The organism is Microvirga yunnanensis (genome assembly GCF_025460875.1).
Map to the genome: position 1 here is coordinate 1 of NZ_JAMXFI010000047.1, position 56,910 is coordinate 56,910.

The 56,910-nt window shown below is 66.0% G+C and carries 51 protein-coding genes; 27 read left to right on the top strand and 24 right to left on the bottom strand.

The window, feature by feature from the left end:
* Positions 1-599: CoA transferase subunit A (locus NF876_RS21890; RefSeq protein ID WP_262270743.1), on the bottom strand; the 599-nt coding region annotated here is incomplete at its 3' end.
* Between the two features lie 433 nt (positions 600-1,032).
* Here NF876_RS21890 and NF876_RS21895 point away from each other — a divergent pair.
* Positions 1,033-2,844 (top strand): AsmA family protein, encoded by a 1,812-nt coding sequence (locus NF876_RS21895; protein WP_262270744.1) that lies wholly within the window; start codon positions 1,033-1,035, stop codon positions 2,842-2,844.
* Here NF876_RS21895 and NF876_RS21900 read toward each other — a convergent pair.
* The 3 genes from NF876_RS21900 to NF876_RS21910 are packed head-to-tail and all read right to left on the bottom strand — an operon-like array spanning position 2,838 to position 5,715.
* A complete protein-coding gene (locus NF876_RS21900) occupies positions 2,838-3,641 on the bottom strand; it encodes an ABC transporter permease (protein ID WP_262270745.1) in 804 nt (267 codons plus the stop codon). The two genes, NF876_RS21895 and NF876_RS21900, sit on opposite strands and share 7 nt — an antisense overlap.
* The gene (locus NF876_RS21905) at positions 3,638-4,543 is read right to left on the bottom strand and encodes an ABC transporter permease subunit (protein WP_262270746.1); all 906 of its coding nucleotides are present in this window, start codon (positions 4,541-4,543) and stop codon (positions 3,638-3,640) included. Before NF876_RS21905 ends, NF876_RS21900 begins: the two co-directional genes overlap by 4 nt.
* Positions 4,544-4,545: 2 nt before the next feature.
* Positions 4,546-5,715, bottom strand: coding sequence for an ABC transporter ATP-binding protein (locus NF876_RS21910; RefSeq protein ID WP_373696702.1), 1,170 nt, complete (start codon positions 5,713-5,715; stop codon positions 4,546-4,548).
* Positions 5,716-5,979: 264 nt separating this feature from the next.
* On the opposite strand from NF876_RS21910, the gene NF876_RS21915 reads away from it, so the two are divergent.
* The 3 genes from NF876_RS21915 to NF876_RS21925 all read left to right on the top strand — a co-directional run bounded on the left by NF876_RS21915 (position 5,980) and on the right by NF876_RS21925 (position 9,233).
* Positions 5,980-6,414, top strand: coding sequence for a MarR family winged helix-turn-helix transcriptional regulator (locus NF876_RS21915; protein WP_262270748.1), 435 nt, complete (start codon positions 5,980-5,982; stop codon positions 6,412-6,414).
* Between the two features lie 127 nt (positions 6,415-6,541).
* Positions 6,542-8,110, top strand: a complete 1,569-nt coding sequence (locus NF876_RS21920) for an MFS transporter (RefSeq protein WP_262270790.1) — start codon at positions 6,542-6,544, stop codon at positions 8,108-8,110.
* Between the two features lie 7 nt (positions 8,111-8,117).
* Positions 8,118-9,233 (top strand): HlyD family secretion protein, encoded by a 1,116-nt coding sequence (locus NF876_RS21925; protein ID WP_262270749.1) that lies wholly within the window; start codon positions 8,118-8,120, stop codon positions 9,231-9,233.
* A 267-nt stretch (positions 9,234-9,500) separates the two neighbouring features.
* On the opposite strand, the gene NF876_RS21930 is transcribed toward NF876_RS21925, so the two are convergent.
* Together NF876_RS21930 and NF876_RS21935 are read right to left on the bottom strand one after the other, a co-directional pair.
* Positions 9,501-11,096: a DHA2 family efflux MFS transporter permease subunit gene (locus NF876_RS21930; RefSeq protein ID WP_262270750.1), complete on the bottom strand. Its 1,596-nt coding sequence runs from the start codon at positions 11,094-11,096 to the stop codon at positions 9,501-9,503.
* 5 nt (positions 11,097-11,101) lie between these two features.
* Positions 11,102-12,298, bottom strand: coding sequence for an HlyD family secretion protein (locus NF876_RS21935; RefSeq protein WP_262270751.1), 1,197 nt, complete (start codon positions 12,296-12,298; stop codon positions 11,102-11,104).
* 149 nt (positions 12,299-12,447) lie between these two features.
* Between NF876_RS21935 and NF876_RS21940 the strand changes: the two genes are divergently transcribed.
* Positions 12,448-13,149, top strand: a complete 702-nt coding sequence (locus tag NF876_RS21940; protein ID WP_262270752.1) for a TetR/AcrR family transcriptional regulator — start codon at positions 12,448-12,450, stop codon at positions 13,147-13,149.
* Here NF876_RS21940 and NF876_RS21945 read toward each other — a convergent pair.
* Complete coding sequence (locus tag NF876_RS21945; protein WP_262270753.1) at positions 13,109-13,795, bottom strand: Crp/Fnr family transcriptional regulator; 687 nt, start codon at positions 13,793-13,795, stop codon at positions 13,109-13,111. The genes NF876_RS21940 and NF876_RS21945 overlap by 41 nt on opposite strands.
* Before the next feature lie 185 nt (positions 13,796-13,980).
* Here NF876_RS21945 and NF876_RS21950 point away from each other — a divergent pair, with 185 nt between their 5' ends.
* From NF876_RS21950 to NF876_RS21970, 5 genes are all read left to right on the top strand, one after another.
* Entirely contained in the window at positions 13,981-15,858 is a 1,878-nt protein-coding gene (locus tag NF876_RS21950; protein WP_262270754.1) for an ABC-F family ATP-binding cassette domain-containing protein, read from the top strand.
* A 207-nt stretch (positions 15,859-16,065) separates the two neighbouring features.
* Positions 16,066-16,452, top strand: a complete 387-nt coding sequence (locus NF876_RS21955) for a hypothetical protein (RefSeq protein ID WP_262270755.1) — start codon at positions 16,066-16,068, stop codon at positions 16,450-16,452.
* A 173-nt stretch (positions 16,453-16,625) separates the two neighbouring features.
* Positions 16,626-16,808 (top strand): hypothetical protein, encoded by a 183-nt coding sequence (locus NF876_RS21960; protein WP_262270756.1) that lies wholly within the window; start codon positions 16,626-16,628, stop codon positions 16,806-16,808.
* Between the two features lie 89 nt (positions 16,809-16,897).
* Positions 16,898-17,035: a hypothetical protein gene (locus NF876_RS21965; protein WP_173949114.1), complete on the top strand. Its 138-nt coding sequence runs from the start codon at positions 16,898-16,900 to the stop codon at positions 17,033-17,035.
* Positions 17,036-17,191: 156 nt separating this feature from the next.
* A complete protein-coding gene (locus NF876_RS21970) occupies positions 17,192-17,467 on the top strand; it encodes a hypothetical protein (RefSeq protein ID WP_262270757.1) in 276 nt (91 codons plus the stop codon).
* 557 nt (positions 17,468-18,024) lie between these two features.
* On the opposite strand, the gene NF876_RS21975 is transcribed toward NF876_RS21970, so the two are convergent.
* The 4 genes from NF876_RS21975 to NF876_RS21990 form a co-directional block, all read right to left on the bottom strand.
* Positions 18,025-18,408: a hypothetical protein gene (locus NF876_RS21975; RefSeq protein ID WP_262270758.1), complete on the bottom strand. Its 384-nt coding sequence runs from the start codon at positions 18,406-18,408 to the stop codon at positions 18,025-18,027.
* A complete protein-coding gene (locus NF876_RS21980; RefSeq protein ID WP_262270759.1) occupies positions 18,408-19,997 on the bottom strand; it encodes a S10 family peptidase in 1,590 nt (529 codons plus the stop codon). Before NF876_RS21980 ends, NF876_RS21975 begins: the two co-directional genes overlap by 1 nt.
* Before the next feature lie 311 nt (positions 19,998-20,308).
* Complete coding sequence (locus NF876_RS21985; protein WP_262270760.1) at positions 20,309-20,761, bottom strand: DNA polymerase III subunit chi; 453 nt, start codon at positions 20,759-20,761, stop codon at positions 20,309-20,311.
* Between the two features lie 67 nt (positions 20,762-20,828).
* The gene (locus tag NF876_RS21990; RefSeq protein WP_262270761.1) at positions 20,829-22,316 is read right to left on the bottom strand and encodes a leucyl aminopeptidase; all 1,488 of its coding nucleotides are present in this window, start codon (positions 22,314-22,316) and stop codon (positions 20,829-20,831) included.
* 204 nt (positions 22,317-22,520) lie between these two features.
* Here NF876_RS21990 and lptF point away from each other — a divergent pair, with 204 nt between their 5' ends.
* From lptF to NF876_RS22020, 6 genes are all read left to right on the top strand, one after another.
* Positions 22,521-23,681, top strand: coding sequence for an LPS export ABC transporter permease LptF (gene lptF / locus NF876_RS21995; protein ID WP_262270762.1), 1,161 nt, complete (start codon positions 22,521-22,523; stop codon positions 23,679-23,681).
* Between the two features lie 2 nt (positions 23,682-23,683).
* Positions 23,684-24,769, top strand: a complete 1,086-nt coding sequence (gene lptG / locus NF876_RS22000) for an LPS export ABC transporter permease LptG (RefSeq protein ID WP_262270763.1) — start codon at positions 23,684-23,686, stop codon at positions 24,767-24,769.
* 35 nt (positions 24,770-24,804) lie between these two features.
* On the top strand, positions 24,805-27,327 hold the full coding sequence (locus NF876_RS22005; RefSeq protein WP_262270764.1) for an LPS-assembly protein LptD: 2,523 nt from the start codon (positions 24,805-24,807) through the stop codon (positions 27,325-27,327).
* Positions 27,328-27,351: 24 nt separating this feature from the next.
* Positions 27,352-28,353: a 4-hydroxythreonine-4-phosphate dehydrogenase PdxA gene (gene pdxA / locus NF876_RS22010; protein ID WP_373696703.1), complete on the top strand. Its 1,002-nt coding sequence runs from the start codon at positions 27,352-27,354 to the stop codon at positions 28,351-28,353.
* Positions 28,350-29,204 (top strand): 16S rRNA (adenine(1518)-N(6)/adenine(1519)-N(6))-dimethyltransferase RsmA, encoded by an 855-nt coding sequence (gene rsmA, locus NF876_RS22015; protein ID WP_262270766.1) that lies wholly within the window; start codon positions 28,350-28,352, stop codon positions 29,202-29,204. Before pdxA ends, rsmA begins: the two co-directional genes overlap by 4 nt.
* Before the next feature lie 446 nt (positions 29,205-29,650).
* Positions 29,651-30,763, top strand: a complete 1,113-nt coding sequence (locus NF876_RS22020) for a D-alanine--D-alanine ligase family protein (RefSeq protein ID WP_262270767.1) — start codon at positions 29,651-29,653, stop codon at positions 30,761-30,763.
* A 74-nt stretch (positions 30,764-30,837) separates the two neighbouring features.
* Here the strand turns inward: NF876_RS22020 and gmk are convergent, their stop codons facing one another.
* From gmk to fabD, 7 genes are all read right to left on the bottom strand, one after another.
* Positions 30,838-31,503 (bottom strand): guanylate kinase, encoded by a 666-nt coding sequence (gene gmk, locus NF876_RS22025; protein ID WP_262270791.1) that lies wholly within the window; start codon positions 31,501-31,503, stop codon positions 30,838-30,840.
* The gene (locus NF876_RS22030) at positions 31,493-32,380 is read right to left on the bottom strand and encodes a YicC/YloC family endoribonuclease (RefSeq protein WP_262270768.1); all 888 of its coding nucleotides are present in this window, start codon (positions 32,378-32,380) and stop codon (positions 31,493-31,495) included. Before NF876_RS22030 ends, gmk begins: the two co-directional genes overlap by 11 nt.
* Positions 32,381-32,702: 322 nt before the next feature.
* Positions 32,703-34,064: an endolytic transglycosylase MltG gene (mltG, locus tag NF876_RS22035; RefSeq protein WP_262270769.1), complete on the bottom strand. Its 1,362-nt coding sequence runs from the start codon at positions 34,062-34,064 to the stop codon at positions 32,703-32,705.
* A 95-nt stretch (positions 34,065-34,159) separates the two neighbouring features.
* Entirely contained in the window at positions 34,160-35,422 is a 1,263-nt protein-coding gene (fabF, locus tag NF876_RS22040) for a beta-ketoacyl-ACP synthase II (protein ID WP_262270770.1), read from the bottom strand.
* Positions 35,423-35,491: 69 nt separating this feature from the next.
* A complete protein-coding gene (locus NF876_RS22045) occupies positions 35,492-35,728 on the bottom strand; it encodes an acyl carrier protein (RefSeq protein WP_009764365.1) in 237 nt (78 codons plus the stop codon).
* Between the two features lie 234 nt (positions 35,729-35,962).
* The gene (gene fabG, locus NF876_RS22050) at positions 35,963-36,700 is read right to left on the bottom strand and encodes a 3-oxoacyl-[acyl-carrier-protein] reductase (protein WP_262270771.1); all 738 of its coding nucleotides are present in this window, start codon (positions 36,698-36,700) and stop codon (positions 35,963-35,965) included.
* Between the two features lie 12 nt (positions 36,701-36,712).
* A complete protein-coding gene (fabD, locus tag NF876_RS22055) occupies positions 36,713-37,660 on the bottom strand; it encodes an ACP S-malonyltransferase (RefSeq protein ID WP_262270772.1) in 948 nt (315 codons plus the stop codon).
* A gap of 376 nt (positions 37,661-38,036) precedes the next feature.
* On the opposite strand from fabD, the gene rpoZ reads away from it, so the two are divergent.
* The 6 genes from rpoZ (at position 38,037) to NF876_RS22085 (ending at position 44,658) form a co-directional block, all read left to right on the top strand.
* The gene (rpoZ, locus tag NF876_RS22060; RefSeq protein ID WP_262270773.1) at positions 38,037-38,444 is read left to right on the top strand and encodes a DNA-directed RNA polymerase subunit omega; all 408 of its coding nucleotides are present in this window, start codon (positions 38,037-38,039) and stop codon (positions 38,442-38,444) included.
* 184 nt (positions 38,445-38,628) lie between these two features.
* On the top strand, positions 38,629-40,797 hold the full coding sequence (locus NF876_RS22065) for a RelA/SpoT family protein (RefSeq protein WP_262270774.1): 2,169 nt from the start codon (positions 38,629-38,631) through the stop codon (positions 40,795-40,797).
* A gap of 383 nt (positions 40,798-41,180) precedes the next feature.
* Positions 41,181-41,921 carry an alanyl-tRNA editing protein gene (locus tag NF876_RS22070; protein WP_262270775.1) on the top strand — a complete coding sequence of 247 codons (741 nt, stop codon included), beginning with the start codon at positions 41,181-41,183 and terminating at the stop codon, positions 41,919-41,921.
* A gap of 15 nt (positions 41,922-41,936) precedes the next feature.
* Positions 41,937-42,638: a gamma-glutamyl-gamma-aminobutyrate hydrolase family protein gene (locus NF876_RS22075; protein WP_262270776.1), complete on the top strand. Its 702-nt coding sequence runs from the start codon at positions 41,937-41,939 to the stop codon at positions 42,636-42,638.
* Positions 42,639-43,186: 548 nt separating this feature from the next.
* Positions 43,187-43,771 (top strand): orotate phosphoribosyltransferase, encoded by a 585-nt coding sequence (pyrE, locus tag NF876_RS22080; protein ID WP_262270777.1) that lies wholly within the window; start codon positions 43,187-43,189, stop codon positions 43,769-43,771.
* A 242-nt stretch (positions 43,772-44,013) separates the two neighbouring features.
* Positions 44,014-44,658, top strand: coding sequence for a LabA-like NYN domain-containing protein (locus tag NF876_RS22085; RefSeq protein ID WP_262270778.1), 645 nt, complete (start codon positions 44,014-44,016; stop codon positions 44,656-44,658).
* A 56-nt stretch (positions 44,659-44,714) separates the two neighbouring features.
* Here NF876_RS22085 and NF876_RS22090 read toward each other — a convergent pair whose 3' ends face one another.
* The 3 genes from NF876_RS22090 to dapA form a co-directional block, all read right to left on the bottom strand.
* Positions 44,715-45,245 (bottom strand): glycine cleavage system transcriptional repressor, encoded by a 531-nt coding sequence (locus NF876_RS22090; RefSeq protein ID WP_262270779.1) that lies wholly within the window; start codon positions 45,243-45,245, stop codon positions 44,715-44,717.
* 449 nt (positions 45,246-45,694) lie between these two features.
* Positions 45,695-46,168 (bottom strand): SsrA-binding protein SmpB, encoded by a 474-nt coding sequence (gene smpB / locus NF876_RS22095; RefSeq protein WP_262270780.1) that lies wholly within the window; start codon positions 46,166-46,168, stop codon positions 45,695-45,697.
* 10 nt (positions 46,169-46,178) lie between these two features.
* Entirely contained in the window at positions 46,179-47,063 is an 885-nt protein-coding gene (gene dapA / locus NF876_RS22100; RefSeq protein ID WP_262270781.1) for a 4-hydroxy-tetrahydrodipicolinate synthase, read from the bottom strand.
* Between the two features lie 207 nt (positions 47,064-47,270).
* Between dapA and NF876_RS22105 the strand changes: the two genes are divergently transcribed.
* Positions 47,271-49,310 carry a lytic transglycosylase domain-containing protein gene (locus NF876_RS22105; protein WP_262270782.1) on the top strand — a complete coding sequence of 680 codons (2,040 nt, stop codon included), beginning with the start codon at positions 47,271-47,273 and terminating at the stop codon, positions 49,308-49,310.
* 45 nt (positions 49,311-49,355) lie between these two features.
* Positions 49,356-49,505 carry a hypothetical protein gene (locus NF876_RS22110; protein ID WP_262270783.1) on the top strand — a complete coding sequence of 50 codons (150 nt, stop codon included), beginning with the start codon at positions 49,356-49,358 and terminating at the stop codon, positions 49,503-49,505.
* A gap of 540 nt (positions 49,506-50,045) precedes the next feature.
* Here the strand turns inward: NF876_RS22110 and NF876_RS22115 are convergent.
* Positions 50,046-51,344, bottom strand: a complete 1,299-nt coding sequence (locus NF876_RS22115) for a porin (protein ID WP_262270784.1) — start codon at positions 51,342-51,344, stop codon at positions 50,046-50,048.
* 971 nt (positions 51,345-52,315) lie between these two features.
* On the bottom strand, positions 52,316-52,723 hold the full coding sequence (locus NF876_RS22120; RefSeq protein WP_262270785.1) for a hypothetical protein: 408 nt from the start codon (positions 52,721-52,723) through the stop codon (positions 52,316-52,318).
* A gap of 205 nt (positions 52,724-52,928) precedes the next feature.
* Here NF876_RS22120 and NF876_RS22125 point away from each other — a divergent pair, with 205 nt between their 5' ends.
* From NF876_RS22125 to NF876_RS22135, 3 genes are all read left to right on the top strand, one after another.
* Positions 52,929-53,318 carry a hypothetical protein gene (locus tag NF876_RS22125; protein ID WP_262270786.1) on the top strand — a complete coding sequence of 130 codons (390 nt, stop codon included), beginning with the start codon at positions 52,929-52,931 and terminating at the stop codon, positions 53,316-53,318.
* A 130-nt stretch (positions 53,319-53,448) separates the two neighbouring features.
* Complete coding sequence (locus NF876_RS22130; protein ID WP_262270787.1) at positions 53,449-53,916, top strand: hypothetical protein; 468 nt, start codon at positions 53,449-53,451, stop codon at positions 53,914-53,916.
* Positions 53,917-54,304: 388 nt separating this feature from the next.
* Positions 54,305-55,798 (top strand): cadherin domain-containing protein, encoded by a 1,494-nt coding sequence (locus NF876_RS22135; protein ID WP_262270788.1) that lies wholly within the window; start codon positions 54,305-54,307, stop codon positions 55,796-55,798.
* Positions 55,799-56,326: 528 nt separating this feature from the next.
* On the opposite strand, the gene NF876_RS22140 is transcribed toward NF876_RS22135, so the two are convergent.
* Positions 56,327-56,896 (bottom strand): GAF domain-containing protein, encoded by a 570-nt coding sequence (locus NF876_RS22140; protein WP_262270789.1) that lies wholly within the window; start codon positions 56,894-56,896, stop codon positions 56,327-56,329.
* Positions 56,897-56,910: the final 14 nt, after the last annotated feature.

Sequence of the window (56,910 nt, forward strand, 5' to 3'; positions counted from 1 at the left end):
TCGATCGAGCCGGCCGGCACCAGGTTCTCGACCTCGGCGATGGTCAGCCGGGATGCGGTCGCCATCATCGGGTTGAAGTTGCGGGCCGTCTTCCGGTAGACGAGATTGCCTTCCGTATCGCCCTTGTAGGCGTGCACGATGGAGATGTCGGCGAACAGGCCTGTCTCCATGACGTATTTCTCGCCGTCGAACTCGCGCACCTCCTTGCCCTCGGCGATCAGCGTGCCCACGCCCGTCTTGGTGTAGAAGGCCGGGATGCCCGCCCCGCCGGCGCGGATGCGCTCGGCCAGCGTGCCCTGCGGGTTGAATTCCAGCTCCAGCTCGCCCGAGAGGAATTGCTGGGCGAACAGCTTGTTCTCGCCGACGTAAGACGAGATCATCTTGCGGATCTGGCGGGTCTCCAGGAGGCGACCGAGGCCGATCCCGTCCACGCCGGCATTGTTGGAGATGAAGGTCAGACCCTTCGCCCCCGAATCACGGATCGCCTCGATCAGGGCCTCCGGAATTCCGCACAGGCCGAAGCCGCCGGCCATGATGGTCATGCCGTCCTTGACCATTCCGGCCAGCGCTGCCTGCGCATCGCTGTACACCTTATCCATCGAAACCTCTCCCCATGGGCATGTTCATGCTCGCCGGAGCCTCGGACGTGACTAGTGGACACCCCTTTTGGGATTCATCCGAGGCTCCCTCTCTTGACCGGCGCATCGGCCCCAAAAGTGGAAGGCACCCTCGGGATCGACCCGATGCTCCAATTCTTGGCCGGCGTGTCGTTCGGGACGGACCCGACGGTCGCGTCAGCCGGACCGGGTCCACTCTTGCCGCGCGGCGCGCCGGAAGAAACGACCGGAAACGGGTTGCGACGTTTTGGCCGCTCCGCCCCGGCACGAATGGCCGCCACCCTGCAACCTGGCCTCAATTTAGACAATCCCTTCCTATGGATATATGGAAACGATTCACGATTTCGGTCTTGCCTGAGGACATCCCCACGTCCCCGCTTGCGAGGCAGGCCCCAAGGTTTACAACATTCGTCCCATGTCCCGCCGCGTTGTCCTGCTCATTGCGTTGATTTCGCTCGCCGTTCTCGGAACGGCGGCCTCTCCCTGGACGCTGCCGGGGGGCGGCCTGTCGGCGGAGCTGACGCAGCATGTGAAGGACCGGTACGGCCTCGACCTGACGGTGAAAGGGCGCAGCACCTTCGCGGTTCTGCCCATTCCGCGGGTGAAGTTCGAGAATGTCACGCTCGAGTTTCCGAACCAGGCCCTCAGGGCCGATGGCGGGACCCTGAGAGGCGAGCTGCGCCTGCTGCCCCTGCTCCTGGGCCGGATCGAGCTTTCGGATTTCGACCTTTCGGAGACCCGCATCACGGGGTCGGTTCAGGCCCTGCGGTCGGTCAAGTGGGCGGAGGCGCTCAGGGATCGTGCGAGCGAGACCTATGCCCGCCGCCTCATCGTCAGCAAATCCACCTTGCGCTGGACCGATCTGAAGGATGCCAACCTGGACCGGCTCAACCTCGTCATCCGATGGGCCGATGCGGCGGAGCCCCTCACCATGGCGGGCTCGGCTCTCTGGCGCGACGAGGAAATCCACCTCGAGGAGGCGTCCGTCTTCCCGGAGCTTCTGGCGTCGGACCGGATCAGCCCTTTCGCCCTGACCCTGGCCTCCCCGTCCGTCCGGATCGCCGCCGAGGGCGAGGCGCAGCTCGGGGAAACGCCCCGGATCACCGGGGAAAGCACCCTTCAGGCCAAATCCGTGCGTGACTTCACGCGCTGGAGCGGCGTCGACCTGCCCTTCGGCTCCCTGGTGCGCGCCGTGTCCATCGCCGGGGACTTCTCCATGGACCGTCGGCGCCTGTCCTGGCCGGCCGTCTCTGTGACGATGGGCGAGGACAAGCTGGAGGGAACACTGGGCGTCCGTTTCGACACGGACCGCCCGGTAATCACCGGAACCCTCGCGGCGGACACGCTCAACCTGTCGGACCTGTTCGCGCCCTTCTCGCAGGCCCGGACCTCCTCCGGCTCCTGGAGCGAGGAGACCATCGATCTGGCCAGGGCCACCGGGGCCGACCTCGATCTGCGTCTTTCGGCCGCGAGCGCAAGCCTCGGCCGGCTCAGCCTCGAGGACATGGCGGCCAGCGTGCTCGTGCAATCCGGCCGCATCGAAGCCTCGATCGGCCGGGCCGGCTTCAACGACGGCACCCTCAAAGGCCGCCTGTCCCTGGTGAAGCAGAACGGCCAGGTCGAGTTCAAGAGCCAGGGCACCTTCGCGGGCGTGAAGATCGCGCCCTTCCTGACCGCCATGGGAGAGCCTCGCTGGATCACCGGCCAGGCGACCGGGCAGTTCAGCTTCGAAGGACTGGGCAAGAACCCGGCTGACGTGATCCGCGAGGCGCAGGGCCGCTCTTCCATCGAGGTGAGCGACGGAGAGATCGTCGGGATCGCCCTGGACGATGCCCTCCGCCGGGTGGAGAAGCGGCCGCTTCTGGCCTCGCTCAACTGGAAGGGCGGCCGCACGGCCTTCGACAGGGCCCAGGCCCAGATTCTGGTGAAGGACGGTGTCGGGGAGATCGCGGAGGCCCACCTTCGGGGGCCTGCCGTGCAGGCCGATCTTCAGGGCCAGGTTCTTCTGGTCGACCGCCAGCTCAGCGTGACGGCGAACGTCTCGCCGGCCGGATCCCCGGCGGGCCAGTCCCCGGCCCTCGTCTTCAACGTCGTCGGCGACTGGGACAATGTCGCGGTCTCGCCGCAGGTCCGTTCCCTCATCGAGCGCTCGGGCGCCGCCAAGCCGCTCTTTCCCTCCGAGCGCGTTCCGGCCAACGAGCCGCGCCCGCAGGCGACGGCTCAGTGAGCCGTCCGGCGCGACCGCAGGACGGAGCGCTTGCTGAGCAGGGTCGCGCCGATCACGCCGAGCGTCACGATGCCGATCAGGATGGCCGAGGCGGCATTCACCTCCGGTGAGAGCCCCAGCCGCACCTGACTGTAGATCTTGATCGGCAGGGTCGTGGCGCCGGGCCCGGCATTGAAGCTCGCGATCACCAGATCGTCCATGGACAGGGTGAAGGCCAGCAGGAAGCCCGCCACGATGGACGGCGCGATCAGCGGCAGCGTCACGGAGAAGAACGTGCGCAGGGGCGGAGCGCCGAGATCCATGGCCGCCTCTTCCAGCGAGCGGTCGAATGTCATGAGACGCGACTGCACCACCACGGTCACGAAGCACATGGTGAGGGTCGTATGCGCGAGCGTGATGGTCCAGAAGCCGCGGTCTAGGTCGACGGCCACGAAGAACAGGAGCAGCGAAAGGCCGGTGATCACCTCGGGCATGACCATCGGCGCGTAGACCATGCCGGTGAAGAGCGTCCGCCCCGGGAAGCGCCCGTAGCGGGTCAATGCCAGCGCCGCGAGGGTTCCGAGGACCGTCGCCAGCGTCGCGGAGAGAAGCGCGATGCGCAACGTCACCCAGGCCGCTTCCAAGAGGGCCTCGTTCCGGAACAGCGCCCCGTACCAATGGGTCGAGAAGCCGCCCCAGACCGTGACGAGCCGGGATGCGTTGAACGAATAGATCACCAGCAGCAGGATCGGCAGGTACAGGAAGGCGAACCCGATCACGAGCGACGTGACGTTGAAGAGGCTCAGGCGCCGGTTCATGGCCGTCCCTCCACGCGCCGCGCCTCGACGTCGCGGTAGATCACGATCGGCACGACCAGGATGATCAGCAGCAGGATGGCGACGGCCGAAGCCAGCGGCCAGTCCCGGTTGGAGAAGAACTCGCTCCAGAGCTGCCGGCCGATCATCAGCGTTTCCGAGCCGCCGAGCAGGTCCGGGATGACGAACTCGCCCACCGCCGGGATGAAGCACAGGAGCGAGCCGGCGACGATGCCCGGCATGGCGAGCGGCACGGTGATCGTCCAGAACGAGCGCCAGGGTGGCGAGCCGAGATCGAGGGCCGCTTCGAGCAGCGTATCGTCCATCTTCTCGAGCGTCGCGTAGAGCGGCAGCACCATGAAGGGCAGATAGGCATAGACGATGCCGATATAGACGGCCGTCTCGGTGTTGAGGATGTCCAGGGGCTGGGCGATCAGGCCCAGGCCCGTCAGCGCCTGGGTGAGCAGGCCCTCCGGCTTCAGAATCGCCACCCAGGCATAGATGCGGATGAGAAAGCTGGTCCAGAACGGCAGGATGACCAGCGCCACCAGCAGCGAGCGGACGCGCTCCGGCGCACGGGCCATCCCGTACGCGATGGGGAACCCCACCAGCAGGAGCAGGAGGGTCGAGAGAGCCGCGATCCGCACGGAGGAGAGCGTGGCGCGGAAATAGAGGTCGTCCTGGGTCAGGAGTTCGAAATTCTCGAGATCGAGAGCGCCGAAGAACCCGGCAATGTCGCCCCACTCGAAGACCGGCTTGTAGGGCGGCTGGGCCACCGCCGGGTCCGACAGGCTGATCTTCAGGACGATCAGGAACGGCACGAGGAAGAGCACGCCGAGCCACAGATAGGGAATGGCCGGCACGAGGCCGGCGGTCACCCGTCGCAGGAGGGATCGCTCGACCATGGCTATTCCGCCAGGATCACCGCCGCATCGGGCGCGAACGTGACATGGACCTGCTCGTGCCAATCGATGGGATTGTCGACGAACCGGGAGGCATTGGCCCGGGTGACGCGCAGGATCTCGCCGGTGGCGAGCTTCACGCGGTAGACCGTCCAGTCGCCGAGATAGCCGATGTCCCACACCTCGCCACTGAGCACATTGACGGCGCCGGGTTCCGGCGGATCGCGGTGGATCAGCATCTTCTCGGGCCGCACGGCGATGGCCACCGCCTGCCCGGAATGCAGCACCTCGTCCGGATCGTCGATGGTGAGCGGGTGCTCGGCCGATGACGCCTTCACACGCCAGAGGCCGTTCTCCCGGCCCTGCACGTGGCCCTCCAGGATGTTCACGTCCCCCACGAACTCGGCGATGAAACGGGTCTTCGGCTGCTCGTAGATCTCTCCCGGGGTGGCCACCTGCACGATGCGGCCGTGATCCATCACGGCGATCCGGTCGGCCATGGTCATGGCCTCCTCCTGGTCGTGCGTGACCACCACGAACGTCATGTGCAGCTCGTGCTGAATGTCCATCAGCTCGAACTGGGTCTCCTCGCGCAGCTTCTTGTCGAGGGCGCCCAGCGGCTCGTCGAGCAGCAGCACCTTGGGTTTCTTGGCCAGAGCCCTGGCCAGCGCCACGCGCTGCCGCTGGCCGCCGGAGAGCTGGCTCGGGTAGCGCCTTGCGAGCTTTTCGAGCTGGACGAGACGCAGCATCTCGCCGACACGCTCCGCGATCTGGTCCTTCGGCAAGCCGTCCTGCTTCAGGCCGAAGGCGATGTTCTTCTCCACGCTCATATGAGGGAAGAGCGCGTAGGACTGGAACATCATGTTCACGGGACGGCGATAGGGCGGCACGCCTGCCAGATTCTGACCGCCCAGGGTCATGCCGCCCTCGCTGGGCGTCTCGAACCCCGCAAGCATGCGCATGAGCGTCGTCTTCCCGCAGCCGGACGGGCCGAGCAGGCAGAAGAACTCGCCTTCGAAGATGTCCAGGGAAAGGTGGTCCACCGCCACCGCGTCCCCGAACCGCTTCGTGACATTGTCGAAGCGGATGAGCGGCTTGGCATCGGGATTCGACCAGGGTGCGAACGCACGGCGCACGGCGCCGACGGAGGCGGATTGGCGGGAGGGAGCAGGCAAGATGCTTCGACTTCGACCTTGAACGAGGGAACCTGCCGGCAAGCTAGGATGTTCGGCCGTCGAGAACAACACATAAGCGCATCGTGCGGACCCAGAGGGCCGCGTCCGAGGCTCGAGAAGCCGCCGCCCCCCGGATCGGGAGCCGCGTTCTCTGCAACCCTCCCCTACCGAGGGATTCGGGGAACGGGCTTGCACGCGGCCCGCGCGTGCATTATGGAGCACCCATATAATTAGTGCCCTAATAATATGCAGCCTAGGATGGTCATGACCACTCCTGCCAAAGCGGCGTTTTCCGAGGAGATCTGGAAGGTCAGCCGGAAGATGCGCACCCTCTTCGACGCCAGGGTCCGGGCGCAGGGCCTGACCCTGGCGCGCGCACGCGCCCTGATGTTCCTGGGCCGGAACGGCTGCATGACCCAGACGGAGCTTGCGGACCTGCTCGAGATCGAGGGGCCGACCCTGGTGCCCCTTCTCGACAGTCTCGAGAAACAGGCCCTGATCGAGCGCCGCCCGGTGGATGGCGACCGGCGCGCCAAGCAGATCGCCCTCACGGAAGCCGGACAGGAACAGGCCGCCCATGTGGACATTCTCGTTCAGGAATTCCGCGGCGATGTCCTGAAAGGCATCAGCGAGGACGATCTCGAGGCGGCTCTCCGCGTTTTCCGCGCGATGGTGCGGAACATCGAATCGGCCGGCTGACGATGGGGTGCATCCGGTGACAGCGACCTCCGACGACAATTCTCCCCACGGCTCCGGCTCCGATCCTGTGACCGCTTCGAAGCCGGTCGAGCCGCAGCGTTCGCCCGCTCCGCCGGCGCCCGCCCCCATGCCCTGGTCCCGGGCGGTCCTCTACATGCTGACGTCCCTTCTCTTGTCTCTCACGCAAGGTCTGGGGATGAACCTTGCTGCGGCGAACCTGCCTCAGCTTCAGGGGCCGCTCGGCGCCACGACGAATGAGGTCACCTGGCTGATCGCCGCCTACATGGCGCCCAATGTCAGCCTGTCGCTGATCCTCGTGAAGGTCCGGGCTCAATTCGGACTTCGCAACTTCGCGGAGCTGAGCATTCTCGTGTTCGTCCTCGTGATGCTGCTGCACATCTTCGTGCGGGATCTGCAATCCGCCCTCGTCGTTCGGTTCTTCAGCGGCATCGCGGCGTCGCCCATCTCGACGCTCGCCTTTCTGTACATGCTGGAACCGCTGCCCCCGGCCAAGAAGCTGAGCGTCGGCCAGCCCCTCGTGCTCACGAACATCGCCCTGGGCGCCCCCTTGGCCCGTCTGATCTCGCCGGACCTCCTGATGCTGGGCGACTGGCATGGCCTGTATCTGTTCGAGATCGCGCTCGCCATGATGGCCTTCGCGGCCGTGTATCTCCTGCCCCTGACGCCTCCGCCGAGGGCCAAGGTCATCCACTGGCTCGACGTGGTCAGCTACCTTTTCATCGCCGTCGGCTTCGGTCTCATCGCCATGGTGTTCGCGCTGGGGCGAGTCTATTGGTGGTTCGAAGCGCCCTGGCTCGGAGCCATGCTCGCCGTCGGCCTCGCTTCGCTCACCTGCGCGATCGTGATCGAGCTCAACCGGGACACGCCCTTCCTGGATATCCGCTGGCTTGCCCAAAAGGAGATCCTGCACCTCGCCGGCACCCTCATGATCTTCCGCCTTCTCATGTCGGAACAGACGGCCGGCGCCTTCACGTTCTTCCAGTCCCTGGGGCTGCAGAACGAGCAGATGACGGTCCTGTCCCTGGTGGTCATCGGGGCGTCCGTCACGGCCGGCCTCGCCTATATCCTTCTTGTCAAGCCCGGCCGCGAGACGGCCGCCCAGATGGTCGCGCTGGTCCTGCTGCTGATCGGCGCGCTCATGGACAGCAATGCGACGAGCCTCACCAGGCCCGAGCAGATGTATGTGAGCCAGGCGCTGATCGCCGCGGCCGGCGTCCTGTTCCTGCCTCCCGCCATGGCGACCGGGCTGGCGCTGGCGCTGCAGCGGGGGCCGACCTTCATCCTGAACTTCATCGTCGTGTTCCTGACGACGCAGAGCCTTGGCGGCGTGATCGGATCGGCGGTCGTCGGCACCTTCATCACGTGGCGCACGAGGTTCCACCTTCAGGCCCTGGCCGATCACCTCGCGTCCACGGATCCGCTCGTCGCTCAGCGCATGGCGCAGCTTGCCGCAGCCTATGGCCGCGTCCTGACGGACCGATCCCTGCTCAATGCCGAGGGTCTCGTGCTCCTCGGGCAGCAGGTCACCCGCGAGGCGACCGTGCTCGCCTACAACGACGCCTTCCTGGCCATCGCCCTCGCGGCCGCGGGCGCGCTCGCGGCGATGCTTCTCCATCTCGGGCTCCGCGCGATCCGCAGGGGCCTTTCGCCTGAACCGCAACCGGCCGTCAGCTAAGATCATCATGACCAAGTTCTTTCGATCCACCGCCTCCCTCGTCGCTGCGATCATCGGCATCGCGGGTGTCGCCCTCGTGCTCTATGCCTGGCGTCTCCCGCCCTTCACGAGTTCGGTCGAGACCACGGACAATGCCTATGTCAGGGGACAGATCACGGTGATCGCCCCCCAGCTTGCCGGCTACGTGGCCGAAGTGGCCGTTCAGGACTTCCAGCATGTGAACGCGGGGCAGCTCCTGGTGAAGATCGACGACCGGATCTTCGCGCAGAAGCTCGAGCAGGCGAAGGCCACCCTGGCCAGCCAGCAGGCGGCCCTGTCCAACTCCGAGCAGAAGGAGCGCTCGGACCGGGCGCGGATTCAGTCGAGCGAGGCCCAGGTCGACAGCACCCGGGCGGCCCTGAGCGCCGCGGAAGCGAACTGGAACAGGATCGCGCCGCTTCTGGAACGGGGGGTCGCCACGCAGAGCCAGGCCGATCAGGCCCGGGCCGGTTTCGACCAGGCGACCGCCGCCCTGCACCAGGCCGAGGCGGCGCTGACCGTCTCGCGCCAGGATCTCGCCTCCACGCTGGTCAACCGCCAATCCCTCGAGGCGGCCGTGCAGGGCGCGGAGGCGGCCGTCAGGCTGGCCGAGATCGATCTGCAGAACACGCGCATCCTGGCCCCCGAGGACGGACGCCTCGGCGAGGTCGGCGCGCGGGTCGGTCAATACGTGTCGGCCGGCACGCAGCTGCTCGCGCTCGTGCCCGAGCGGATCTGGGTGGTCGCCAACTTCAAGGAAACCCAGCTTCCGGGCATGAGAGTCGGCCAGCCCGTCACCTTCACGGTCGACGCTCTGGAACATGCCCGGCTCGCCGGTCGGATCGAGCGCTTCTCGCCCGCCGCCGGTTCCGAATTCAGCGTGATCAGGACCGACAACGCCACCGGCAACTTCACCAAGGTGGCACAAAGGGTGCCCGTGAGGATCGCCATCGATCCGGGCCAGGCGCTCACGGAGCGTCTAGTGCCGGGAATGTCGGTGGTGGTGAGCGTCGACACCCAGGCCCGTCCCGCGGACGTTCCTGCGACGGGAACAACCGCCCAGCCGCAGGGTTCGAGCGTGACGTCGGAGCAGGATCGGCGCTAGAGCATCGGGTGGACCAGAGGGCCGCGCCCTTCGTCATCGGGATCACCGGCACAAGGCCGGTGATGACACCCGCCACGTCATGGCCGGCCGGTCATCACTCGCCTCTTGCCGGCCATCCCGATAAGGTGAGGCGTGGCGCCTTACGGAAGCGGGATCACCGGGACGAGCCCGGTGATGACGTGAGAGGGTGGCATGAGGCGGTGACAACACCCGCCCGACGTCATGGCAGGGCCTGTCCCGGCCATCCCGATGCGGAAAAGCGCCGCTCTAATGCCCCCCGCCGCCGCCTGCCGGCGCGGCGCGAGGCTTCTTGATGAAGGGCAAGGCACAGATCAGGCCCAGGAACAGCACCGTCAGGAGCAGGAACACGTCGGCGAAGGACATCACCAGGGCTTCCTTCCTGACCATGTTCGACATGGTCTTGATCGCCGCCGCGTTGGCGTCCGCGCCGAGCCCCTGGAACCGCATGGTCAGGGCGTTGAGGGTCTCCATCGCCCGGGAGCTGTCCCAGCTGACGCTCTCGCGCAGGCGCTGGAGATGCAGGTCGAGGCGGTTGTTCAGCAGGGTGTTGATCACCGCCAAGCCGACCGCGCCGCCAAGATTGCGGGTCAGGTTGTAGAGGCCCGACGCATTCTTGATCCGGTCCGGCGGCAGGGTGCCGAGGGCGATGTTGTTGATCGGAACCATGCAGATCATGAGGCCGACGCCGCGGAAGATCTGCGGCACGAACAGCTCCCAGAAATCCCAGTCCTTGGTCAGGCCCGTGATCTGCCAGGTGCCGAAGGCGAACGCGCCGAAGCCGATGGCCATCATGAGCCTCGGGTCCATCTTGCGCGACAGCATCCCGGCCACCGGGGCCATGAGGAACATGGTGGCGCCGGTCACGAACATGGTCTCGCCGATCTGCAGGGACGAGTAGCCCCTCACCCGCGCCAGATAGACCGGGTAGAGGTAGGTCAGGCCGTAGAGGCCGATGCCCATGACGAAGCTGAAGGACGATCCGGCCAGGAAGTTGCGGTCCGCGAAGGCGCGCAGGTCCACGATCGGCTGCTTGGCCGTGAAGGCGCGATAGAAGAAGCCGATCGCCCCGACGGCGCACACGATGGCGAGGATCAGTACCGCCTCGTCCTGGAACCACTCGTTGTTGGGCCCCTCCTCCAGCACGTATTCCAGGCTGCCGAGAAAGGCCGCCATGCAGCCGAGGCCCACCCAGTCGAAGCTCTTGAACAGGCTGAGGTCGGGCTCGTCGAAATCGACCAGCAGGTAGGTCGACACGGTCACGAAGATGCCCGGCACGATGTTGACCAGGAACAGCCAGTGCCAGGAGAACAGATCCGTCAGATAGCCGCCGAGCGTCGGGCCGATCGTGGGGGCCAGGGTCGCCACGAGGCCGATGATCGGCGAGATCACGGGCCGCTTCTCCGGCGGGAAGATCGTGAACGCCGAGGCGAAGACCGTCGGGATCATGCCGCCACCGATGAAGCCCTGCAGGGCGCGGTACACGATCATCTGCTCGATATTCGTCGCGGTCGCGCACAGGAAGCTCATGGCCGTGAAGCCGCCGGCCGCGATCACGAACATCCAGCGGGTCGAGAGCACGCGCGAGAGCGTGCCCGAGAGCGGGATCATGATCACCTCGGCGATCAGATAGCTGGTCTGCACCCAGGAGATTTCCTCCGACGAGGCGGAGAGGCCCGCCTGGATCTCGGCGAGCGAAGCCGAGACGATCTGGATGTCCAGGATCGCCATGAACATGCCGAAGACCATGCAGAAGAACGCGAAAGTCCGGCGCCGGTCGAGCGGCGCCGGCTTCGCGGCAGGCATGCCTTGAGGCCTGGATTGGATGGCAGCCGATGCGGCCATGGTCCCTACTCTTTGATGCTGGCCGTCTTGGCCGGCTGGGCACCGGTGCGGGTATCCACGTCGACCACGACCGACAGGCCGGGGCGCAGCAGCCCCTGCTGCGCCACCTCGGGCTTGACGGCCACCCGGACGGGCACGCGCTGGACGATCTTGGTGAAGTTGCCGGTGGCATTCTCCGGCGGCAGCAGGCTGAACACCGCGCCGGCGGCGGGCGAGACGCTCTCGACCGTGCCGACGATGTCGGAATCCGGGAAGGCGTCGACCTTCACGTGCACCGTCTGCCCCGGCTGCAGGGAGGCGAGCTGCGTCTCCTTGAAGTTGGCATCCACATGGACGCTGGTCAGCGGCACGAGGGCCGCCAGGCGGGCGCCGGGCTGGACGTAGGTGCCGACCTCCACGGCCTTGTTGCCGATGACCCCATCGAGGGGCGCGCGGATCTCCGTGAAGGAGAGATCCCGCTCGGCCTTGTCGACGGCCGTCTGGTACTCGGCGGCAAGGCGCTCGCCCTCATTCTTCTGAGCGGAGAGAACCTCGACATTGGCCTGAGCGGCCGCCACCGCCGCCTGGGCGCTCTTGACGTCGGCGTTGGCGCGGTCGCGGGCGGCCTTGGCGTTCTCGAGCGCGGCGCGGCTGGTGTAGTCGGACCGGGCGAGCTGCTGCTGGCGGGCATAGTCGCCCTCGGCCCGCTCGGCCTCGGCCTGCGCGCTGACCACCTGCGATTCGGCCTGCAGGGCCGAGGCGCGGCCCGCCTCGATCTGGCGGCCGAGGCGCACGATCGCGCTCTGCTGGGTCGCAAGCTTGTCCTTGGCGGATTGGAGGGCAAGACGATAGTCGCCGTCGTCGATCTTGGCGATCAGGTCACCGGCCTTGACGCTCTGGTTGTTCGTGACGGCCACGGAGGCGACGTAGCCGGAGATCTTGGCCGACAGGATCGTGATGTCCGCCTGCACATAGGCGTCGTCGGTCGAGACCATGAAGCGGCCGTCGGTCCACCAGTGGTAGCCCTCGTAGCCGCCGAATCCCAGAGCAGCCGCCAGGATCGCCAGGATCACGGGCTTCTTTCCGAAACCCTTCTTGCGTGCCTTGGGCTCGGCGGCCCGGGACGGCGCCTGGACAGGCTCGGGCGCCTGAACGGGCTGCCCGCCCTTGGCCGTCTCGGGGCGCTCTTTGGCGCCCTGCTCAAACTCATCCCGGTAAGCCATGTGAACCTCTGCAAGCCAACTTAAAGCCCGTCGATCGAAATGGTTCGGGCTTATCGTTGCAGACTTGATATCTGCCAGTCGCCTGCCATATATGAGTTGACCGAACCGTTCGGTCAATAGCGCAAACGAAAAAGGATACGAGATAGGCTATGTGCGCCGTGCATGACAGCACCCGAGATCAGGCACTTTCCTCTCCGGCCGACGAGAGCCCGGAGAACGCGAAGCGCCGCCAGATCCTGGAGGGCGCCCGCAAGGTCTTCCTGGCCGAGGGCTTCGACGGCGCCAGCATGGGCGAGATCGCCAAGGTGGCGGGTGTCTCCAAGGGGACGCTCTACGTCTATTTCGACAGCAAGGAACGCCTTTTCGCCGCGTTGACCACCGAGGAGAAGCGGGGCCTGGCCGAGGTCCTGTTCAAGCTCGATGCGAACGATCCCGACGTCCGCGGCGTCCTGAAGGCGCTCGGCCTCGGCTATCTGCGCCGCATGGGCAAGCCCGAACACATCTCGTCGATCCGCATGGTCATGGGCGCGGCCGAGAAGTTCCCCCATCTGGGCCAGGCCTTCTATGAGGCAGGTCCCTGCCAGGGGCTCGCCCGCCTCGGCGCCTATTTCGACCGCCAGGTCGAAGCGGGCCGGCTGTCCATCGAGGATACCCATGTGGCCGCCCAGCATTTCCTCGACCTGTGCGTGTCGGGCATGCTGCGCCGCCTGCTCTTCTCGGTGGGAGAGCCGCCGACGGAAGCCGAGATCCAGAAGAACGTGGAGCACGCGCTTCGGGTCTTCTTCGCCGCCTACGGCCCGAAGGATGCGTCTAGTGGTCCGTCTGCATCGCCTCGGCCACGCGCGCTTTGAGCACGTCCGGCTGCCGCAGGATCAGGGCGCCGCGCGTGCGCTCGATCAGCCCTTCCTGCGTCAGCATCGTGAATTCCCGGGTGATCTGCTCGCGCCGGCAGCCGATCCGGGCGGCCACGATGTGGTGGAAGGGCGGCGGGGTGATGACCCGCTCCCCCGACCGGTCCTGACGGGGCGTCGAGAGGCGCAGGAGCTCCGAATAGAGCCTGTGCCGGAGATCGAGCACCGTCTGTTCCATGAAGCGGGCGTTCAGCTCGCGGATGCGGGACGCCATGAGGCAGAACAGCCGCTCGGCGATGGGCTGGTGGGAGAAGAGAAGCTCCTTGAAGACCGTCGCGGGCATCACGCAGGCCTCGCCGCGGGTGAGCGCCGTGACATTGGCCGAACGGGGCACGCCGTCGAGCGCCGCCAGCTCGCCGAACAGGTCGCCGGGCTTCATCTCGTAGAGGATGACCTCCTTGCCCGAGGCCGTCCGCATGAGGACCCGGACCTCGCCGGAGAGGAGGAAATAGACGTCGGTCGATGGCTCGTCGAAGTCGACCAGAACCTCCTCGGGGTCGAAGCGGCGCCAGTTGGCCCGCGCCTCGAAACGTTCGAGATCGATGTCCAATCCCTTGAAGAGCTTAATCCCGGCGAGCCGCGCCATCGGTCCTCTCCCCCTGAATGCTATCCTTGGCTATAGCACAAATTTTCCATAGCCAGTATGTCATTTGACCCATCCCTTTCCCAGGCATTGCGGGTCTTGTCACTGGCGATTCAGGCTAGGTGGCGTCCGGTCGCGGCCTGGGCCCGAGACCTTGCAAGAGCGGCGATCACGCGCCAAAAGGCGACATGCTTCACGTCAACGACCTGACCTACCGCATCGGCGACCGGCTGATCCTCGACCGCGCCTCCTTCAACCTGCCCGCCGGCGCGAAGGTGGGGCTCGTCGGGCGCAACGGCGCGGGCAAGACCACCCTGTTCAGGATCATCCAGGGCGAGCTCGCCACGGAGAGCGGCGGCGTCACCCTGCCCCGGGGCATGAAGATCGGCGCCGTGGCCCAGGAAGCGCCCGGCGGCCCGGAATCCCTGATCGACGTGGTGCTCGCCGCCGACAGGGAGCGCAGCGCCCTCATGGCCGAGGCCGAGACGGCGGACGGCCTCCGCCGGGCCGAGATCGAGACCAGGCTCACCGATATCGGGGCCCACTCGGCCCCGGCCCGCGCCGCCGCGATCCTGCACGGCCTCGGCTTCGACGCCGAGGCCCAGAACCGGCCCTGCTCGGATTTCTCCGGCGGCTGGCGCATGCGCGTGGCCCTCGCGGCCGTGCTCTTCACCGAGCCGGACCTGCTGCTCCTCGACGAGCCGACCAACTATCTCGACCTCGAGGGCACCCTCTGGCTCTACGATTATCTCGGACGCTACCCGCACACGGTGCTGGTCATCAGCCACGACCGCGAGCTTCTCGACGCCTGCGTGAACCACATCCTCCATCTCGACCGGGGCAAGCTCACGATCTACCGCGGCGGCTACACGTCCTTCGCCAAGCAGTTCGCGGAGAAGCGCGAGCTGACGGCCAAGATGGCCGCCAAGCAGGAGGCCGAACGCAAGCATCTCCAGGCCTTCGTCGACCGCTTCAAGGCCAAGGCCTCGAAGGCCCGGCAGGCGCAGTCCCGCGTCAAGCGCCTCGCCAAGCTGGAGCCCATCGCGACCATCGTGGAAGACGACGTGCTGCCCTTCAACCTGCCCGGCCCGGACCGTCCCGCCGCGCCGCCGCTGATCACGGTCGAGGGCGGCGCCGTCGGTTACGGCGAGCGGATCGTGCTCGACCGCCTCAACCTGACGATCGCGCCCGACGACCGGATCGCGCTGCTCGGCTCGAACGGCAACGGCAAATCCACCTTCTGCAAGCTCATCGGCGGCCGGCTCGCGCCCATGAAGGGCGAGATGCGCACGCCCGGCCGCATGGACGTGGCGTATTTCGCCCAGCACCAGCTCGACGAGCTGAACCCCAAGGCGACCGCCTACGACCACGTCGCCGAGCGGATGCCCGATACGCCGGTCGCCAGGATCCGGGCCCGGACCGCGCAGATCGGCTTCCCCGGCGCCAAGGCCGACACGCCGGTCTCCGCCCTGTCGGGCGGCGAAAAGGCGCGCCTGCTCATGGGGCTGGCGGCTTTCGACGGCCCTCACCTGCTGATCCTCGACGAGCCGACGAACCATCTCGACATCGACAGCCGCACGGCCCTCATGGAAGCGATCAACGACTACACGGGGGCCGTGATCCTCGTGAGCCACGACCGCTTCCTGATCGAGGCCTGCGCCGACCGGCTCTGGATCGTCGGCAACGGCGGCGTGAAGCCCTTCGACGGCGACATGGACGATTACCGCCAGCTCGTGCTCTCCGGCGATCTCGATCCGCAGAGGCGCTCCGACAAGCCGCAGGCGCCCGGGGCCTCCAAGGTGGACGAGCGTCGCGCCGCCGCCGAGCGGCGGGTGGCGCTGGCGCCCCTGCGCAAGAAGCTGGAGGGGCTCGAAGGCCGGATGGCGAAGCTCACGGACGTGATCGGCAAGATCGACGCCGCGCTCGCCGACGGCACCGCCTTCCAGAAGGACCCGGCGAAGGCCACCGAATTGTCCAGGATGCGCGCCGAAGCGGCCGGGACCCTGGCCTCCGTCGAGGAAGAATGGCTGACGCTGAGCAGCGAGATCGAGGAAGCGGGCGCGTAGCACATTGCCGGGTCGGCGACGCTCGCGTCGCCTGTCCGCGTCCGTCCGCGGGCGACCGGATCCTGTTCGGCGGCGGACGGTTCTTCGTCGTCGTAGGGGCGGATCCGGCAGCTGGCCGCGAGACGGACAATCGCCCCTGAACAACGCGTTATAACATCGTTCATCCTCGGCGCCGTACAGTGACGACCTCACGATGGAGAACGAGACATGCTTCGCGCAGTATTGGCAACGGCGGTCCTGGCCGCCGGCGCATTCTTCGGGACGATGCCGGCGGCACAGGCCCAGAGCCTGGTGCCCTGTGCGCGGGAACACGAATTCTGCCGCGTCCCCTACCCCACCCGCGTCATCTACGGCGTTCCCGGGCGGAGCGCGGAAATGTTCGTGCGGGAGCGTGGCGTCCCGTGCTCGAACCGGGTCTTCGGCGATCCCGCGCCAGGAATTCCGAAGCGCTGCGCGTTCGTGGCGCGCGGCTACGACCGGGGCGACCGGTGGCGCGACGACGGATATCGCGGCCCGCCGCCGCGGCGCGGCTACGACCGCGATGACAGAGACGACGGTTATGACCGGCCCGTCCGGCGCTACGAGGTCTATTGAGGCAGAGCGCGGACCGGCAGGCATCCGGCCCGGGATCGGGGTGCGGGCACGGCGATCCGGCCCGTACCCCCTCGTGCCTACCCCCGCAGGGCCCCGGAGTTACCTACTCGGGGCCCGCGCAGAATCGGAGCAGGAACGTATTCTCGAAAGAGCCTTATGGGGGAGGCTGACCGATGAGAATCCAGATTTCCGCCTGCACCGACAAAGTCTTCGAGGTGGGTCTCTTGCCGCTGGCCCATCTGACGGACAGTTCGGCGTCCGCCGTCAATGACAATGGGTCCCGCCTGCCGATCAAATCGAAAGCCCGCCTGCATGGGAAGCGTGCCGCCTTCCCGGCGCAGCATGCGGTTAGGTAATGATGCCGTAAGGTAATATCGCGTGCGGGACAGCACATCTGTCCAGCTATCCCTAAGGTAGCCTTCGGCTGCCTTTGATGGAGGCTCGGATGAATCAGGTGATGTCCTACTGCACGGCAAGGCTCTTCTCGCGGGCTTTCGTGCCGCTTGCACCCTTCAGAGCCCGGGAGGTCGAACCGGGCAACGACAACGATCCGCTGGCCCCCTTCCCGTGCGTCTGGCGCTGACGAGGTCATCCGGTTTCGAGGGCCGGAAAGGCCCATGCCCATGATGGCTGTTGCTTACCTCCTTTGGTCATTTGAAGGCCCGCGTCGTGGACTGCGACATTCCTCTGCCCGTGATCGCGCCAGGTCGGGCCCGCAGGGAGAGGCAGGGAGAGGATTGTGACCGCTGCTCATGATCTCGAAGAGATCGTCGATCTGTTTGCCATCGGCAGGCCGTCCAGAAATGCCGACCTTCTGCCCGTGAAGGTCGCGACGCTCCCTCTCAAGAAGGCCGTGGCCCTTGTGATCGAGGACTGGTCCGACGACAAGTTCCGGCAATTGAGCGCCGTGATCCAGAGACGGTCCGGCCCGGCGATCCGCAGCCTCGACGACATCCGACGTCTCTACGACCGCGCGACCTCCCGGGCGGGATGCCGCATCAGGCGCCCTGTCTGACGACCGATCCCGCGTCAGCGCCATGAGGCATCGCCGGCTCCGGGGGCATGACATGGATGCCGCAGCCGCCCTATGATGAGCCCATGTCGTCGATGCTCGAGCCTTTGAGCGGCGCATCGCTCGGGCCCCTGTCTTGATCGCCCGGCCGATCCACTCCGTCATCACCGGGCTTGTCCCGGTGATCCCGATGCGAGAGGCGCCGCGCTCTTCCGATCGGGATGGCCGGCACAAGGCCGGCCATGACGTGGGGAGAGAGCAGCACCGGCTTCTACCAACACACCCCGTCATCACCGGGCTTGTCCCGGTGATCCCGATCGTCTGAAGCGCTGCGCCCGAAGCAATCGGGATGGCCGGCGATTGGCGCGGGCCTAGAGCATCGGACGCAAAAGTGGGAACCGGTTTTGCGCGAAAAGATGCTCCACAACAAAAGCCAGAGCATCGAACGCAAAAGTGGGAACCGGTTTGGCGTGAAAAGATGCTTTGAAACAAAAGCTAAGGCATCGGGCGTGAGGTCGATCACACGTCCGATGATTGAGACCCGTGGGCGCGAGGCGCTCTTAAGGCTTCACGATCCGGTCGAGCCGGTTGTTCACGAAGAAATACAGCTCGCGGCCGCCGGGCTCGGAATAGAGCACCTGGACCTCGCGCTGGCCCTTGCCGCTCTCGCCGACCAGCACGTCGGTGGCCGGCTTGCCTTTCAGGCGCACGAGATCGCACTCGGTGATTCCGGGTTCGATGGTGGTCGCCCGGCCGAATCCCGTGACGGTGCAGCGGCCGTCCGGTCCGAGCGTGGGCCCGTCGATGGCCGGTCCCGGAGCGACAATCGGCGCCGGAGCGATCGTTACGGCAGGAGCAGGCGGAGCGCTGCCCGTGCTGGTGCAGGCCGCCAGAACCAGCGCGACGAAAGCGACGCTCGAGAGAACCTTCACATGCATCCCCATCAATCCCTGTTGTCGGCCCTCGCCTGCAGGGCCTCGTCGAAGAGGCGCTGCACATCGGCCTTGAAGGCCTGCCGTGACGCCTGCCGCGAATAGAACATGTGGCCGCCTTCGTAAACACTCAGCGTGACACGCGGCTGGGGACCGAGTTCGGGCAGCTGGTTGAGGAGCAGCTGGGAGGCGTAATAGGGCGTCACCAGGTCGGTGAAACCGTGCGTGACGAGCACGCGCATCTTGCCGTCGAGGGAGAGAGCCTGCCGCAGCTCGTCGAGGTTTTCGGGACCGCTGCGGCCGCCGCCCCAGCGCCATGCCCCGTTGACCGACCCGTTCAGGAGGTTGTAGCGCCCGTCCGCCCTGTAGTTCAGGGTGTCCGTCAGATGATGGATGATCGCGCTCGACAGGGGCGCCGTCATCGCGTCGAGCACGGGATCGTCGAAGCGCGAGGACTGGGAAGCCGGATTGGGGTCGGCGATCGCCACGTTTGTGTCGTAGGCGCTGACGACCTCGGACGATCCGCGCCTCAGCTCGCGCTGGACCGTGCGCATGTCGACGCGTCCGGCGAGGCGGCGGGTCAGTTCGGGGTCGAGCCCGCTCAGCTCCGCCACGCGCCGGCTGATCCGGTCGACGGCCGCCCTGTCCTGCAGGCCCCGCATCAGGTCGACGAGGTAGTCGCCGGACGCGTAGGCCTCCGCGTCCCTGAGCGCCTCCCGCGACACCGGCCCGGTGCGGGAGAGTTTCGCGGCCGCGAGCGACGGCAGCAGGGCCGAATAGGTCCAGGGCGCCCCGGCGGTCCCCTGCTCGAGCCAGTCGAAGTCGAAGACCGGCGAGACGAGCACGAGGCCGCTGAAGCCGACGCCCTGGTCGTTCTGCAGCTTCTGGGCCAGCAGCGGTCCGCGGAAGCCGCCGTAGCTCTCGCCGACGAAGAATTTGGGCGAGACGAGCCGGTTCTTCTCCTTCAGCCAGCGCATCACGAAGGCCGCGAGCCCGTCGATATCGCCGGCCACCGAATAGAACCGCTCGCGCACCGGGTCGCCCCCGACCACGCGGCTGTAGCCCGTGCCGGGCGGATCGACGAACACGAGATCCGTGAAGTCGAGCCAGGTCTCGGCATTCGGCACGAGGGCCGGAGACGCCGAGGGGCTGATCGCCGGCCCATCCGTCGGCAGCAGCCACGGACCGACCGCGAGAAGATGCAGATAGGCCGAGGACGCGCCGGGCCCGCCGTTCACCGCGAAGGTCACGGGCCGGGTCGCCGGGTCCGCATCGTCCCGGGTGTAGGTGACGAACCCGATCTCGGCCTGGGGGGCGCCCTGCTGGTCGGTCAGCGTCAGATGCCCGGCGGTGGCCGTGAAGGACAGGGTCCGCCCCGGCAGCTGCAGGGTGTGGCGCGTGACCGATTCCGGCGGGAGCGCCTGGTTGTCCCGCGCCTCCGGCCGGGACCGGCGCGCCTCCTGCGGCTGGCCCTGAGGCTGCTCGCGGCTGCCCGCCTGTTCCTGCGCGGCGGCTCCCAGGGGCATCGCCAGGGACAGAACGGGCATCGCCAGGGACAGGACGAGGGCGGCATGGAGGGGAAGACGCGTCGCTCGGGTCATCGGGAGTTCCTTTCGGCCTCCCTGAAACTGGAGAGCCGCCCTGCCGCGGCAAGTTCCGGCCCGATGAAGTCTTCGTGTGCGGGCGCCGGCACGAGGCCGGAACGACGTGCGGAGGGTGTCGTCACTGGCCCGTGCCACGCGCCACGTCATCACCGGGCTCTTCCCACCCGCCACGTCATCACCGGGCTTGTCCCGGTGATCCCGCTCCTGTGAAGCGCCGCGCTCTTCGGATCGGGATGGCCGGCACAAGGCCGGCCATGACGTGCGGAGGGTGTCTGTCGGGCGGTGGGACGATGGCTCCGGCGAGGGTTTCACGCCTTCCGCTGCCAGCGTCCGCGCTCGTCCTGCTGCCAGTAGGTCGCGTCGTGGCCGCCCTCCTTCACGGCGCGCCACTGGTCGCGGGCGAAGGCCAGGGCCTGGACGTCGTTGCCGTCGAAGAGGATCGCGAGCCGTTCGTAGCCGGCGATGTCCTCGGGCAGATCGGCGCCCTCGACCAGGAAGCGGATCGAGGCGCCGTTGGGGTTGTCCCCGGACAGGGTGATGAGGATCGGCTGGTCCGCCGCATGGGCTTCCCGGTCCGTCCCGTGCGGCAGGAAGCTTTCGTCGGCAAAGGTCCACAGGTGATCGTCGAGCGCCGACATGCGCTCTTCGGTCGTCACCTGCACGACCCCGCGCCACCCCCGCTCCAGGGTCTTCTGCAGGAGCGTGGGCAGCACGGCCTCGAGGGGCTGATGCTGCAGGTGGTAGAAAAGGACCTCGGTCATCGACGATCACAATCCCCTGCGGGTGCAACGGGCTGAAGGCGTGCCTGGTCCTTTTCGGCCGTCATCCTCAGGCCTCGTAATGGTCGCGCACGAGGCGATCGAGGAGGCGCACGCCCCAGCCGGAGCTCCAGCCATTGTTGATCTCGGTCGCCGGCGAGCCCATGGCCGTGCCGGCGATGTCGAGATGGGCCCAGGGCACGTCGTTGACGAAGCGCTGGAGCAGGGCCGCCGCCGTGCTCGAACCGCCGAAGCGGCCCGCCGAGTTCTTCATGTCGGCGAACTTGGATTCGATCATCTTGTCGAATTCCGGCCCGAGCGGCATGCGCCACACGCGCTCGCCGGTCGCCTTTCCGGCGGCGGTCAGGCGCTCGGCCAGTTCGTCGTCGTTCGAGAACAGCCCCGCATATTCCTGGGCCAGGGCCACGAGGATCGCGCCCGTCAGGGTCGCCAGATCGATCATGAATTTCGGCTTGAAGCGGTCCTGCACGTACCAGAGCACGTCGGCGAGCACGAGGCGCCCCTCGGCGTCCGTGTTGATGATCTCGATGGTCTGGCCGGACATGGTGGTGACGATGTCGCCGGGCCTCTGCGCATTCCCGTCGGGCATGTTCTCCACGAGGCCGATCGCCCCGACCACGTTCGCCTTGGCCTTGCGGCTCGCGAGCGCATGCATGAGGCCCACCACGCAGGCCGCCCCGGCCATGTCGCCCTTCATGTCCTCCATGCCGGCGCCGGGCTTGATCGAGATGCCGCCCGAGTCGAACACCACGCCCTTCCCGATGAACGCGATGGGGCTGTCGCCGGGCTTGCCGCCGTTCCAGCGCATGATGGCGACCCGGCCGCCGCGCACGGAGCCCTGCGCGACGCCGAGAAGGGCCTGCATGCCGAGCTTGCGCATGGCCTTGTCGTCGAGGATCTCCACCTCCACGCCGAGCTTGATCAGAGCCTGGGCCCGGGCGGCGAATTCCTCGGGCCCGAGCACGTTCGGCGGCTCGTTGACGAGGTCGCGGGCGAGGACCACGCCCTGCTGGAGACCCTCCCGGGCCTTGTAGATCTTCTTGACGGCCGCGGGATCGGACACGCTCAGGACGAGGCGGCCGGCATCGGGGCCGTTGTCGTCCTTCTTGGTCTTGTAGCGATCGAAGCTGTAGCGGCGCAGCTGAGCGCCGAGCGCGATGTCGGCGACCGCATCCGGCGTGATCTCGACCCCGGGCAGGTCCAGCGCCACCGTGGCGACCTTGCCGTTGGCTTTTCCGGCCACCAGGCCGCCCAGCTGAACGAAGTCGAGGCCGGCCCGGTCCTTCTCGCCGCCGAGGCCGATCACGATCAGCCGGTCGACGGACAGGCCCGCCGGGACGACGATGGACATCGAGGACTTCGCCTTGCCCTTGAACGTCTCGGCGGCCGCAGCCTTAGCGATGAGATCGACCGCCTCCGGGCCTATCTGCCGGGCAACCGCGTCCGAAGGCTTGAGATCCTCCCCGACGAAGACGACGAGGTCGCCGGTCTCGACCGCGCCGTGGGGCTGGAAGTCGATCTTGAAGCTGTCGGCCATGAAATCCTCTTTGTTGTGATGCACATCGCCGGTCTTCAGGCCGGCTGCGACGCTGACGCCTGGGGACATATATCATATGGCGGGTTAAGGCACGGGGAAGCCGCCGTGAAAATGGCGCAATCCCGATCTGTTGAAAACAGCCGTCTTGCCTGAGATCATGTGACAGGATACCCAGGGCTGCGCCGCCCGGGGGCGAAGGGCTTCATGACACTTCTCGAACGCTACATCCTCAAGAACACATTCAATGCCTTCGCCGCGTGTCTCGTCGCCCTGACGGGCGTGATCTGGATCACGCAGGCCTTGCGCGAACTCGACCTGCTGACCGGCAAGGGCCAGACCCTCTTCATCTTCCTGACCGTCACCGGCCTGTCCCTGCCGGCCCTGATCAACGTCATCGCCCCGGTGGCCCTGTTCCTGGCGACGCTCTACACCTTGAACAAGCTCAACGGCGATTCCGAGCTGATCGTCATGAGCGCCGGCGGGATGCCGCCGCAGCGGCTGCTGCGCCCCTTCCTGGCCCTGGCGGCCTTCGTGTGCGTCGTGGTGGCGATCATCTCGCTCTATCTGATGCCCGCCAGTTTCCAGGAAATGCGCCAGCTCTTCACCAAGATCAGGGCCGATTTCGTCGGCACCATGGCCAAGGAGGGGCAGTTCATCACCCTCGATAGCGGCATCACGTTCCATTACCGGGAACGCTCGGGGGACGCCCTCCTGGGTATCTTCATGGAAGATCTCCGGGAGAAGGACAAAGCCATCGTGTATCTCGCCGAGCGCGGCCAGACCGTCGAGCAGGGCGGAAACGCCTATCTCGTGCTTCAGAAGGGCAGCGTTCAGCGCAAGGAGCCCAACAGCCGCGATTCGTCGATCGTGGCCTTCGAACGCTATGCGGTCGACCTGTCCGCCTTCAACAAGGAAGGCGGCGAGGTGATCTACAAGCCGCGCGAACGGAGCACGACCCAGCTCCTGTTCCCCGACAAGAACGAACTGATCTACCAGGAGCAGCGGGGGCGCTTCCGGGCCGAGCTGCACGAGCGCCTGTCCTCCTGGCTCTACCCGCTCGCCATGATGGTCATCGCCTTCGCGGCCCTCGGGGAGGCCCGGACCACCCGCCAGGGGCGCGGCATCGCCATGGCCGGGGCGGTCGTCGCCATCGTTCTCTTGCGGATCCTGGGCTTTGCCGCATCGAGCGCCGTGGCCCGGACCCCGGTGGCGGTGGTTGCCATGTATGGCATCCCGCTCACCGGCATCCTGGTGAGCCTGCTGCTCATCTTCAACGGACCGGCCATGCGGTCCGCGCATGCGAGGCTGCAGGCCGCGCTCCGCAGCCTGCTGCCGTCACGCTCCCCGGCACCTCAGAAGGCGTGACCATGCTGATCGGCCGTACCCTCGGGTTCTATTTCTCGCGACAGTTCATTAAGACGATTTTCCTTGTCTTCGCGACTGTCTTCACCCTCGTCTACACGCTCGACTTCGTCGAGCTGATGCGCCGGGCGGGCGATGCGCCGGCCGCCACGACCGCGGTGATCGCCCAGCTGGCCCTGTTCCGCACGCCGGCCATCGCCGAGCAGGTGATGCCCTTCGCGGTGCTGTTCGGCAGCATGGCCGCCCTCCTCCAGCTCAGCCGCAAGCTCGAGCTGGTCGTGGCCCGGGCCGCCGGCATCTCGGCCTGGCAGTTCCTGCAGCCGGGACTCCTGATCGCCCTGCTGATCGGCATCGTGTCCGTGACCGTCTACAACCCGGTCTCGGCGATCCTCAAGCAGCGCGGCACCGCCCTGGAGACGCAGATCTTTTCCCGCCCCGTTCAAACCCGCGAGAAGCCGATCTGGATCCGCCAGAGGAGCCAGGACGGACAGGCCATCCTCCGGGGCGAGGGCTCCAATGCGGATACGGCGACCCTCGTCGGCGTCACGGTCTATGCCTTCGATCCCATGGGCGTCTTCACCCACCGGGTCGAAGCCAAGGAGGCGACCCTGCACGAGGGGTTCTGGGAGCTCAAGGATGCCCGCATCCTGTCGGCCACGGAGGAGCCCCAGGCGCATGACCGCTACCTGATCGCGTCGAACCTGCAGCCCTCGCAGGTTCGACAGAGCTTCACCGATCCGGACGCGGTCCCGTTCTGGGACCTCAAGGAGACGATCGACCGCATGGAGCAGGCGGACATCAACGTCACGCCCTACCAGCTCCACTACGACCTGCTTCTGGCGCGCCCGCTGCTGTTCATCGCGATGGTGTTCGTAGCCGCATCCGTATCGTTAAGATTCTTTCGATTTGGCGGTGTAGCGATGATGGTTCTGGGTGGCGTCGCTGCCGGCTTCGTGCTTTATGTCGCGACGGAGCTAATGGCGGAGCTTGGCGCGTCCGGAATCATCAGTTCCCTTGTTGCAGCCTGGTTCCCGGCTGTAGTAGGCAGTCTGTTAGGGACCTTGGCATTATTGCACCAAGAGGACGGCTGACCGTCCTCGACAAGAAGGCTTGCGAAGGAGTGGGGATGCGGCGGCTTAGGACAACGATCGCAACGTCTGCGATCGCAGCGGCTCTGCTGGCTGCTGTGTCTGTGCCTGCGCTTGCCCAGGCGACCCTGAACGAGGCCATCGCCGGCCGCGCCCAGTCGGGGTCCGGCCAGGACCGGCTGCTCGTTGACGCAAAGGAAATCGTCTACGACAACGACAAGAACACGATCGCGGCCTCCGGCGACGTCCAGATGAACTACCAGGGCCGGACCCTCCAGGCCGACCGGGTCACCTACGACCGGAACACCGGCCGGGTCTTCGCGGAAGGCAATGCCCGGCTCACGGACGCCAGCGGCACGGTCGCGACGGGCGACCGCTTCGAGCTGACGGACGACTTCAAGAACGGCTTCATCGATTCCCTGCGGGTGGTCCAGACCACCGTCGAGCAGGGCCGCCCCCTCACGACCCGCTTCTCGGCCCCGCGCGCCGAGCGCGCCGAGGGCGAGACCACGACGTTCGAGCGCGGCACCTACACGGCCTGCGAGCCCTGCAAGGACAATCCGGAGCGGCCGCCGCTCTGGCAGGTCAAGGCCGCCAAGATCATCCACAACAACAGCGAGCGGACGATCTATTACGAGGATGCGACCCTCGAGCTCCTCGGCATCCCGGTCGCCTACCTGCCCTATTTCTGGACTCCCGACCCGACGGTGAAGCGCAAGACCGGCTTCCTGTCGCCGCGCTACATCTATTCGAGCGCGCTCGGATACGGCGCCTCCGTGCCGTTCTTCTGGGCCATCGCGCCGAATTACGACCTGACGATCAGCCCGACCTTCCTGAGCCGCCAGGGCGTGCTCGGCCAGGCCGAGTGGCGCCACCGCCTCGAGAACGGCACCTACAACATCCGGGCGGCCGGCATCTTCCAGCAGGAGCCGGACGCCTTCCTCCAGCCCCCCAACGGGGCCGGCAACCGCGACTTCCGCGGCTCCCTCGAGACGAACGGCCTGTTCTACATCAACCAGAACTGGCGCTGGGGCTGGGACATCGCCCTGCTCTCGGACAAGTGGTTCCTGACGAACTACAAGATCCGCAGCGAGAGCCTCAGCTCGTACTACATCAAGGAATCGATCTCGACCCTGTACCTCCAGGGGCAGGGCGACCGGTCCTTCTTCGATGTGCGCGGCTACTACTTCCAGACCCTGTCGAGCAGCGAGTGGCAGAAGCAGCAGCCCATCGTGGCTCCGGTCCTGGACTACAACAAGCGCTTCACCCCCGCGTCCATCGGCGGCGAGGCCGCCATCGACGTGAACGTGACGCACATCTCCCGCGAGGCCGCCCAGTTCGACCCGCTGTCCGTCGCCAACACGACCTATTTCGGCGTGGCCCAGACCTGCATCGTGTTCGATCCGGCCTCCTGCCTGGTGCGCGGCATCAGCGGCACGACCTCCCGGGCATCAGTCACGGCGTCCTGGCGCCGCGAGTTCGTCGACCCCATCGGCCAGGTCTGGACGCCGTTCGCCTATGTCAGGGCCGACAACATCTGGATCGACCCCGATTTCAAGGGCTACCAGAACGCACAGCTCGGCAACTTCCTCGACTCCGACGACGATTTTCTGTTCCGGGCCATGCCGGCGGTCGGCGTCGAGTACCGCTATCCCTTCATCGCCAGCCTCGGAACCTCCGGCAAGCAGATCCTCGAGCCGATCGCCCAGGTGATCGCCCGGCCGAACGAGACCCGGATCGGCAGCCTCCCGAACGAGGATGCCCAGAGCCTCGTCTTCGACGACACCTCCCTGTTCGACTGGGACAAGTTCTCCGGCTACGACCGGGTCGAGGGTGGCGTCAGGGCCAATGTCGGCATCCAGTACACGGTGACCGGCGCGGACGATTTCTACGCCAACGTGCTGTTCGGCCAGTCCTACCAGATCGCCGGGCGCAACTCGTTCCGGCAGCCCGACCTGGCCAATGTCGGGTTGGATTCCGGCCTCGACTCGCGCGCCTCCGATTATGTGGGCCGCTTCCAGATCTCCCCGAACGCGAACTTCGCGTTCGTGACCCGCGCGCGCTTCGACCAGGAAAACTTCGACGTGAACCGGGTCGAGGCCGGGTTCCGGGCGAACTTCAATCCATACCTGCCGCTGTCGACCTCGCTGACCTATGCCAATTATGCGGCGCAGCCCGCCATCGGCTTCCCGCTGCGTCGCGAGGGACTGCTCGGCTCGGCCCGGTGGGACATCTCGCCGAACTGGTACGTGACCGGCTCGGTGCTCCTGGATCTGGACCGCTACCTGCTGGCGCGTGAAACCTACCTGGCCCAGCTCGCGACCAATCCGAACGCCGTCTATGAGAGCGACGACAAGGCCTATGTGAGCGGCATGTCCCTCGGCCTCGGCTACATGGACGAATGCACGACCTTCTCGGTCAGCTACAGCGTGACCCCGCGCGAGGTGGTGCGCAATTCGGGCGAGAAGAACCAGAACCACACCATCGCGTTCAGCCTCGAGTTCCGGTCTCTCGGCGAGGTGGGCTATACGCAGAACCTGAACGGCACGAGCGATGAATGATGGGGCGGCGGCCCGGTGTCAGGTGTGAACCAGCGCCCTCTCCTGTTGACTCAAGGTGATCCGGCCGGGATCGGGCCGGAGCTCAGCCTGAGGGCTTGGCTCGAGAGGGATCGGGCCGTTCTGCCGCCCTTCGCCGTTCTCGGCGATCCCGATCATCTCGCCCGGGTCGCGGCCCGCTTCGGATGGAGCGTTCCCATCGCGCGCGTGGCGCCGGAGCAGGTCCAATCCGCCTTTTCCGACGCCCTGCCAGTCGTGCCGCTGAGCGTCGCCGTGTCGGCCGAGCCGGGACGCCCCGATCCGGGCCATGCTCCGTCCGTCCTCGAATCCATCGACAGGGCCGTGCGGCTCGTTCGGGACGGTTCGGCGGCGGCCGTCGTGACCAACCCGATCGCCAAGCACGTTCTCTACGAGGCCGGCTTCAGGCACCCGGGGCACACGGAATACCTCGCGGCCCTCGCTGCGGACGGCGGAGCCGAGCCCCCCCATCCGGTGATGATGCTGTGGAGCGAGCCGCTCGCCGTCGTCCCCGTGACGGTTCACATCGCCCTTTCGGAAGTGCCCTCCGCCCTGACCACCGATCTGATCGTCCTGACGGGCCGGATCGTGGCCCGGGAGCTGAGGGATCGGTTCGGCATCGAGCGTCCAAGGCTCGCCCTCGCGGGGCTCAACCCGCACGCGGGCGAGAACGGCGCCATGGGGGCCGAGGACGCCGGGGTCATCGTTCCGGCCGTCGACATCCTGCGCGCCGAGGGGATCGATGCGGCGGGCCCCCTGCCGGCGGACACCATGTTCCACGCCCGCGCGCGCAGCCGGTACGACGCGGCGCTCGCCATGTACCACGATCAGGCCCTGATCCCGATCAAGACCATCGCGTTCGACGAGGCGGTCAATGTGACCCTCGGGCTCCCCTTCGTGCGGACCTCGCCCGATCACGGCACCGCCTTCGACATCGCCGGCGAGGGCGTGGCCCGCCCCGACAGTCTCATGGCGGCCCTGAAGCTCGCCGCCCGCCTGGGGCGCCCATGAGCCAGATCGACGACCTTCCTCCCCTGCGCGAGGTGGTGCGCGCCCACGGGCTCATGGCCAAGAAGTCCCTCGGCCAGAACTTCCTGTTCGACCTCAACCTCACCAGCCGGATCGCCCGCTCCGCGGGTCCTCTGGAAGACGCGACCGTCATCGAGGTCGGCCCGGGTCCCGGCGGCCTGACCCGTGCGATCCTGGCGGCCGGCGCCGGGAAGGTGATCGCCATCGAGCGCGACACCCGCTGCCTGCCCGCGCTCGCGGAGATCGCCGCGCGCTATCCGGGCCGGCTCGACGTGGTCGAGGCCGACGCCCTGGAATTCGACCCGCGCCCTCTGGCGGGCCACGGGCTCGTCAGGATCATCGCCAACCTGCCCTACAACGTGGGCACGGCGCTGCTGACCGGCTGGCTCACCGGAGAGGCTTGGCCGCCGTGGTGGAGCTCGCTCACGCTCATGTTCCAGCGCGAGGTGGCCGAGCGGATCGTGGCGGACGAGAGCGATCCGAAGAACTACGGGCGCCTCGGGGTTCTCTGCGGCTGGCGCACGCAGGCGCGGATCCTGTTCGACGTGCCCCCCGGGGCTTTCGTGCCGCCGCCCAAGATCACGTCGAGCGTCGTCCACCTGACCCCGCGGGCCGATCCGCTGCCCTGCCGCATCGGCGCCCTGGAGGCCGTGACCCGGGCGGCCTTCGGACAGCGCCGGAAGATGCTGCGCCAGAGCCTCAAGTCCATCATGGCCGACCCGGCCCCCGTCATCGCGGCCGCCGGGCTCGAGGAGACGACCCGCGCCGAGAACGTCCCGGTGGAAGGCTATGTGGCGCTGGCCAATGCCTGGGATGCGACGCGCACGCCCTGAGGGGCTGGCGCATCGTGCGGACAGGGCGTTCGCCCCCGGTTCATCGCCGGCCCATACACCCTCCACGTCCTCACAGGCCTTGTCCCGATGATCCCGATACGAGAAGCGCCGCGCTTCAGACAATCGGGATGGCCGGCACAAGGCCGGCCATGACGTGGTGAGGGTGGCAGGAAGGGCGGAGGAAATCATCGCCCTCTCACACCCCCTCCACGTCATCACCGGGCTCGTCCCGGTGATCCCGATACGAGAGGCGCCGCGCCCTTCCGATCGGGATGGCCGGCACAAGGCCGGCCATGACGTGGTGAGGGTGGCAGGAAGGGCGGAGGGGACCATGACGTGAGAGGGTGTCGGACCGGGCGGCCCTTTTCATGAGACCTTAACCGCGCCTCTCCCAAGATCGGATCGACGAGAGCGGCCCCGGCGGCCGCGCGGGAAGGGAAGCGGGCATGGCGCAGGCGCGAAAGACGATCGGGCTTCTGTTCGGAGGACGCTCGGCCGAGCACGAGGTCTCGAAGCTGTCGGCCGCCAACGTCCTGCGCGCCCTCGATCCCGACCGCTACGACATCGTCCCCATCGGGATCGGCCGGGACGGGCGCTGGCTCCTCTGCGACGGCGGCAATGGCGGCGGACGCGGCGCCCGGTCCCTGGAGATCCCGGAGGGAGCCCCGCAGGTGGCCCTTCTGCCGGGCGGGTCCGGCGAGACGATCGTGCTCGACCGCGACAGGCCGCCGCGAACCCTGCGCCTCGATGCGGTCGTCCCCGTGCTTCACGGGCCCAACGGCGAGGACGGCACCGTCCAGGGCTGTCTCGAACTGGCCAATGTTCCCTATGTAGGATCCGGCGTGATGGGCTCCGCCGCCGGCATGGACAAGGACATCGCCAAGCGCCTCCTGCGCGACGGCGGCCTGCCGGTCGTTCCCTTCCTGACGCTCACGCCCCGCACCCGTGTCGCCTACCGGGCCGCCGCGGAGGCCCTGGGCACCGCCGATCTTTTCGTGAAACCCGCCAATATGGGATCGTCCGTGGGCGTGTCGCGGGCCGCTTCCGCCGAGGAGTTCGACGGGGCGTGCGAGCGCGCGTTCCGCTACGACGGCAAGGTGCTCGTGGAGCGCAGCGTCACGGGGGCACGGGAGATCGAATGCTCGGTCCTGGAGGACGCCGCCGGCGAGGTCCGCGCCTCGCCCCTGGGCGAGATCGTGCCGTCCGACAGCCACGGCTTCTACAGCTACGACGCCAAGTATGTCGATGCGGACGGCGCTCTCCTGCGCATTCCGGCGGACGTCCCGCCGGCTCTGGGCCGCCGCATCCAGGAGCTTGCCGTCCAGACGTTCAAGGCGCTCGCCTGCGAGGCCCTGGCCCGGGTCGATTTCTTCCTGGATCCGAAGAGCGACGAAGGGCTCTTCGTCAACGAGGTGAACACCCTGCCGGGCTTCACGGCGATCAGCATGTATCCCAAGCTCTGGGAGGCCGGAGGCCTGCCGCAGGACGAGCTCATGGAGGTGCTGATCGCCCACGCCATCGCCCGCCACGCGCGCCGGAACGCGCTCGCGCTGGTCTAGAGCATCGGACGCAAAAGTGGGAACCGGTTTTTGCGGTCAGCGATGCGCCGGCCAAGAGTGGAGCATCGGCAGCGTCAGTCGATCTTTTCCGCCAGCAATCCTTCGACGAAGTCGGACAGACCGACGAGGCGCTCGCGCTTCAGCCGCTCGGCCGTCTGGATCGCCTTCAGGCTCTCGAAGGACTTGCCGAGGTCCTCGTTGACGATGACGTAATCGTACTCGACCCAACGCTCCATCTCGATCCTGGCATTGGCGAGGCGCTTGGCGATGACCTCGGGGGCATCCTCGGCCCGGCGCTCGAGCCGCGCCTTCAGCTCCCTGAAGCTCGGCGGAAGGACGAACACGGTCACCACGTCGTCCGGGAGCTTCTGACGGACCTGGCGGGTGCCCTGATAGTCGATGTCGAACACCATGTCCTGGCCGGCGGCCAGCGTCTTCTCCACGGGCTTGCGCGGCGTGCCGTAGAAGTTGCCGTGCACCTCGGCCCATTCCAGGAGCTCGTCGCGCTCGCGCATCGCCTTGAACTCGTCCACGTCGATGAAGTGGTAATGCTTGCCCTCGATTTCGGACGGGCGCTTGGGTCGGGTGGTGACGGACACCGAGAGCACGCCGGCCCGCTCCTCCACGAGGCTGCGGGTCAGGGTGGTCTTCCCGGCGCCGGACGGGGACGACAGAATGAGGATGAGGCCGCGACGACCGACCGGGGGCTTCGAATCCTGGCTCACCGCATCACTCCACATTCTGAACCTGCTCACGGAATTGCTCGATCACGGCCTTCAATTCAAGCCCGATCCACGACAGGGAGACATCATTGGCCTTCGCGCACAGGGTGTTGGCCTCTCGCCCGAATTCCTGAGCCAGAAAGTCGAGGCGGCGTCCGACGGGCCCGCCTTCCTGCAGGAGGCCGCGGGCCGAATCCACGTGGGCCCGCAGCCGGTCCAGTTCCTCGCGGATGTCGGCCCGGGCCGCGATGAGCACCGCTTCCTGATGCAGGCGGTCGGGATCGAGACCGGCCCTGCCGTCGAGCAGCTCCGCGATCTGGGCCTCCAGCCGGGCGCGGATGGCCTCGGGCCGACGGGCCGGTGCCGCCTCGGCCTCGTCGACCAGCTGGGCGATGCGATCGAGCTGCTGCCCGAGAACCGCCGCGAGCGCCTGCCCTTCCTTGAGCCGGGCGGCCTTGAGAGACCCGATCAGCGCGCCGATCCCGGCCTTCAGAGCCGCAACCAGGCCCTCGTCCTGGGACGGATCGGCGGCATCGTCGTCCAGTTCGACCACGCCGCGCACGGACAGCAGGCCATCGAGGGAGGCGGGCTGCACATTGTCCGGGAGGGTCAGGCCGCCGATCGCCGAGAGCAGCGATTGCAGCACGTCCTGATTCACGCGCAGCCTGGGAGCAGACGACGCCTTGCTGAGGGACAGATTGAGCTGGCCCTGGCCGCGGGTCAGCGCCTTGAGGATCTGGCCGCGCGCGTCCTCGCCCACGGCGTCGAGGCCGGAGGGCGTGCGAACCCGGACCTCGAGCCCGCGCCCGTTCACGCTCTTGAGCTCCCAGGCCCATTGATAGGAACCGGTGACACCGGCTTCGCGGGCAAAGCCGGTCATGCTCGCAATGGACATGCGCAAACCTCGAACGGAATGAAAAGTCGGCGCGACCATAATGCGCGCCGGTCGAAGAGTCGATTTCTTCAGTCGATTTCTTCGTGGGGGTTCCCTCCCCACGTCATGGCCGGCCAGTCATCACCCACCTCTCGGCGGCCATCCCGATCCGGTGAGGCTCGGCGCCTCTCAGAAGCGGGATCACCGGGACAAGCCCGGTGATGACGTGGAAGGTGGTGTGAGGCGGTGCGAACACCCTCCACACGCCATGGCACCCTCCGCCCTTCCTGACACCCTCCGCACGTCATGGCCGGCCTTGCGCCGGCCGTGACGGCGGGCGGTGTCACGGCTGTCGCAGAGGCGGAACGTTCTTCGGATTGTTCAGGTCGAAGGTCTTGTTCTTGAGCGGGTCCTTGTCGGTCCCTTCGCTGGCGTCGAAGCCGCGACCGAGCCGTCCGCCCGACGCGGGCAGCGCATTCGCGGAGCCGCGCAGGGCCGGGGTCACGCCGGGAGGCAGGCTCGTCTGGTCGGCGGAATCGGGCACCACCCGGTCCACATCGGTGGCGTCGGGAGCCGGACGGCTCTTCTCGATCTGCCGCCAGCGCGTCACGTTGCGCTGATGCTGCTCGTAGGTCTCGGCGAAGGCATGGCCTCCCGAGCCGTCGGCCACGAAGTAGAGATCCTTGGTCCGGGACGGGTTGGCCACGGCCTCGAGGGCGGCACGGCCGGGATTGGCGATGGGACCCGGCGGCAGGCCTTCGACCACATAGGTGTTGTAGGGGGTGGCGGCCTCGATCTCGCTGCGCAGGATGCCGCGGCCCAGCGTGCCTTTGCCGCCGACGAGCCCGTACACGATGGTCGGATCGGACTGAAGCTTCATCCGCTTCATGAGGCGATTGATGAAGACGCCCGCAACCCGGGTGCGCTCGTCCGCCCGGCCCGTCTCCTTCTCCACGATGGAGGCGAGGATCACGAGCTCCTGGGGCGACTTGATCGGCAACTCGCTGGAGCGGCGCTGCCAGATCTGCTCGATGGCCTGGCGCTGGGCCGTCTGCATCGTGTTGATGATCTGCTGGCGGGTCGTGCCGCGCTCGAACTTGTAGGTATCGGGCAGGAGCGAGCCTTCGCGCGGGGTCTCGGTCACGTCGCCCGTGAGGATCTCCTGCTCATACAGGCGGGCGACGATCTGCTCGCTGGTCAGGCCTTCGGGAACCGTGACCGTATGCAGGATCGCCTTGCCCTGGATGAGGGTGTCGATGGCGTCCTCGATGCTGGTGCCGGCCTTGAACTGGAACTCGCCGGCCTTCAGCTGGCCGCGCTGCCGGTTCATGTGGGCATAGGCCTGGAACAGGAGCGGCTGATCGATGACGCCCTCTTCCTTGAGGATGTTGGCGATCTCGCCCGTGCCGGTGTTGCGGGGGATGACCACGACCTTGTCGCTCTGCAGCGGGCCGGGAACTGCCACCTCGTGCTGGAGCATGGAGAAGCCGAAGATGCCGGCGATCGCCACGGCGACGAGAAGGGTCAGCAGGCCGCTCAGGAGCGACAGCATCCCCCTGCGGCGGCGGCGGAGCTTCGGCGGCGGCGGCGGCGCCATGGAGGGTTTGATGGCCTCGTTCGGGGAGCGGGGTGCCAGACGCGGCTGCGAGCCGTGGTCGGAATCGTCCACGGGAGGGAGAAGGAGCTTTTTCTTTCGTCCGAACATTACGCCGCTTTTCTGGTATCGGCCGGCGGTCCTGCCGGTCCGCCGACACCCTAACGGGGAATATGGCGAAAAGCCGTAACGGGCGGTCGCCGGGTTCAGGATACGCGACGAAGAATGAGCGAAGCGTTAGTCCCGCCGAAGCCGAAGGAATTCGACAGGACCACGTTGATCTCCTTGCGCTTGGCCTGCTTGGGCACGAGATCGATGGCCGTGTCCACGGACGGATTGTCGAGGTTGATGGTCGGCGGAACGATGCCGTCGCGCATGGCCAGGATCGAGAAGATCGCCTCGACGGCGCCGGCCGCTCCCAGGAGATGGCCGATCGCCGACTTGGTGGACGACATGGAGAGCTTGCCGGCCGCGTTGCCCACGATGCGCTCGACGGCCTTCAGCTCCAGCTCGTCGCCCAGCGGCGTCGACGTTCCGTGCGCGTTGACGTAGTCGATCTCCGAGACGTCGATGCCGGCCCGCTTGAGGGCCGCGGCCATGCAGCGATAGGCCCCGTCGCCATCCTCGGACGGCGAGGTGATGTGATAGGCGTCGCCCGACAGGCCGTAGCCGATGACCTCGGCGTAGATCTTGGCGCCACGGGCCTTGGCGTGCTCGTATTCCTCCAGCACGACGATGCCGGCGCCCTCGCCCATGACGAAGCCGTCGCGGTCCTTGTCGTAGGGACGCGAGGCGCGGGTCGGGTCGTCGTTGAAATTGGTCGACAGGGCCCGGCAGGCGGCGAAGCCCGCGATGGAGAGCCGGTTGATGGGCGATTCCGTGCCGCCGGCCACCATCACGTCCGCGTCGCCCAGCGCGATGAGGCGGGCCGCGTCGCCGATGGCGTGGGAGCCGGTGGAGCAGGCCGTCACCACGGCGTGGTTCGGGCCCTTCAGGCCGTGCGCGATGGACACGTAGCCGCCGGCCAGGTTGATCAGACGCCCGGGGATGAAGAAGGGCGAGATGCGGCGGGGGCCGCGCTCGATCAGGGTGACGGAGGCCTCGTAGATGCCGCCGATGCCGCCGATGCCGGAGCCGATCAGCACGCCGGTCGCGCACTGGTCCTCGTACGACATGGGCTCCCAGCCGGAATCCCGCAGGGCCATGGTGGAGGCTGCCATCGCATAGACGATGAACGGATCGACCTTGCGCTGCTCCTTGGGCTCCATCCACTCGTCGGCATTGAACGTGCCGGCGGAGCCGTCACCCCGGGGGATCTGGCAGGCGATCTGGCAGGCCAGGTCGTCGACCTTGAAATCCGTGATTGTGTTGGCGCCGCTCTGACCCTCGACGAGGCGGGACCATGTGGCATCGACCCCGCTGCCGAGCGGCGTAACCATGCCAAGACCTGTGACGACTACCCGGCGCATGAATTCTTGCCCTATCGATCCATAAAATTCGGGCGTCGAATGAGTCATCCGACGCCCTGTTTCAGCCGTTTAGGCCGCGTTCTTCTCGAGGAACCGGATGGCGTCGCCGACCGTCACGATGGTCTCAGCCGCGTCGTCCGGGATCTCGACGTTGAACTCTTCCTCGAAGGCCATCACCAGTTCGACCGTATCCAGGCTGTCGGCGCCCAGGTCGTCGATGAAGTTGGCGTTGTCGGTCACCTTGTCGGCTTCGACGCCGAGGTGCTCGACAACAATCTTCTTCACGCGATCAGCGACGTCACTCATCGTTTTTTCCTCAGTGGCTGCCGCCTCAGGAATTGGGCGGATTAAGAAATCAATCTAGATCAGCTGTTCAGCTGACAACGCTGAAACGGCCATCCTGCGCCGTGCAAAGCCGCATTTTTAAGCGCCGGTCAACCCCTTTGACCTGATCGGGACCATGCTTAACACAAGCTTATCCTGTCTGGCGAGGGGTGAACGGCTCCTGCAAACAGATTCCGGAAAGCGGGATAAGTTCCTTTAGAACATGGCCATTCCGCCGTTCACATGCAGGGTCTGGCCGGTCACGTAGGCGGCCTCCGTGGAGGCGAGATAGACCACCGACGAGGCGATTTCATCGCCCTGGCCGAGCCGCCCCATGGGAATGGTGCCCAGAATTCCCTCGCGCTGCTTCTCGTTGAGCACGTCCGTCATGGGCGACTCGATGAAGCCCGGGGCGACGAGGTTGACCGTGATGTTGCGGCTGGCGACCTCGGCCGCGAGAGCCTTGGTCATGCCGATCAGGCCCGCCTTGGAGGCGGCATAGTTGCCCTGCCCGGGATTGCCCGTCGAACCCACGACGGAGCCGATATTGACGATGCGGCCGTAGCGGCGGCGCATCATGCCCTTCACGGCCGCCCGCGACAGGCGGAAGGAGGCGGTCAGGTTCACGGCGATCACCGTGTCCCATTCCTCGTCCTTCATGCGCATGAACAGGTTGTCGCGGGTCACGCCGGCGTTGTTGACCAGGATGTCGAGCCCGTCCATGGCGGCCTCGGCGGCCGGAACGAGCGCCTCGACCGAGTCCTTGTCCGACAGGTTGGCCTCGACCACATGGACGCGCTCGCCCAGGGAGGACGCCAGTTCGTCGAGGGCCGCCCGCCGGGTTCCGGACAGGGCCACGGTGGCGCCCTGGGCGTGGAGCGCGCGGGCGATGGCGCCGCCGATGCCGCCCGTGGCGCCGGTGACGAGAGCCTTGCGGCCGGTGAGATCGAACATGCAGGGCTCCTCTTATCCGTTCAGGGTGGCTTTGAAGGCGGCGACATCCTCGGGGGTGCCGATGGAGGCGGCCGAGCTGCCGGCCGCGATGCGTTTGACAAGGCCGGTCAGGACCTTGCCGGAACCGACCTCGTGAAACGATTCAACGCCCTGGGCGGCCATGAAGGCCACGCTCTCGCGCCAGCGGACGGTGCCGGTGACCTGGCGCACCAGGGCGTCGCGGATGGCGTCCGGATCGGTGATGGCGGCGGCCTCCACATTGGCCACCACGGGCACGACCGGGGCCTTGACCGTCACGCGGCCCAGGGCCTCGCGCATGGCGTCGGCCGCGGGCTGCATGAGCGCGCAATGGAAGGGCGCGGAGACGGCCAGCATCACGGCGCGCTTGGCGCCCCTGGTCTGGGCGATGGCGACCGCCCGTTCCACGGCGGCCTTGTGGCCCGACACGACCACCTGGGCGCCGCCATTGTCGTTGGCCGCATCGCAGACCTCGCCCTGCGCCGCCTCGCGGGCGACCTCGAGGGCCGTGTCGTATTCGAGCCCGAGGAGCGCCGCCATGGCGCCCTGCCCGACCGGAACGGCGTTCTGCATGGCGTTGCCGCGGATCCGCAGCAGCCGGGCCGTATCCGCAACGGAAAGGCTGCCGGCGGCGGCCAGCGCCGAATACTCGCCGAGCGAGTGACCGGCCACGAAAGCGGCATGCTTCGCCAGATCGAGACCGGCCTCGGCCTCCAGGACCCGGATGGCCGCCAGGCTCACGGCCATCAGGGCCGGCTGGGTGTTGGCCGTCAGGGTCAGCTCCTCGGCCGGCCCGTCCCACATGACGGTGGAGAGATTCTGGGAGAGAGCCTCGTCCACCTCGTCGAACACCGCCTTGGCCTGCGGGAAGGCATCGGCCAGGGCCTTGCCCATGCCGACGGCCTGGCTTCCCTGACCGGGGAAAATGAATGCGCGCTTCATCGGGAGCGAAACCCTCGTTTGATCGAATCCGCGCGGGACTCGCACCCGGGCGTCGAGGAGTCAAGGCGCAGACACGGAGTCAAGGCGCGGATATGCCGGGCCGCCCTTGCCCCGATCACCGGATAGGCCGCCGCCGGCCGGCCAGGAGGCTTCGGTCGAGACCGATTCCGTTCATGGCCTTGCGCGAACCGTTCAAGGATCACCTTCGGCGCCGCCTCCCGGCCTGAAACAACATAGCGACGGGGTGTCGAGGCCGGCATGCGGGGTGTCACGTCCGGTTAAGTCCCTGCCCGGGAACGCGTCCTCTTGTTTTCTCGCCCCGGACGGTGTATCCGGTCCCTCTTCCGAATTCCTCAAGACTGAAGAAGGAGCCCCCATGGCTCGCGTGACCGTCGAAGACTGCATCGACAAGGTCGACAACCGGTTTGAGCTCGTTCTGCTGGCCAGCCACCGGGCTCGCCTCATTTCCTCGGGTTCGCCGCTCACCATCGACCGCGACCGCGACAAGAACCCTGTCGTGGCCCTGCGTGAGATCGCCGATGAGACGATCGCCCCCGACGACCTGAAGGAGCAGCTCATCCACTCGATGCAGAAATACGTCGAGGTGGACGAGCCGGAGGCGGAAGCCGTTCCGATGCTCAGCAATACGGCGGCCGCCCCGTCGACCGGCGGCGACAACGATACGGACATCCAGTTCGACCGCATGAGCGAGGAAGACCTGCTCCGCGGCCTGGAAGGCCTCGTGCCGCCCAGCAGCAGCGCGGACGACGACGACCGCGAATAAGCGTCTCCACCGATCCCGAAAAGCCCGGCTCGATGCCGGGCTTTTTTTGTCGGCCGGCTTAACCAAGCCCGGGATCGGCCGCCTGCGGCAAGCTATTCGGCTTGCGATCCGAAGACGTTGTACAATATCTTCGATAGCTTCGTCATTTCAGCCGGATAAAGGGCCAAAAGGAGATTGCGGCCGCATGATGCGCCAGTATGAACTCGTCGAGCGGGTCAAGCGCTACAACCCCTCGGCCAATGAGGCGCTTCTCAACCGCGCTTACATCTATGCCATGATGGCTCATGGCAACCAGAAGCGTGCATCCGGCGACCTGTTCTTCGGCCATCCCCTCGAAGTGGCGGCGATCCTCACGGACCTCAAGCTCGACGACGCGACCATCGCGGCGGCGGTTCTCCACGACACGGTGGAGGACACGCAGGCGACCCTGGAGGAGATCAACAGGACCTTCGGCCCCCAGATCGGCGCGCTCGTCGACGGCCTGACCAAGATCAAGCGGCTCGATCTCGTGTCGAAACGAGCCGCCCAGGGCGAAAACTTCCGCAAGCTCCTCCTGGCCATCGCCGACGACGTGCGGGTCCTGCTGGTCAAGCTCGCCGACCGCCTCCACAACATGCGCACCCTGCAATTCATGCCGCCCGACAAGCGCAAGCGCATCGCCGAGGAGACCCTCGACATCTATGCGCCCCTGGCCGGCCGCATGGGTATCCAGGAGATGCGCGAGGAGCTGGAGGAGTTGTCGTTCCAGAACCTCGACCCGGAGGCCTACGAGGCCATCAAGCGCCACCTGCACGAACTCTCCGCCAAGAGCGAGAAGCTCGTCGACGAGATCGAGCGGACGCTGACGACCAAGCTGCGCGCGCAGGGAATCGAGGCGTCGGTGTCGGGCCGGCAGAAGCGCCCCTATTCCATCTGGCGCAAGATGGAGCGCAAATCCGTCTCCTTCGAGCAGCTGTCCGACATCTTCGCCTTCCGGATCATCGTGAACACCATCGACGAGTGCTACCGGGCGCTGGGAATCGTGCATACGAGCTGGCCGATGGTGCCGGGCCGGTACAAGGACTACATCTCGACCCCGAAGCAGAACGACTACCGGTCCATCCACACCACGGTGATCGGGCCCGGCAGCCAGCGCGTCGAGCTGCAGATCCGCACCGAGGACATGGACGAGGTCGCCGAATACGGCATCGCCGCCCACGCCCTCTACAAGGAAGGCGTCAACGGCGACTCGCGCCTCGCCACCGAGAGCCGCGCCTATCAGTGGCTGCGGCGGACCATCGACCTCCTGGCCGAGGGCGACAACCCGGAGGAGTTTCTCGAGCATACCAAGCTCGAACTCTTCCACGACCAGGTCTTCTGCTTCACCCCCAAGGGGCGCCTCATCGCCCTGCCGCGCGGCGCGACGCCCATCGACTTCGCCTATGCGGTGCATACCGACGTGGGCAACACGGCGGTGGGCTGCAAGATCAACGGCCGCATGTCGCCTCTGCTCACGGAGCTGCAGAACGGCGACGAGGTGGAGATCGTCCGCGCCGAGGGCCAGACGCCCCCGGCCGCCTGGGAATCGCTCGTGGTCACCGGAAAGGCGCGCGCCTCGATCCGCCGGGCCACCCGGGCGGCCGTGCGCCGGCAATATACCGGCCTCGGGCATCAGATCCTGGAACGCGCCTTCGAGCGCGCCGGCCGGCCTTTCTCGGACGAGAAGCTGAAAGGCGCCCTGCCCCGCCTGGCGCGGGTCTCCGTGGAGGACGTGCTGGCGGCGGTCGGCCGGGGCGAGATGTTCTCCGGCGACGTGGTGCGCGCCGTCTATCCCGATTACCTGGACGAGCGCCGCGCCGGGGCCGACGGCCGCGGCGGGCAGCCCGACGGCGCGACCAAGAAGCCGGGGAGCGAGCATCCCGCCGGCATCCCGATCCGCGGCCTCAACAAGGACATGCCGATCCGCTTCGCCCAGGAGGGCGGCGCCGTGCCGGGCGACCGCATCGTCGGCATCCTGACCCCGGGCCAGGGCGTGACGATCTATCCGATCCAGTCCCCGTCGCTGGCGGCCTTCGACAACGAGCCCGACCGCTGGATCGACGTGCGCTGGGATCTGGAATCGGGCTCGAGCCAGCGGTTCCCGGCGCGCATCAAGCTGCAATCCATCAACGAGCCCGGATCGCTCGCCCAGATCACCCAGGTGATCGCCGACCACGACGGCAACATCGACAACGTCTCCATGAAGCGGCGCACCCAGGACTTCACCGACATGACCATCGACCTGACGGTCTGGGACCTGAAGCACCTCAATGCCATCATCGCCGAGCTGCGCGCCAAGCGCGTGGTGAGCCGCGTCGACCGCGTCACGGGCTAGCGCATCGTGCGGAAAAGTGGACTCGGTTTTCCGCGCCGAACGATGCGCTGCTTAAGGAATTGAGCATCGGAATCGATCCCAAAAGTGGGTCCACTTTTGGGTCCGATGCTCTAGCGCATCGTGCGAGCCCAGAGGACCGCGCCGGGGGCCTCTCCCGTTGCAGCTGGGACCCGCTGACGGGCCGACACCCTCCCGGTCATGGCCGGCCAGTCGTCACCCGCCTCTCGCCGGCCATCCCGATCCGAAAGGCGCCGCGCCTCGGACAATCGGGATCACCGGCACGAGGCCGGTGATGACGAAGGGGTGCCCACAAAGCGGGTCCACATATCACGCCCGATGCTCTCGTGCTAAGAAGGGCGCGTCGTTTTGCGGTTCGAGCGAAGATGCGTCCGTTCTATGAAGATCACCCCGGAACGCTGGAGCTCGATGCGCCGGTGCTCGATACACGCCCGGGCGCCGTTCTCCTCGCGCGATCCCCGGTTTTCCCGGGCGGCGGTGGACAGCTCCCGGACCGGGCCGCGCTGTGGTGGACGCACGGCACCGTCGACATCCGGGCGGTTCACGCGGAGGAGCGCGGCGTCTGGCACGCGTTCGACGGCGACACGGAAATCACCGGCATCGTCCGCGTCGCTGTCGATCCGGCATTCCGCAGGCTCATGTGCGAGCTCCACACCGTGGCTCATGTCGCCAACAGCATCGTGTTCCGCGCGTTCGGCGGGGCGCTGCTGACCGGAGCGCAACTGTCCGCCGACGGCACGTTCCGGCTCGATTTCGATCTTCCCGGCGCCGATGCCGACCGTCTGCGCGCCCTCGACGGGCCCATCAACGCCGTGATCGCGCAGGACTTGCCCATCGGCGCCTTCCGGATGCCGTGGGACGAGGCTGCCGCGGTGCCGGGTCTCTTTCGCAGCAAGGCGGTCTCGCCCCCTCGCAGTGTCGACGGCACCGTTCGCATCGTCGAGATCGCCGGGCTCGACCGCCAAGGCTGCGGCGGCACCCACCTGACATCGACCGGACTGGCGCGACCCGTGACGATCCTGAAGGTGGACAACAAGGGGCGTCAGAACCGCCGCATCAAGATCGGCTTCGACGATCCTCGGCCCCCCTCGAATGCGCGACCCTGAACGTCAGGACCTCCCATGCCGCACCTGCCCCGCATCGCCGTCATCATGGACGAGAACACCGGTGCGGACGGCACGCGCTACGACATGGCGAAGGCCTATTTCGTCGCGATCCAGCGCGCCGGCGGGCTGCCTTTCGGCATCCCGTATGGTCCGGAGATGGTCGATCCGGTGATCGACGGGTTCGACGGATTCCTGAGCGTCGGCGGCCGCTTCGCCTTCCCGGATTCCTGGTTCATCGACGGGCAGGTCTCCAAGGCTCCTCCGTCGGAACGGCTGGACGTCGAGATCGCCCTGATGCGCGGCTTCCTGGAGCGCGACAAGCCGGTCCTCGGCATCTGCAACGGCATGCAGGTTCTCGCGGCCCTGCACGGATGCCGCCTGTCGCCGGACCTGCGGGCGCTCGGGCCCCGTGTCATGGACCATGACCGGCGCGGAGCCGTCCATCCGGTGTCGGTCGCGCAGGACACCCTGCTCGCGCGCATCGTCGGGCAGACCACGCTCGCCGTGAACACCTTTCACCGCGAAGCCGTGGTGACCCTGTCCGACCGGGCGGTGGCGAGCGCCCGCGCGGAGGATGGAATCATCGAGGCGATCGAGATTCCCGATCGTCTCTTCGCCGTCGGGGTCCAATGGCATCAGGAGCTGTTCGCCAGGCAGGACCATCCGGGCAACAGGCTCTTCGAGGCTTTCGTGCAGGCCTCGGGCCAGCGCCGCTGAACGCCCCCATCACGGACGGGACCGGTTCTTCCCGAGGTCCATCACGATGCGCCGCTTCAGGAAGTGAGCATGGGACCATCGGGATGGCTGGGACAGGCCCGGCCATGACCTGGAGGGTGTCGGCACCGGCCCCCACCACTTTCTCCACGTCATCACCGGGCTCGTCCCGGTGATCCCGCTTCCGTGAGGCCTTGCGCTCTTCCGATCGGGATGGCCGGGACAGGCCCGGCCATGACGTGGAAAGGTCGCGCTGCTCCGACGGTCACCCTCCCACGTCATCACCGGCCTTGTGCCGGTGATCTCGACTGCTTGAGGCGCGTCGCTCTTCCGATCGGGATGGCCGGGACAGGCCCGGCCATGACGTGTGGAGGGTGTCATCACCCGCTCACACCGCCCTTCCCGTCGCCGCCGGGTGGCTGGCCCGGATGGGGCGCACCGTTGACTGCGAAAAACCGGGTCCACTCTTCCGCACGGTGCGCCAGGGCGATCTGTTTCCCCTTGCCTCGCGCCGGACGGCCTGCCAAACAGCCGTCGAGGAGACCGATGCCATGACCCCGAACGACGTTCTCGACGAATTCCGCTCCGCCGGCGCGCTGTTGGAGGGGCATTTCATCCTCTCGTCCGGGCTGCACAGCCCGGTCTTCCTGCAGAAGATGTTCGTGTTCCAGGATCCGGCCAGGACGGAGCGGGTCTGCCGCGGGCTGGCCGGGAAGATCAAGGACGCCTTCGGGTCGGTCGACTACGTGGTCTCGCCGGCCGTCGGCGGCATCGTCCCGGGCTACGAGACGGCCCGGCACCTGGGAGCCAAGGCGATCTTCGTCGAGCGGGAGAACGGGGTCTTCGTCCTGCGGCGCGGCTTCACGATTCCCGAAGGGGCACGGGTCGTCATGGTCGAGGACATCGTCACGACTGGACTTTCCTCTCGGGAATGCCTGGCGGCCCTGCGGGAGCATCCCGGCACGATCCTCGGAGCGGCCTGCCTGATCGACCGTTCGGGCGGCAAGGCCGACCTCGGCGTGCCCCTGGTGTCCCTGGTTCAGCTCGACATTCCAGCCTATGCGCCGGACCAGCTCCCGGCCGATCTGGCGGCGCTCCCGGCCGTCAAACCCGGCAGCCGCAGCCTGAAATCGTAAATAGCTGTTTATTTGTCACACAAAGGCTTGACTGCCTTGGTTCCGCCAACTTGACTCTTGGAATTAACACGCCATTAAGTATTTTACTTTGTCGTTTTTACTCGTCCGAAGGGTTAATAGCAGCCAGTTTCACGGCGCGTCGTGATTTTATCGCGCAATTTTATTGCCAGCGTAAATAATAGATGCCGCTCGAACAATACAGGTTGTTATGCCGCTCCGGCAGACACGAATAGAGAATACTTATGTCAGGCCAGCAGCGGATCGCTCTCTTCATTGATGGCGCCAACCTATACGCTACCACCAAAACTCTCGGCTTCGATATCGATTACAAGCGTCTGCTGAAGGAATTTCAGGGCCGGGGCACCCTGGTCAGGGCATTCTACTACACGGCGCTTGTAGAAGATCAGGAATATTCTTCCATCCGCCCGCTGATCGACTGGCTGGATTACAACGGCTACCGGGTGGTGACGAAGCCCACCAAGGAGTTCGTGGATTCCGCCGGCCGCCGCAAGGTGAAGGGCAACATGGATATCGAGCTCGCCATCGACGCGCTGGAGCTCTCCCCTTACATCGACCACATGGTCCTGTTTTCCGGTGACGGAGATTTCCGGTCGCTGGTCGAGGCCATGCAGCGCCGCGGCGTGCGCGTCTCGGTGGTTTCCACGGTCACGACCCAGCCCCCGATGGTCGCCGACGAGCTGCGTCGCCAGGCCGACGAGTTCCTCGACCTGTCGCAGCTCGCCTCCCGCATCGGGCGCGACCCGTCCGACCGCCCGCAGCGCTCCGTCAACGAGAACGGCGAGCGCACGCGCCCGCAGCCCCGCAACGGCGCCCTGGAAAGCCGCTACGGCATTCGCCAGCCGCAGGACGACGAGTTCGAAGCCTGACGGCGGTGTACCGAACGGTGCGGCCATGGCCGGGCCCATCCCGGCCATGGGCCGTTTCAGAGTGAACTCTCTTCGACCCGGCAGCTCAACCCGAGCGCTCCGGCCGTGTTGCCGACCGTGGCCAGGCACGGATCGGTCTGCCCCGCCGGGATCGAAACGGCGAAACGGGTCACATAGAGCCCGCCCTCGCTCTCCGGAAGCTTGCGGGCTTCCAGGCGCACGATGTTGGCCCCGTATTGCGTGAAGACCTCCGACAGGCGCGCCACGAGGCCGAGCTGGTCGCCGCCGCTGATGGCGATGCGATGGGTGATGTTGCCGGCGGGGCCTGGGCTCGGGTCGAACGCATAGGGGATCGCCCGGATCTCCGCCCCGTCGAGCTCGGGGAGCCGCTTGAGGCCGGCCTCGATCTCGCCCGCCGTCAGGGTCCCGGGAAGCTCGCAGATCGCGACGAACTCGGCCCCTGAACCCAGCGCCGCGAAGGTCGTGTCTCTCAGGTTCACGCCCACGTCGAACAGATGCTCGGCGATGGCCGCAACGAGGCCGACCCGATCGGGGCCGAGAACGGACACCAGAGCGACGGATGCCATGTCTTTCCTCCCAGGCACTCGATAGGAAACCTAGTGCATCGGACGGAAAAGTGGACCCGGTCTTCGCTGGCGCGGCCCTTCGGGTCACGCTCGTGACCCGCGGGGTCCGCACTCGACGATGCGCCGCTTCGGGATGGGTCCCCCTACCGCCATATCACTCGCCACGTCATCACCGGGCTTGTCCCGGTGATCCCGATGCGGTGAGGCGTTGCGCTTCGAATAATCGGGATGGCCGGCACAGGGCCGGCCATGACGTGGGGAGGCTGGCATCACCGGACCACATACACACCACGTCATCACCGGGCTTGTCCCGGTGATCCCGATCCGGTGAAGCACCGCGCTTCAAACAATCGGGATGGCCGGCACAGGGCCGGCCAGGACGTGCGGAGGGGGCGGGTGATGGCCGACCATGACGGGGAGAGGGTGTCGCTCAGGGCGGAAGGAGAAAGTCAGCCCTTCTCGCGCATGAGACGGGCCTTCTCGCGGTTCCAGGTCCGTTCCTTCTCCGTCTCGCGCTTGTCGTGCAGCTTCTTGCCCCGCCCGAGGCCGAGTTCCACCTTCGCCCGCCCGCGATCGTTGAAGTAGATCTTGAGCGGGATCACCGTGAATCCTTCGCGCTGGGTCGCGCCGATGAGCTTGTCGATCTGGCGCTTGTGCAGGAGCAGCCGGCGCGGGCGCTTCGTCTCGTGATTGAAGCGGTTCGCCTGAAGGTATTCCGGGATGTAGGCATTGAAGAGAAAGAACTCTTCCCCCGACGGTCCGGCATAGGCCTCGCCGATGGTCGCCTTGCCCTGGCGCAGGGATTTCACCTCCGTGCCGGTCAGGGCGATCCCGGCCTCGTAGGTATCGAGGATCTCGTAATTGAACCGCGCCTTCCTGTTGTCGGCGACGACCCGGTTGGCAGTCTTTGGATCTTTGGACATGAGCTCTTTTTTAAGCGTTGATCAGGCCCGCATGGACCATGGCCGAACGGACCGCCTGCTTCGCCCCCTCGGACGCGGGCACCAGAGGCAGGCGCACCGTATCCTCCATGAGGCCGAGCAGGGACGCGGCGTATTTCACGGGCGTCGGGTTCGTCTCGACGAACAGGCTGGTATGCAGGGGCATGAGCCGGTCCTGGACCTTCAGGGCCGAGGCGTAATCGCCCTTGAGGCAGGCGCTCTGCATCTCGGCGCAGAGCCGGGGCGCCGCGTTGGACGTGACCGAGATGCAGCCATGGCCGCCATGGGCCATGAAGCCGAGGGCGGTCGCATCCTCGCCGGAGAGCTGGATGAAGTCCGGTCCGAGCACCTGACGCTGCAGGCTCGCCCGGGCCATGTTGGCGGTCGCGTCCTTCACGCCGGCGATGTTCTTGAGCTCGTTGAGCCGCGCCATCGTGTCGACCGACATGTCGATGACCGACCGGCCCGGGATGTTGTAGATGATGATCGGGATGCCGATGGCGTCGTTGACGGCCTTGAAGTGCTGGTAGAGGCCCTCCTGCGTGGGCTTGTTGTAATAGGGCGTCACGATCAGCACTCCGTCGGCGCCGACCTTTTCCGCATGCCGGGCGAAGGCCACGGCCTCCGCGGTGCTGTTGGAGCCGGCCCCGGCGATCACCGGCACCCTGCCCTTGGTCTCCTCGACGCAGATCTCGACGACCCGCTCGTGCTCCTTGTGGCTGAGCGTGGGGCTCTCGCCCGTCGTGCCGACGGGAACGAGGCCGCTCGTGCCTTCCTGGATCTGCCAGTTGATGAAGGACCGGAACGCCCCCTCATCCACGGCCCCGTCCTTGAAGGGGGTCACCAGAGCCGTGATGGAGCCTTTGAAGTGGGTCATAGGGTCATTCCTCGATGGTCGCGCCGGGCCTTCTCTTGGGCCGAGGTACACGTGGGGATTTGGGTTTTACACATAGGGGGTGCGGCGCATGCGCGCAAACGTTCGTTCAGGGAGTTGTCCTAGCTCGGCTCTTAGTGTTTCCTCAAGAGAAACGTCGTCACAATAAGATAAAACGCGGCAGCAAGGGGTTAGCGGGTGAGCCTCAACATGCGTCCTCTCCTCGGTCTTGTGACGTCCGTCGCGCTTGTCCCATTCGTCGTCCTCTCCGTCCACGCCGAACCCGCTTCCGGCACGCCGGCTCCGGAACAGCCCGCCATTCTGGAAAGCTTCGTGCCGAGCGCGCCGGTGCCGGGTGACCTGGATCACCTGCCGGAGATCTTCAAGGCTTACCGGGACAACGATCTGACCGAGGCTCAGATCCTCAAGACGAAGCTGACCCAGCCGGCCGCCCAGGCCCTGATCGAATGGTTCGCGATCCGAAGCGGTTTCAGCCTGGGTCTCGACCGCATGCTCGCCTTCCAGAAGGACTATCCGCAATGGCCGGTCACCAGCCAGCTTCGGAGGAGAAGCGAGGATGCCCTGCTGGCCGAGCGCAGGCCCGCCTCTCAGGTCCGGGCCTTTTTCGCCAAGCAGCCTCCGGTCACGCCCGCCGGCCGGATCGCCCTCGCCTTCGCCCTGCAGGCGGATGGCTTCCTCCAGGAGGCGAACGAGAAGATCCGCCATGCCTGGCGGGAGGACAATTTCGGCCCTGACGTGGAGCGCCGCGTTCTCGACCGGTTCCCGGACGTCCTTGCGAAGGCCGATCATCGCTTCCGCATGGAGAGGCTCCTTCTCAAGGAGAACTGGGGCGGCGCCCAGCGCGCCGCCGGCTATGCCGGCAAGGAATACGAACTGCTCGTCAAGGCGCGAATGGCCGTGTTCCAGGGCAAGAAGAAAGCCGAGAAGGCCTTTGCGGCCGTCCCGGCTTCCCTGCGCGGCGACCCCTCCTACCTGTTCTCCAAGGCTCTGCTCCAGCGCCGGAGCAACAACCTGGCCGAGGCCGCCGCGATCATCATGCAGGCGCCGCAGGACCCGGAGCTTCGGGTCGACGGCGATGAATGGTGGGCCGAGCAGCGCCTGATCACCCGCGCCCTCCTCGACAAGGGCGACCCGAAGACCGCCTACGAGGTGGCAAGCCATCACGCGGCCGAATCGCCCTCGCAGCAGATCGAGGCCGAGTTCCATGCGGGCTGGATCGCGCTGCGTTTCCTGAACGACCCGGCAACGGCATCCAGGCACTTCGCCGCCGTGGCCAAGACCGCCTCGACGCCGATCTCCATCTCGCGGATCGCCTATTGGCAGGGGCGCGCGGCCGAGGCTGCCGGCCAGGGACAGGACGCCAGGATCTACTACGGGCGGGCGGCCGACCAGCCCACGACCTATTATGGGCAATTGGCCCAGGCCAAGCTCGGACAGACGATTTCCCTGCGGAAGGTCGACCCGTTGACGGACGAGGAGCGCCAGGCCTTCGAGGCGCTCGTCCCGGTCCAGGCGGTCAAGCTGCTGCAGCAGATCGGAGAGCAGGATCTGGCCCTGAGCCTCTACACCGACCTCGCTCAGACCCTGACCGATCCGGGACAGCTCGACGCCCTGGCGAGTCTCGCCACCGCCCAGCAGAATCCCCGCGCGGTGCTGGCGGTCGGCAAGATGGCGCTGCAACGGGGCTTTCCCCTCGATCAGCATGCCTACCCGCTCGCGGCCATTCCCGAGTTCCAGCCCGTGGGCGACGAGGTCGAGCCGGCGATGGTCTACGCCATCGCCCGTCAGGAGAGCGCCTTCAATCCGCGCGCCATCTCGAGCGCCGGCGCGCGCGGCCTGATGCAGCTCATGCCCGCCACCGCCAAGAGGACCGCTCAGCGCTTCGGCGTCGGCTTCGATCTGAAGCGACTGATCGAGGATCCGTCCTACAACGCCAAGATCGGCTCGGCGCATCTCGGCGAGCTGATGGAGGACTGGAAGGGCTCCTATGTCCTCGCGTTCGCATCCTACAATGCGGGCGGCGGCAACGTGATCAAATGGGTCAGGACCTACGGGGACCCGCGCAAGCCGGACGTGGACGAGGTCGACTGGGTCGAGCGGATTCCGTTCTACGAAACCCGCAATTACGTCCAACGGGTGCTGGAGAACCTGCGCGTCTACCGGCAGCGGCTGAACGACAAGCCGGCTCCGGCGATCCCGGCGACGGCGGATGCGACGAGCACCAACTGACGAGAAAGACTGCCGTTCGCCGTGGCGCGGCATGACCGGATCGACATGAGCTTTTGCTATCGCGACCTTTTCGTCGACGCGGCCGACGGAAAGCGGCTTTACGCCCGTGACGATGGTCCGCAATCGGGCGTTCCCAACGATCGGGATCACCGGGACGAGCCCGGTGATGACGTGGCGGGTTGTGTGAGCGGGTGATGACACCCTCCCGCGTCACGGCACCCTCCGCCCGGGGACAACACCCTCCCCACGTCATGGCCGCCCTCCGCCCCTCTCGCCACCCTCCGCACGTCATGGCCGGGCTTGTCCCGGCCATCCCGATACTGTGGGGCGCGGCGCTCCACCGGATCGGGATCACCGGCACAAGGCCGGTGATGACGTGGCGGGTGGTGTGAGGCGGTGCGAACACCCTCCCCCGTCATGCCACCCTCCGCACGTCATGGCCGGCCCTGTGCCGGCCATCCTGGTCGGAAGGGCGCGGCGCCCTCCGGAAGCGGGATCACCGGGACAAGCCCGGTGATGACGAAGGGGTGACCATCCGGCCGAGCGATCGAGACAGAGGCCCGGACGATGGGCCAGCCAAGAGTGGAGCATCGGACCGAAAGTGGGTCCCCTTTCGGGTCCGATGCTCTGCGTTGCCTGTTCCTGGACCGGGCCCGGGATCTCACCGCGAGACGCCGCAAAAGAAAAACCCCGGTGTCGCCACCGGGGTTCTCCTATCCAATCAGGCCAGGCCGATTAGAAGTCGCGCTGAACGCGCAGGCGGCCTTCCCAGGAGTCGCCGCTGTCGCGCAGGCGACCATCGACGAACTGCAGCTGGTTCGTGTCGACGTTGGCGTAGAGAACTTCAACACCGATGTCGAGGCCAGCTACCGGCGACCAGATCACGTTGGTGCCGAGGCGCCACTCGTTGAAGTCGAAGTCGATGCCGGTCAGAGCCTGAACCTGGTTGCCGTACTCGATACGAGCGTACGAACCGAAGACGTTCTGGCGGATGGTCGGGGTCCAGTAGTGACGCAGACCACCGGCGATCGACCAGCCTTCGCCCGTCTCGATGTCGCCATCGAGGCCGATATAGGCATCGACCACGCGGCCCGTCACGTTGCTGGCCGTGATGTTGCCGGTCGCGCCGAGGTAGGCGAGAGCGCCGTTAGCATAGGTGGCAGCGAGCCAGAGGGCGTCGCCAGCAGCCAGCATCGGCAGGTTGATCGAGCCCTGAGCCGTCACGGCATAGCCGTACTCGGTGTCCGGGATCGTGCCGTTGAAGATGCCGTAGTCAAAGCCGTTCGAGGCCTGCAGGACGTTGCTGCGGATCTGGTGAGCCGCACCGGAGACCTGGAACGAACCCCAGGTGCCAGCGTACTTCAGGTTGGCGACGAGGTCAGGAGCGCGCTGGCCAGCCGAGATGTCGGCAGGAGAGCCGACCGGGAAGGTTGCGAGCGGGCCGTTGATCAGGACCGGGTCGAACACCGGAGCGAAGCGGCCCTCTTCGAGCGCCAGCGTGGCCGAGAAGCCGTTGCCGAACGAGAAGGTGTAGGCCAGGGCGTTCACGGTCGGAGCGTCCGAGAAGCGCAGGGTGCCGAAGTGGCCGGTGGGCAGGTCGCTGTTGTCGAAGAACGACACGGTACGACCGGCGGTCAGGCCGCCGAACTGCACGAAGGCCTGGTCGACGATCGCCGTGTCACCGCCGTACACGCCGGTGTTGTGCGTGACGTCGAAGCGCACGAAGGTGCGGAGCAGACCGTAGGCGGTGGCGGTGCGGGCATCGAGCTGGATGCGGCCGCGAGCACGGAAGCCGATCGAGTCGTCTTCGCGGTCGTTCGCCTCGAGGTACTGGTACTCGGCGCGAACACGGCCGCCGACGCGGAGGCAGGTTTCGGTGCCGGGGATGTAGAAGAAGCCTGCGCCGTAGGTGGAGCAGACGCGAACGTATTCGACAGCAGCGGCCTTCTTCACGGGAAGGTCGGCGGCTTGAGCCCCGGCGACAGCGGCAAGACCCGCGACCGATCCGAGGAAGAGGCTCTTAGCGAGCTTCATGGTTAAACCTCCAAAGTTTCGAGACCCTGGGGGGCCGGGTTTTTGTGCTTCGAGTGCTTCGACGAAGCCCTAAACACGTCCCTTTTCCCCTAGTACCCGGCAGCCTGCCTGTTTGGCTAAACTCACCAGGATCACGACCGGGGTGCCCCCGTCGCTGCAGCCACATTATCGATGGGCGTTTCACGATCAAGCGATTGTAGGCGGTATAAGGCCCCGTTGAGTCTGTTCTTCTACATACTGTGACCAAATTCCAACACTTTCCAGCACCAGGGCTGCCCTCAGCGCCATGGCGTTAACTTTTTATTTACTTTTCAAGCCCTTGCGCATCTCATCGGCCGGGAATTGCGGCTGCTGAACTCAAGACGCGGGATCCGAGGGCGTGGTTTCGGCAAGACAGGAAGATCTAGCTCGGCAGGCTCTTGGTCCACGAACTCCTATCCCGTCGAAGGCAGCTTTGACTCGCTGTCTTTAAGCTGAGTTGCTCTTCTTGGAGTCTGCCACCCACCCTTAGGTCCTGATGGAGGACCTTGCAGAGTCAGCTATCGTCCACTTCCATGGAGGTGCGGCTATCCCTCTTGGCTTGGATCTGGAGCACGCCCCCAACCGCTCGTCATCCAGGCGGGGAGAGGCCGGGAAGTGTTCCTCTCAGCCTCTCCCTCGCCACGAAAAAAGCTCCCTCGCCGGCGGGAGGGTAGAGCCGGGAGGGAGCAGGGTTCCAGAGGGAGTTTCAACTGGAGGAACACTCGGAGCCTATGCTGCTCCGATAAGGCTCCCACTAACCAGGGTTAAACGGGGCAGGAGATTATGGTCGGGAGGGGGATCTTGCTTAGACCCAGCATGAAACATACCCCGACCGAATGAGTTGGGACGATGAGGGCATCCTGTCCTTCTGTTTGAGAGTGGGCGGCCCCTTGACCCGGACGACACTTGGGTTAGGAGGTCTTTCCTTTGGCCGGTTTTCCGCAAAGCATTTATGCGTATCCGGCGCCTGCTGACTCTTTTTCGTGCCCGAGGATGCACCTTACCACCGCAAGCTCCCAGTACGGGTGCGGCAGGAGCGGGTCGAGTTCTGTCCCGATTTGCTTCATCCGTTCAACTTGCTGGTCGACCTGCGCCTGAAGTTGCTGATGCGAGGCTCGGAGCCGGGACGTTTCCGTAAGGATATTTGCGGCGCGCTGGAGCAGAGGATCCTCCGCAGCACGGAAGGTTCGGGTCAAGCTCCGATCCGGTTGGCCCTGGCGCTCCTCGATCTTGGCCAGAGCCTCCAACCGCGTGGCATCGTCAAGGAGCTTCTGGCGTTCATCCGACAGAGAGACCCACCTGGCGACGGCACGGGACTCCTGGGCCCGTCGACGGTAAGTGGCTGCCTTGTCATGCATGGGCATGATCCTGACCTCTATCGGTCAGACTTACAATGTAACAACGACCGTCCTTTAGCCGTGTTCCATGCTGAGGCCTATGCGAATTTGGGCGGCCTTCGCGCGGGTGCGCGACAAGCTCCTTACTTGGGAGTAAAATGAACACAGTAGCGTTTCCCGACGCTCTGAGGAGCGCCGCCAGGTCCTTGTGTGGATGGAGTGGCCCATGTCTCTCAAGTTTTCCCTCTTCGCCGCCATCCTCGCGGTGGCTCCTGAACTTCCGTCTGAAGCCCATGATATCTATTCGGGCCTGACCGATGCCGCCGGGGCGAGTTGCTGCGACGAGCATGATTGCCAGCCTGCGCCTTACCGCGTGTCCCCGAGGGGCGTGCAAATGTATCTCGATGGCAACTGGTATGATGTGCCGAATGAGGAGATCCAGTACCGGTCACTCCTTGGTGACACTGGCGAGACGCGCGGAGGGCACTGGTGCGGCACGACCCTTTATGAATCTGGCCGCAGGGATGGATACAGCAGTAGGGAAGTGCGTCATGTGACCCACTGCGTCATCCTTCCCCCCAACTCCACATCGGCGTGGGACACACACCAAGAGTGAGACAGTTCCATACTGATGATTACACGAGAAGTGCGAGCGGCATTACGCGCGAGCTTCACCTGGCAAGCAGGGACCTAATCATTTGACCCAAATGCTGGTATAATTGCGGCTCTGACGTGAGGAGGCTGTGATGCTTGCAGCCGTGCTCTGCCTGTCGGCCCTGTTGGTGCTGACAAGCGCCAGCTTTGCGCGTCCGTTCCGTTATCCCGCGTCCTCGCAGTCGTGCCGTTTGGGACGGCAGCCCATGCCAGACCTGAATGCGCTTGTCTTGCGCAGCAGCCCACACGTGGTGTCGACTGGTCGCCTTATCAATGGCCTCTACTACTCCGAGGGTCGGACCGGGCCTCACGCCATCACAGCGTTCTACATGGCCTGCGACCGGTTCCTTGAGCAGAAGCCGTTCCTGCTCATGGACTTTCGCTCCCATCAGTTCTTCCTCGATAAAAATCGGGATGGCTGTGTCGATGCTACTGGGGAACTGCTGATGCCGGAGATTGATCCAGCGGATTTCGTGCCAACTCTCGATGGGGCGGAACAACTTTGTAACGGAGACATCACTAGTCAACGTCAGCTCAACAACTTGCTCGCCGTTCGATAAACAGCCTTCCGCGAAATTCGGACTTAGCCGCCGCGAACTACAAGTCCCGATAGCCTTGCCGCCGCTTTACCCTCGCTAACGCCTCCAAGGCTAATGCAAAGTCGCTGGGCACGTGTACACGCGAGGACGGCGGACGCAAAACGCCCCAGCCAGAGGGTGTCCTATACCTCCAGCTAGGGCGTTCGTGGCCGGCCTGCCCCAATGAGCCAAGGCATTGGCTAAATCGGTCAAGCAGATCCGGGAGATTGGTGGTTCCCTGGTATCTGCCCGTGGCCGTCGCCCCCGGGCGGTCGATCTGGCCCGAGGGGGCTACGCAGAGCCGAGCCCGACTTTGAACCAGTGCGCGCATTGAACTGCAACCGGATGATCAGCAGGGAAGGACAGCGCTATGCCCAAGAACAAGCCACCGACCGCCGTGTACCTGTCGAGCACCCACGTTGACGAGAACGCCCCAGGCGCGGTGATTGGAACCCTCACCGCCTCCGACAAAAACCTGAAGCATGGCGACGTTATTACCTACACGGTCGACGACAGCCGCTTCGAGGTGATCGAGCACGACGGCCAGTCTACCCTGCAGCTCAAGAGCGGGGTCGCGCTTGACTATGAGGCGAGCCCCACCGTCACATTGGAGGTCACCGCCACCGACAAGGGCGGATTGAGCAAGACCAAGGCCTTTACTCTCTCGGTTCAGGATTTGCCGGAGGCTCCCACCACCGAGCGGATCTCGATCAGCTCCACTGGCGAGCAGGCAAATGGCGACAGCATCAGCCCCTCAATCTCGGCTGACGCGCGTTACGTGGCTTACGAGAGCTATGCCTCAAACCTGGTCAGCGATGACACCAACAACGCGGCCGATGTCTTCGTCTTCGACCACAAAACCCACACGACCGAGCGCATATCGGTCGGCTTAACCGGCGAACAAGGAAATAGCGACAGCGGTCAGCCCTCGATCTCAGCGGATGGGCGCTACGTGGCCTATCAGGGCTGGGCTTCCAATCTGGTCGAGGGCGACAGCAACGATGCTGTCGACGTCTTTGTCTTCGATCGCCAGACGCAGACCACTGAGAGGGTCTCCATCAGTTCCACCGGCGAGCAGGCGAACGGCGCCAGTATGAACGCCTCGATCTCGGCAGATGGCCGCTATGTGACGTTTACGAGCGCCGCGTCCAATCTGGTTCAGGGCGACACTAACGGAGTTGATGACGTTTTCGTCTTTGACCGCCAGACGCACACAACCGAACGGGTCTCGGTCAGCTCTAATGGCTTGCAAGCGAATGGGTCTAGCGACCACCCCTCGATCTCGGGTGATGGACGCTACGTGGCTTTCGAGAGCTTGGCCTCGAACCTGGGTAGCGACGACCCCTTTGGAGGTCCTGACATCTTCGTTTATGATCGCGAGACCCACACCACCGAGCGGGTCTCTCCCGACACTCCTCCGGGCGCCTCTGATCCGGTAATCTCGGCTGACGGGCGGTATGTGGCCTTCGTGAAGTTTTTTGCCATCTACACCTATGACCGCGAGACCGGCACCGCCGAGCGCACTCCGGTTAGCGGAGACTCCGAGTATGGTGGTCCCCGAGAGCCCTCAATTTCGGCCGACGGGCGCTACGTGGCGGCTTTGAACTCTCCCGGAAACTTTCCATCCCCGTTTTTTCAACACATCTACGTTTATGACCAGCAGACCGGCAGTGTCGCTCAAGTCTCAAATAGCTCTGAAATCACGGACCCTAATGTTAGGGATGGCACACAAAGCTCCCATCCCTCAATCTCGGCCGATGGGCACACTGTCGCTTACCAGAGCAATGCCTCTGATCTCGTCAGTGGCGACACGAATGGTTTTACTGACATCTTCGTAGCCCATATCGATGATATTTTTGTGTGACGTGGACCCTGATGCTGCAGCGGGCTTCTGCCCCGTTGCAGCATTCACTTATGTTGACGTCAGCGGCTGCGGATGGATGCGTGCAGAAGAACTCCCTCGCCGGCAGTGCCGAACGAGGGAGCCTTCCACCATGGCTGAGGGACATCAGCGTCCCAGAGTGCGGATTGATAAGGAGGGATAATGATCGAACCAATCCACTGTGATCAGAATGCCTCCCTAACAGGATTGCAGCCTTTACTCAGGTTAAACGGGGCCGGAGATTTTTGGCCAACGTGATGTGTAATACTCCGTCCTGATGAGGGCGGCTCGTCGCGGTATCGTCGCGTCTGAGGTGTGGTCCAACATGGCAAGCGAGGAGCTCTGCCATATCCATTCCGTTGCCTTCCTGTGCGGCGGCACGTTGTCCAGGATCACAACCTCGCTCAGCCGGGGTGTCGGCACAAGGATCTGCTGGGCGCCTCCTGACGAGCGGGGACGGTTAAAGGCTGCGCCCGACAGTACTGACGTCAAGGATCTATCTGGGCATCCTCAGATTGAAATGGCGGTAGTGATATCCGGCTCCGGCAAGCCCATAGCGTGGCTGATGATGATGCTGACCACATGCTGGGCCAGCATCCGCAGCTCGGCTTGTTCGCCCCGTGAGAAAGAACGCGGCTTTGTGTCCATGAGGCACAATGAGCCGAGGCGGATTTGCCTCTCATAGACGAGGGGTGCCCCGGCATAGAGCCGGGTGAAGGGTGAACCCGTCACGAGGGGATTGTTCTTGAAGCGCTCGTCTGCACGGGTATCTGGGATGACGAGCACCTCGTCCTGGAGGATTGCATAGGTACAAAATGCTTGGTTGCGGGGGACTTCCCATACAGCGATGCCCTGACAGGAAAGCACGAGAGCCCGTTCGGCTTCGATGAGATTGACCAAGCAGAATGGAACGCGGAAGTGTGTACAGGCGAAAGCTGTGATCCGATCAACCGTCGCATTGGGAATGTGCTTCGCAGCATTCAGGTCTGTAAGAGCTTTGAGCCGAATAGTTTCGTGCGGATCAAGGGGGTGAAGTAGTTTGGACTTAATCTGACAGACGGTGTCGTTAGGCTGAGGCATGAGCCGAGGCCGGG

Bases quoted from the DNA above. Each gene is read 5' to 3' on its own strand.
- NF876_RS21895 (WP_262270744.1), top strand. From the start codon at position 1,033: ATGTCCCGCCGCGTTGTCCTGCTCATTGCGTTGATTTCGCTCGCCGTT.
- NF876_RS22105 (WP_262270782.1), top strand. From the start codon at position 47,271: ATGCGTCCTCTCCTCGGTCTTGTGACGTCCGTCGCGCTTGTCCCATTC.
- NF876_RS21900 (WP_262270745.1), bottom strand. From the start codon at position 3,641: ATGAACCGGCGCCTGAGCCTCTTCAACGTCACGTCGCTCGTGATCGGG.
- NF876_RS22110 (WP_262270783.1), top strand. From the start codon at position 49,356: ATGAGCTTTTGCTATCGCGACCTTTTCGTCGACGCGGCCGACGGAAAG.
- NF876_RS21990 (WP_262270761.1), bottom strand. From the start codon at position 22,316: ATGGCCGACAGCTTCAAGATCGACTTCCAGCCCCACGGCGCGGTCGAG.
- NF876_RS21955 (WP_262270755.1), top strand. From the start codon at position 16,066: ATGCTTCGCGCAGTATTGGCAACGGCGGTCCTGGCCGCCGGCGCATTC.
- fabD (WP_262270772.1), bottom strand. From the start codon at position 37,660: ATGAAGCGCGCATTCATTTTCCCCGGTCAGGGAAGCCAGGCCGTCGGC.
- NF876_RS22065 (WP_262270774.1), top strand. From the start codon at position 38,629: ATGATGCGCCAGTATGAACTCGTCGAGCGGGTCAAGCGCTACAACCCC.
- lptG (WP_262270763.1), top strand. From the start codon at position 23,684: ATGCTGATCGGCCGTACCCTCGGGTTCTATTTCTCGCGACAGTTCATT.
- NF876_RS22045 (WP_009764365.1), bottom strand. From the start codon at position 35,728: ATGAGTGACGTCGCTGATCGCGTGAAGAAGATTGTTGTCGAGCACCTC.
- NF876_RS21930 (WP_262270750.1), bottom strand. From the start codon at position 11,096: ATGGCCGCATCGGCTGCCATCCAATCCAGGCCTCAAGGCATGCCTGCC.
- NF876_RS22130 (WP_262270787.1), top strand. From the start codon at position 53,449: ATGCTTGCAGCCGTGCTCTGCCTGTCGGCCCTGTTGGTGCTGACAAGC.
- NF876_RS22070 (WP_262270775.1), top strand. From the start codon at position 41,181: ATGCGTCCGTTCTATGAAGATCACCCCGGAACGCTGGAGCTCGATGCG.
- NF876_RS21965 (WP_173949114.1), top strand. From the start codon at position 16,898: ATGAATCAGGTGATGTCCTACTGCACGGCAAGGCTCTTCTCGCGGGCT.
- fabF (WP_262270770.1), bottom strand. From the start codon at position 35,422: ATGCGCCGGGTAGTCGTCACAGGTCTTGGCATGGTTACGCCGCTCGGC.
- dapA (WP_262270781.1), bottom strand. From the start codon at position 47,063: ATGACCCACTTCAAAGGCTCCATCACGGCTCTGGTGACCCCCTTCAAG.
- NF876_RS21920 (WP_262270790.1), top strand. From the start codon at position 6,542: ATGCCCTGGTCCCGGGCGGTCCTCTACATGCTGACGTCCCTTCTCTTG.
- NF876_RS22085 (WP_262270778.1), top strand. From the start codon at position 44,014: ATGTCAGGCCAGCAGCGGATCGCTCTCTTCATTGATGGCGCCAACCTA.
- NF876_RS21940 (WP_262270752.1), top strand. From the start codon at position 12,448: ATGTGCGCCGTGCATGACAGCACCCGAGATCAGGCACTTTCCTCTCCG.
- NF876_RS21975 (WP_262270758.1), bottom strand. From the start codon at position 18,408: ATGGGGATGCATGTGAAGGTTCTCTCGAGCGTCGCTTTCGTCGCGCTG.
- fabG (WP_262270771.1), bottom strand. From the start codon at position 36,700: ATGTTCGATCTCACCGGCCGCAAGGCTCTCGTCACCGGCGCCACGGGC.
- NF876_RS21915 (WP_262270748.1), top strand. From the start codon at position 5,980: ATGACCACTCCTGCCAAAGCGGCGTTTTCCGAGGAGATCTGGAAGGTC.
- pyrE (WP_262270777.1), top strand. From the start codon at position 43,187: ATGACCCCGAACGACGTTCTCGACGAATTCCGCTCCGCCGGCGCGCTG.
- NF876_RS22030 (WP_262270768.1), bottom strand. From the start codon at position 32,380: ATGTCCATTGCGAGCATGACCGGCTTTGCCCGCGAAGCCGGTGTCACC.
- smpB (WP_262270780.1), bottom strand. From the start codon at position 46,168: ATGTCCAAAGATCCAAAGACTGCCAACCGGGTCGTCGCCGACAACAGG.
- NF876_RS22090 (WP_262270779.1), bottom strand. From the start codon at position 45,245: ATGGCATCCGTCGCTCTGGTGTCCGTTCTCGGCCCCGATCGGGTCGGC.
- rsmA (WP_262270766.1), top strand. From the start codon at position 28,350: ATGAGCCAGATCGACGACCTTCCTCCCCTGCGCGAGGTGGTGCGCGCC.
- NF876_RS21950 (WP_262270754.1), top strand. From the start codon at position 13,981: ATGCTTCACGTCAACGACCTGACCTACCGCATCGGCGACCGGCTGATC.
- NF876_RS22120 (WP_262270785.1), bottom strand. From the start codon at position 52,723: ATGCATGACAAGGCAGCCACTTACCGTCGACGGGCCCAGGAGTCCCGT.
- NF876_RS22140 (WP_262270789.1), bottom strand. From the start codon at position 56,896: ATGCCTCAGCCTAACGACACCGTCTGTCAGATTAAGTCCAAACTACTT.
- NF876_RS21960 (WP_262270756.1), top strand. From the start codon at position 16,626: ATGAGAATCCAGATTTCCGCCTGCACCGACAAAGTCTTCGAGGTGGGT.
- NF876_RS21935 (WP_262270751.1), bottom strand. From the start codon at position 12,298: ATGGCTTACCGGGATGAGTTTGAGCAGGGCGCCAAAGAGCGCCCCGAG.
- NF876_RS22005 (WP_262270764.1), top strand. From the start codon at position 24,805: ATGCGGCGGCTTAGGACAACGATCGCAACGTCTGCGATCGCAGCGGCT.
- NF876_RS22125 (WP_262270786.1), top strand. From the start codon at position 52,929: ATGTCTCTCAAGTTTTCCCTCTTCGCCGCCATCCTCGCGGTGGCTCCT.
- NF876_RS21945 (WP_262270753.1), bottom strand. From the start codon at position 13,795: ATGGCGCGGCTCGCCGGGATTAAGCTCTTCAAGGGATTGGACATCGAT.
- NF876_RS21925 (WP_262270749.1), top strand. From the start codon at position 8,118: ATGACCAAGTTCTTTCGATCCACCGCCTCCCTCGTCGCTGCGATCATC.
- NF876_RS22075 (WP_262270776.1), top strand. From the start codon at position 41,937: ATGCCGCACCTGCCCCGCATCGCCGTCATCATGGACGAGAACACCGGT.
- mltG (WP_262270769.1), bottom strand. From the start codon at position 34,064: ATGTTCGGACGAAAGAAAAAGCTCCTTCTCCCTCCCGTGGACGATTCC.
- NF876_RS21905 (WP_262270746.1), bottom strand. From the start codon at position 4,543: ATGGTCGAGCGATCCCTCCTGCGACGGGTGACCGCCGGCCTCGTGCCG.
- NF876_RS22020 (WP_262270767.1), top strand. From the start codon at position 29,651: ATGGCGCAGGCGCGAAAGACGATCGGGCTTCTGTTCGGAGGACGCTCG.
- NF876_RS22115 (WP_262270784.1), bottom strand. From the start codon at position 51,344: ATGAAGCTCGCTAAGAGCCTCTTCCTCGGATCGGTCGCGGGTCTTGCC.
- gmk (WP_262270791.1), bottom strand. From the start codon at position 31,503: ATGTGGAGTGATGCGGTGAGCCAGGATTCGAAGCCCCCGGTCGGTCGT.
- NF876_RS21980 (WP_262270759.1), bottom strand. From the start codon at position 19,997: ATGACCCGAGCGACGCGTCTTCCCCTCCATGCCGCCCTCGTCCTGTCC.
- rpoZ (WP_262270773.1), top strand. From the start codon at position 38,037: ATGGCTCGCGTGACCGTCGAAGACTGCATCGACAAGGTCGACAACCGG.
- NF876_RS22135 (WP_262270788.1), top strand. From the start codon at position 54,305: ATGCCCAAGAACAAGCCACCGACCGCCGTGTACCTGTCGAGCACCCAC.
- lptF (WP_262270762.1), top strand. From the start codon at position 22,521: ATGACACTTCTCGAACGCTACATCCTCAAGAACACATTCAATGCCTTC.
- NF876_RS21985 (WP_262270760.1), bottom strand. From the start codon at position 20,761: ATGACCGAGGTCCTTTTCTACCACCTGCAGCATCAGCCCCTCGAGGCC.